Annotated in this window: 54 protein-coding genes and 4 pseudogenes (1 of these 58 running past the window's edge); 19 read left to right on the plus strand and 39 right to left on the minus strand. The window is 37.7% G+C overall.

Annotation, left to right across the window (positions count from 1 at the left end):
• The 7 genes from accC to AS180_RS02580 form a co-directional block, all read left to right on the plus strand.
• Positions 1-805: the 3' portion of an acetyl-CoA carboxylase biotin carboxylase subunit gene (gene accC / locus AS180_RS02550; protein ID WP_025911068.1), read on the plus strand. It extends 563 nt beyond the left edge of the window; only the last 805 of its 1368 coding nucleotides appear in the window; its start codon lies beyond the left edge, outside the window; it ends in the stop codon at positions 803-805.
• Positions 806-961: 156 nt separating this feature from the next.
• A complete protein-coding gene (locus AS180_RS02555; protein ID WP_025911067.1) occupies positions 962-1741 on the plus strand; it encodes an IclR family transcriptional regulator in 780 nt (259 codons plus the stop codon).
• Between the two features lie 24 nt (positions 1742-1765).
• On the plus strand, positions 1766-2581 hold the full coding sequence (locus tag AS180_RS02560) for a uroporphyrinogen-III synthase (protein ID WP_025911065.1): 816 nt from the start codon (positions 1766-1768) through the stop codon (positions 2579-2581).
• A gap of 204 nt (positions 2582-2785) precedes the next feature.
• Positions 2786-4111, plus strand: a complete 1326-nt coding sequence (locus AS180_RS02565; RefSeq protein WP_025911064.1) for a C40 family peptidase — start codon at positions 2786-2788, stop codon at positions 4109-4111.
• Between the two features lie 59 nt (positions 4112-4170).
• The gene (gene mug / locus AS180_RS02570) at positions 4171-4674 is read left to right on the plus strand and encodes a G/U mismatch-specific DNA glycosylase (RefSeq protein WP_025911062.1); all 504 of its coding nucleotides are present in this window, start codon (positions 4171-4173) and stop codon (positions 4672-4674) included.
• Between the two features lie 40 nt (positions 4675-4714).
• Positions 4715-5593: a carbon-nitrogen hydrolase family protein gene (locus AS180_RS02575; RefSeq protein ID WP_025911061.1), complete on the plus strand. Its 879-nt coding sequence runs from the start codon at positions 4715-4717 to the stop codon at positions 5591-5593.
• Positions 5594-5605: 12 nt separating this feature from the next.
• Positions 5606-6292: a GNAT family N-acetyltransferase gene (locus AS180_RS02580; RefSeq protein ID WP_025911060.1), complete on the plus strand. Its 687-nt coding sequence runs from the start codon at positions 5606-5608 to the stop codon at positions 6290-6292.
• A gap of 8 nt (positions 6293-6300) precedes the next feature.
• On the opposite strand, the gene AS180_RS02585 is transcribed toward AS180_RS02580, so the two are convergent.
• A complete protein-coding gene (locus AS180_RS02585; protein ID WP_062686312.1) occupies positions 6301-6879 on the minus strand; it encodes an exonuclease domain-containing protein in 579 nt (192 codons plus the stop codon).
• Positions 6880-7223: 344 nt separating this feature from the next.
• Here AS180_RS02585 and AS180_RS02590 point away from each other — a divergent pair, with 344 nt between their 5' ends.
• From AS180_RS02590 to AS180_RS02600, 3 genes are all read left to right on the plus strand, one after another.
• Complete coding sequence (locus AS180_RS02590; protein WP_062686314.1) at positions 7224-7670, plus strand: DUF6376 family protein; 447 nt, start codon at positions 7224-7226, stop codon at positions 7668-7670.
• A gap of 278 nt (positions 7671-7948) precedes the next feature.
• Complete coding sequence (locus tag AS180_RS02595) at positions 7949-8785, plus strand: cobalamin-binding protein (protein WP_025911054.1); 837 nt, start codon at positions 7949-7951, stop codon at positions 8783-8785.
• Positions 8786-8835: 50 nt separating this feature from the next.
• Positions 8836-9453, plus strand: a complete 618-nt coding sequence (locus tag AS180_RS02600; protein WP_025911052.1) for an NUDIX hydrolase — start codon at positions 8836-8838, stop codon at positions 9451-9453.
• Positions 9454-9480: 27 nt separating this feature from the next.
• On the opposite strand, the gene AS180_RS02605 is transcribed toward AS180_RS02600, so the two are convergent.
• Positions 9481-10125: an SDR family oxidoreductase gene (locus AS180_RS02605; protein WP_025911050.1), complete on the minus strand. Its 645-nt coding sequence runs from the start codon at positions 10123-10125 to the stop codon at positions 9481-9483.
• A gap of 421 nt (positions 10126-10546) precedes the next feature.
• On the opposite strand from AS180_RS02605, the gene AS180_RS02610 reads away from it, so the two are divergent.
• The gene (locus AS180_RS02610; RefSeq protein WP_062686316.1) at positions 10547-12058 is read left to right on the plus strand and encodes a class I adenylate-forming enzyme family protein; all 1512 of its coding nucleotides are present in this window, start codon (positions 10547-10549) and stop codon (positions 12056-12058) included.
• Between the two features lie 41 nt (positions 12059-12099).
• Here the strand turns inward: AS180_RS02610 and AS180_RS02615 are convergent, their stop codons facing one another.
• Positions 12100-12555 (minus strand): MarR family winged helix-turn-helix transcriptional regulator, encoded by a 456-nt coding sequence (locus AS180_RS02615; RefSeq protein WP_025911047.1) that lies wholly within the window; start codon positions 12553-12555, stop codon positions 12100-12102.
• A 388-nt stretch (positions 12556-12943) separates the two neighbouring features.
• Between AS180_RS02615 and AS180_RS02620 the strand changes: the two genes are divergently transcribed.
• Positions 12944-13900, plus strand: coding sequence for a VanW family protein (locus tag AS180_RS02620; protein WP_025911045.1), 957 nt, complete (start codon positions 12944-12946; stop codon positions 13898-13900).
• A 51-nt stretch (positions 13901-13951) separates the two neighbouring features.
• Here the strand turns inward: AS180_RS02620 and mbcS are convergent, their stop codons facing one another.
• The 19 genes and pseudogenes from mbcS to AS180_RS02710 all read right to left on the minus strand — a co-directional run bounded on the left by mbcS (position 13952) and on the right by AS180_RS02710 (position 34164).
• Complete coding sequence (gene mbcS, locus AS180_RS02625) at positions 13952-15535, minus strand: acyl-CoA synthetase MbcS (protein ID WP_082636340.1); 1584 nt, start codon at positions 15533-15535, stop codon at positions 13952-13954.
• 156 nt (positions 15536-15691) lie between these two features.
• A complete protein-coding gene (locus tag AS180_RS02630) occupies positions 15692-16390 on the minus strand; it encodes a hypothetical protein (RefSeq protein ID WP_025911041.1) in 699 nt (232 codons plus the stop codon).
• 998 nt (positions 16391-17388) lie between these two features.
• Positions 17389-17880 carry a P-loop nucleotide/nucleoside kinase family protein gene (locus AS180_RS02635; protein WP_025911039.1) on the minus strand — a complete coding sequence of 164 codons (492 nt, stop codon included), beginning with the start codon at positions 17878-17880 and terminating at the stop codon, positions 17389-17391.
• A 106-nt stretch (positions 17881-17986) separates the two neighbouring features.
• Positions 17987-19048, minus strand: coding sequence for a DmpA family aminopeptidase (locus tag AS180_RS02640; RefSeq protein ID WP_025911037.1), 1062 nt, complete (start codon positions 19046-19048; stop codon positions 17987-17989).
• Positions 19049-19082: 34 nt separating this feature from the next.
• A pseudogene (locus AS180_RS02645) lies at positions 19083-19370 on the minus strand (GNAT family N-acetyltransferase); the annotation flags it as partial.
• Positions 19371-19379: 9 nt separating this feature from the next.
• Entirely contained in the window at positions 19380-21983 is a 2604-nt protein-coding gene (locus tag AS180_RS02650; protein WP_082636342.1) for a polynucleotide kinase-phosphatase, read from the minus strand.
• Complete coding sequence (locus AS180_RS02655; RefSeq protein WP_062686320.1) at positions 21980-23347, minus strand: 3' terminal RNA ribose 2'-O-methyltransferase Hen1; 1368 nt, start codon at positions 23345-23347, stop codon at positions 21980-21982. Before AS180_RS02655 ends, AS180_RS02650 begins: the two co-directional genes overlap by 4 nt.
• A 180-nt stretch (positions 23348-23527) precedes the next feature.
• Positions 23528-24145 (minus strand): RraA family protein, encoded by a 618-nt coding sequence (locus AS180_RS02660; RefSeq protein WP_025911031.1) that lies wholly within the window; start codon positions 24143-24145, stop codon positions 23528-23530.
• 24 nt (positions 24146-24169) lie between these two features.
• Entirely contained in the window at positions 24170-25357 is a 1188-nt protein-coding gene (locus tag AS180_RS02665; protein ID WP_025911028.1) for a cytochrome P450 family protein, read from the minus strand.
• Positions 25358-25606: 249 nt separating this feature from the next.
• Complete coding sequence (locus AS180_RS02670; RefSeq protein WP_025911027.1) at positions 25607-26704, minus strand: alpha/beta hydrolase; 1098 nt, start codon at positions 26702-26704, stop codon at positions 25607-25609.
• A gap of 86 nt (positions 26705-26790) precedes the next feature.
• Positions 26791-27159, minus strand: a complete 369-nt coding sequence (locus AS180_RS02675; RefSeq protein WP_025911025.1) for a hypothetical protein — start codon at positions 27157-27159, stop codon at positions 26791-26793.
• 90 nt (positions 27160-27249) lie between these two features.
• Positions 27250-27705: a VOC family protein gene (locus AS180_RS02680; RefSeq protein ID WP_035321179.1), complete on the minus strand. Its 456-nt coding sequence runs from the start codon at positions 27703-27705 to the stop codon at positions 27250-27252.
• Between the two features lie 107 nt (positions 27706-27812).
• Positions 27813-28091 carry a DUF3784 domain-containing protein gene (locus AS180_RS02685; protein WP_025911024.1) on the minus strand — a complete coding sequence of 93 codons (279 nt, stop codon included), beginning with the start codon at positions 28089-28091 and terminating at the stop codon, positions 27813-27815.
• A gap of 70 nt (positions 28092-28161) precedes the next feature.
• Positions 28162-28329, minus strand: a complete 168-nt coding sequence (locus AS180_RS21390; protein ID WP_081801899.1) for an SDR family NAD(P)-dependent oxidoreductase — start codon at positions 28327-28329, stop codon at positions 28162-28164.
• A gap of 288 nt (positions 28330-28617) precedes the next feature.
• Positions 28618-29364 (minus strand): alpha/beta hydrolase, encoded by a 747-nt coding sequence (locus AS180_RS02690; RefSeq protein WP_035321197.1) that lies wholly within the window; start codon positions 29362-29364, stop codon positions 28618-28620.
• A 91-nt stretch (positions 29365-29455) separates the two neighbouring features.
• A complete protein-coding gene (gene htpG, locus AS180_RS02695) occupies positions 29456-31333 on the minus strand; it encodes a molecular chaperone HtpG (RefSeq protein ID WP_025911019.1) in 1878 nt (625 codons plus the stop codon).
• Between the two features lie 212 nt (positions 31334-31545).
• The gene (gene sigH, locus AS180_RS02700) at positions 31546-32193 is read right to left on the minus strand and encodes an RNA polymerase sporulation sigma factor SigH (RefSeq protein WP_025911017.1); all 648 of its coding nucleotides are present in this window, start codon (positions 32191-32193) and stop codon (positions 31546-31548) included.
• Between the two features lie 338 nt (positions 32194-32531).
• The gene (locus AS180_RS02705; protein ID WP_138116989.1) at positions 32532-32810 is read right to left on the minus strand and encodes a hypothetical protein; all 279 of its coding nucleotides are present in this window, start codon (positions 32808-32810) and stop codon (positions 32532-32534) included.
• A 79-nt stretch (positions 32811-32889) separates the two neighbouring features.
• Complete coding sequence (locus AS180_RS02710; RefSeq protein WP_025911013.1) at positions 32890-34164, minus strand: AAA family ATPase; 1275 nt, start codon at positions 34162-34164, stop codon at positions 32890-32892.
• Positions 34165-34302: 138 nt separating this feature from the next.
• On the opposite strand from AS180_RS02710, the gene AS180_RS02715 reads away from it, so the two are divergent.
• Entirely contained in the window at positions 34303-34626 is a 324-nt protein-coding gene (locus AS180_RS02715; RefSeq protein ID WP_025911011.1) for a winged-helix domain-containing protein, read from the plus strand.
• Here the strand turns inward: AS180_RS02715 and fbpA are convergent.
• Positions 34612-34794, minus strand: a complete 183-nt coding sequence (fbpA, locus tag AS180_RS22115) for a Fur-regulated basic protein FbpA (protein WP_025911010.1) — start codon at positions 34792-34794, stop codon at positions 34612-34614. The two genes, AS180_RS02715 and fbpA, sit on opposite strands and share 15 nt — an antisense overlap.
• A gap of 162 nt (positions 34795-34956) precedes the next feature.
• On the opposite strand from fbpA, the gene AS180_RS02725 reads away from it, so the two are divergent.
• Positions 34957-35145, plus strand: coding sequence for a hypothetical protein (locus tag AS180_RS02725; protein ID WP_025911008.1), 189 nt, complete (start codon positions 34957-34959; stop codon positions 35143-35145).
• Positions 35146-35209: 64 nt separating this feature from the next.
• On the opposite strand, the gene AS180_RS02730 is transcribed toward AS180_RS02725, so the two are convergent.
• Positions 35210-35812: a LysE/ArgO family amino acid transporter gene (locus AS180_RS02730; protein WP_025911006.1), complete on the minus strand. Its 603-nt coding sequence runs from the start codon at positions 35810-35812 to the stop codon at positions 35210-35212.
• Positions 35813-35912: 100 nt separating this feature from the next.
• Here AS180_RS02730 and AS180_RS02735 point away from each other — a divergent pair, with 100 nt between their 5' ends.
• Together AS180_RS02735 and AS180_RS02740 are read left to right on the plus strand one after the other, a co-directional pair.
• A complete protein-coding gene (locus AS180_RS02735) occupies positions 35913-37337 on the plus strand; it encodes an aminotransferase-like domain-containing protein (protein WP_025911004.1) in 1425 nt (474 codons plus the stop codon).
• Between the two features lie 203 nt (positions 37338-37540).
• Positions 37541-37720: a DUF4083 family protein gene (locus tag AS180_RS02740; protein ID WP_025911003.1), complete on the plus strand. Its 180-nt coding sequence runs from the start codon at positions 37541-37543 to the stop codon at positions 37718-37720.
• A gap of 51 nt (positions 37721-37771) precedes the next feature.
• Here AS180_RS02740 and AS180_RS02745 read toward each other — a convergent pair whose 3' ends face one another.
• The 8 genes and pseudogenes from AS180_RS02745 to AS180_RS24015 form a co-directional block, all read right to left on the minus strand.
• Positions 37772-39109: an MATE family efflux transporter gene (locus tag AS180_RS02745; protein ID WP_025911002.1), complete on the minus strand. Its 1338-nt coding sequence runs from the start codon at positions 39107-39109 to the stop codon at positions 37772-37774.
• A gap of 144 nt (positions 39110-39253) precedes the next feature.
• Positions 39254-39403, minus strand: coding sequence for a hypothetical protein (locus AS180_RS23070; protein WP_090752689.1), 150 nt, complete (start codon positions 39401-39403; stop codon positions 39254-39256).
• A gap of 47 nt (positions 39404-39450) precedes the next feature.
• Positions 39451-40296 (minus strand): hypothetical protein, encoded by an 846-nt coding sequence (locus tag AS180_RS02750; protein ID WP_025911001.1) that lies wholly within the window; start codon positions 40294-40296, stop codon positions 39451-39453.
• 80 nt (positions 40297-40376) lie between these two features.
• Positions 40377-40781 (minus strand): GNAT family N-acetyltransferase, encoded by a 405-nt coding sequence (locus AS180_RS02755; protein WP_025911000.1) that lies wholly within the window; start codon positions 40779-40781, stop codon positions 40377-40379.
• 138 nt (positions 40782-40919) lie between these two features.
• Positions 40920-41861, minus strand: a complete 942-nt coding sequence (locus tag AS180_RS02760) for a nuclease-related domain-containing protein (protein ID WP_025910999.1) — start codon at positions 41859-41861, stop codon at positions 40920-40922.
• A gap of 136 nt (positions 41862-41997) precedes the next feature.
• Positions 41998-42699 carry an N-acetylmuramoyl-L-alanine amidase gene (locus AS180_RS02765; RefSeq protein WP_062686321.1) on the minus strand — a complete coding sequence of 234 codons (702 nt, stop codon included), beginning with the start codon at positions 42697-42699 and terminating at the stop codon, positions 41998-42000.
• A 100-nt stretch (positions 42700-42799) separates the two neighbouring features.
• Positions 42800-42946: a hypothetical protein gene (locus AS180_RS24010; protein WP_374699982.1), complete on the minus strand. Its 147-nt coding sequence runs from the start codon at positions 42944-42946 to the stop codon at positions 42800-42802.
• Between the two features lies 1 nt (position 42947).
• Positions 42948-43196, minus strand: a pseudogene (locus tag AS180_RS24015) (EamA/RhaT family transporter); the annotation flags it as partial.
• Between AS180_RS24015 and AS180_RS23425 the strand changes: the two are divergent.
• Positions 43187-43606 (plus strand): annotated as a pseudogene (locus AS180_RS23425) (aminotransferase class I/II-fold pyridoxal phosphate-dependent enzyme); the annotation flags it as partial. The pseudogenes AS180_RS24015 and AS180_RS23425 sit on opposite strands and share 10 nt — an antisense overlap.
• Positions 43607-43690: 84 nt before the next feature.
• On the opposite strand, the gene AS180_RS02775 reads toward AS180_RS23425, so the two are convergent.
• The 3 genes from AS180_RS02775 to helD all read right to left on the minus strand — a co-directional run bounded on the left by AS180_RS02775 (position 43691) and on the right by helD (position 46804).
• Positions 43691-44134 (minus strand): cell wall hydrolase, encoded by a 444-nt coding sequence (locus AS180_RS02775; protein WP_025910994.1) that lies wholly within the window; start codon positions 44132-44134, stop codon positions 43691-43693.
• A gap of 69 nt (positions 44135-44203) precedes the next feature.
• Positions 44204-44401 (minus strand): SDR family oxidoreductase, encoded by a 198-nt coding sequence (locus AS180_RS24020; RefSeq protein WP_062686323.1) that lies wholly within the window; start codon positions 44399-44401, stop codon positions 44204-44206.
• A 66-nt stretch (positions 44402-44467) separates the two neighbouring features.
• A complete protein-coding gene (helD, locus tag AS180_RS02785; RefSeq protein ID WP_062686325.1) occupies positions 44468-46804 on the minus strand; it encodes an RNA polymerase recycling motor HelD in 2337 nt (778 codons plus the stop codon).
• 464 nt (positions 46805-47268) lie between these two features.
• Here helD and AS180_RS02790 point away from each other — a divergent pair.
• Together AS180_RS02790 and AS180_RS02795 are read left to right on the plus strand one after the other, a co-directional pair.
• A pseudogene (locus AS180_RS02790) lies at positions 47269-47532 on the plus strand (shikimate kinase); the annotation flags it as partial.
• 618 nt (positions 47533-48150) lie between these two features.
• The gene (locus tag AS180_RS02795; protein ID WP_062686326.1) at positions 48151-48996 is read left to right on the plus strand and encodes an STAS domain-containing protein; all 846 of its coding nucleotides are present in this window, start codon (positions 48151-48153) and stop codon (positions 48994-48996) included.
• 451 nt (positions 48997-49447) lie between these two features.
• Here the strand turns inward: AS180_RS02795 and AS180_RS02800 are convergent, their stop codons facing one another.
• From AS180_RS02800 to AS180_RS02815, 4 genes are all read right to left on the minus strand, one after another.
• Positions 49448-49921, minus strand: coding sequence for a hypothetical protein (locus tag AS180_RS02800; RefSeq protein ID WP_035321172.1), 474 nt, complete (start codon positions 49919-49921; stop codon positions 49448-49450).
• 109 nt (positions 49922-50030) lie between these two features.
• On the minus strand, positions 50031-50699 hold the full coding sequence (gene fsa / locus AS180_RS02805; RefSeq protein ID WP_062686327.1) for a fructose-6-phosphate aldolase: 669 nt from the start codon (positions 50697-50699) through the stop codon (positions 50031-50033).
• Positions 50700-50963: 264 nt separating this feature from the next.
• On the minus strand, positions 50964-52454 hold the full coding sequence (gene zwf, locus AS180_RS02810) for a glucose-6-phosphate dehydrogenase (protein ID WP_062686330.1): 1491 nt from the start codon (positions 52452-52454) through the stop codon (positions 50964-50966).
• Positions 52455-52909: 455 nt separating this feature from the next.
• The coding region (locus AS180_RS02815; protein WP_139109142.1) for a transposase domain-containing protein at positions 52910-53149 on the minus strand (240 nt) is incomplete at its 5' end.

A 53149-nucleotide genomic window follows, 5' to 3' on the forward strand; every position in this document is an offset into this window, starting at 1 on the left:
GGAAAAAGCGTTTGGAGACAAAGGCGTGTACTTGGAAAAGTTTATTGAAGACCCGCGTCATGTTGAAATTCAAATTTTAGCGGACAAGCATGGACACGTTGTTCACTTAGGAGAACGAGACTGCTCCATCCAAAGGCGTCATCAAAAGCTTATCGAAGAGTCACCGTCACCAGCGCTTAGCGAAAAGCTCCGGGATGAGATGGGAGATGCTGCTGTGAAAGCTGCAAAAGCAGTGAACTACTATGGTGTAGGTACGGTTGAATTTTTACTGGATAAATACGGTGCGTTTTATTTTATGGAAATGAATACGCGTATTCAAGTTGAGCACCCAGTAACAGAGTTAGTAACAGGGGTAGATTTGATTAAAGAGCAAGTTTTAGCAGCAGCAGGTTATCCGCTATCCTTCACGCAAGAAGACACTACTTTTTCTGGATGCGCAATTGAGTGTCGCATAAATGCGGAAGATCCTTGGCGTGATTTTATGCCTTCACCGGGAACAGTAACAGAGTACATTCCACCTGGAGGGTTTGGGGTACGCATAGATAGCGCAGTATATGCAGGCTATACAATTCCACCTTTTTATGATTCGATGATTGCTAAAGTGATTGTTTACGGAAAAAATCGTACGGAAGCTATTCAGCGCATGAAGCGTGCACTCAGCGAATTTTATATTAAAGGAGTGCACACAACCATACCGTTTCACTTATCCCTTCTAGAACATGAGAAATTTTTAGAAGGAGATTTTACAACGAAGTTTTTAGAAATATATGAGATTCAGCCAGAGCAGGTAGCAACAACTTTATAAGTAATAACAGAAGGCGCCTTTATACAGGGTGCTTTCTTTATTTTTATGTCTAATTAAAGGCGAAAAAACATCCTAAAATAAGGTACTTTCCGCTAGTTTGTTGTATAATAAAACAAAGATTGTGAAAATATGTTCAAATTAAAGGAGAGCGTGAGTATGCAGGATAAAAATAAAACGGTTGTGAAATCGATGAGCATTCTAACGCTGTTCATTGATCACCCTCGCCTTACATTCAATGAGTTAATGAATAAGACAAATATCCCTAAAACATCGCTGCACCGAATGCTTGGATCCTTAGAAGAAATGGGTTTTTTAACGAAAGATCCATATGGCCACTATGAGCTTGGGCTTCTTTTTTTGCAGTTTGGTCAGCTTGTAGCCGATCGACTAGATGTTAGAGGGCTTGCGCTGCCGATTATGCAAGCGCTTCGCGATGAAGTAGAAGAAGCCGTTAATCTGATCGTTCGCGATGGAGATGAAGCGATGTATATTGAAAAGATTGAAGCCGTGCACCCCGTACGTCTTTATACATCGATTGGACGAAAATCGCCGCTTTATGCTGGTGCTTGTTCTCGCATTATTTTATCTTTTTTATCATCTGAAGAGCAGCAGCGCTATTTAGAGGTAACCGATTTAAAACCAATAGGCATAGGCACAATTACCGACAAAGAAAAGTTAAATGAAGAGCTTCATAAAGCACGTGTAAACGGCTATACAATTAGCCATTCTGAGCTTGAAGATTATACAACAGCTGTTTCAGCTCCAATCTTTAACCATAAAGGAGAAATTGTAGCGGGAATTAGCGTTGCAGGAATTGATGCACATTTTCATGAAGAAAGAATGCCATTTTTAATTAAAAAAGTAACAACGGCAGCAGCGGAGATTTCAGTGAAATTAGGATATATTCCTCAACACACATCTCCATTTGCGCAGTAATTTACATAAACGGAGGAGTTTACAATGAGACGATTAGAAGGAAAACGAGTCGCCCTTGCTGGTCAGCGAAAAGTAGAGGACATTAAAAAAATCGTAGAAAACTTAGGTGGGACGGCTCTTATTCGACCGGCACAAGGAACAATTTTTTTAGATGACACTCATCTTGAAGAAGACGTAAAAGATCTTGTTCAAGGTACGTACGACTGGTTTATTTTCACTACGGGTATTGGTACAGAAATCTTATACAATACCGCTGATAAAATGGGGCTAGCTTCTGAATTCCTAGCGGCATTAAAGAGCGCTAAAATCGGGGCTCGTGGCTATAAAACCATTAATATGCTAAAAAAGCTAGGCGTTACACCAACGGTTCGCGATGATGATGGCAGTACAGCTGGTCTGGTGCGAGAGTTAAAGAGTCACTCATTTGATAGATGTAAAGTTGCGCTTCAGCTTCATGGAGATCCTGCGCCTGCATTAATGACCTTTTTAAATGATCAAAACGCCAAGGCCAAAGATATTCTTCCTTATAAGCACATTCCTCCTCAAACTGACGTGATGGAGCAACTGTTAGATGAAATACTAACTAGGAAGGTAGACGCAGTCAACTTTACAAGCGCTCCTCAGCCTCGTAACCTTTTTTCCTTTGCGCGCGAAAAAGGAAAAGAACAAGAGGTTTTAGAAGCATTTGAGACAGACGTTGTGGCGTTATCAGTTGGAAAAGTAACGGCTGCTGCGTTAAATGATCAAGGCGTGAAGCGCGTGGTAGTTCCGCTTCAGGAACGAATGGGGAGCGCGATTGTAGCTCTAGAGCAATACTATCAGCAAACTATAGAGAAGTAATCAGGAAAATAGTACGCGTTTGCGTGCTATTTTTTTCTTCTATTTCACTAAGTCTTCCAATTATGAAATGAAATTGTAATATTTCATGTAAATACATCGTGGTATAATTTTCGTAGTAAAAGACTATTTTTAGCTATTTTTCGACAATAATAGTTCGATATATACATAGAGGATTAGACAGATGAAGTAATGGAGGAATTTAAAGTGAATAAAAAAGCTATTTTTGCCAATGCAGCGGTTGTTTTAGGACTATCAAGCGTGTTTTCAACTGAAGCATTTGCCTCAACGATAAATGAAATGGAAAACCAAAAAACGACGATTCAACAAGAGCGTGAAGAACTACAAGGGAAAATTTCAAGCGCAAATGAAGAAAAGAAGCGTTTAGAAAAAGAACAAAGCAGCTTATCAGCTCAGTTGGAGCGTTTAAAATTAGCAGCTAAGGAAAACGAAAAGAAAGTAACGGATACAGAAGACAGCATTAAGCAGACAACTGAAAAAATAGACATCCTTCAAAAAGACATCGATACGCTAAATGAAAAGCTAGAAGAGCGCAATCAAGTTTTGGCTCAGCGTGCAAAAGCACTTCAAGAAGCTGGAGGCAGCGTTGATTATGTTCAAGTGCTTCTTGGTTCACAAAGCTTTTCGGATTTCGTTGACCGCTCGGTAGCTGTGTCAACAATCATTAGCGCAGACCGTGATATTCTAAAAGAAACTAAAGAGATGCAAGATGAAGTAGCACAGAAACAGTCTTCTGTAAAAGGTAAACTAAAAGATCTTGAAGCGATGAAAGAAGAGCTAAAGGGTATTAATGAATATTTAGCGGAGCAAAAAGCGGAGCAGGAAACCCTTGCTGCTCAGTTAAATGAAAAAAAATCAGAAAATGCACAGCAAGTAGCATCTTTAACGGAACAAGAAACAGATTTATCAACGCAAGAACAAACGTTAACAGACAGCATTGCAGCTAAAAAACAAAGAGAGCAAGAACAAAAAGAAGCAGCTGAAAAAGCTGAGCAGCAGGTAGCTACAGCTTCAGGTCAATCTATTGCTGAAAAAGCAGCTCCTGCTCAAGACAATGAAAGTACGAAAGCTACATTAAAAGCTACTGTTGAAGCACCAGCGGCTAAATCAGCTCCTGCTGCATCTCATTCTAATGTCGCAACGGTTGGGAATAAATGGATTGGTAATTCTGCATACGTATTTGGTGGAGGTCGTACCCAAGCGGATATCAACCGCGGATTCTTTGATTGCTCATCGTTTGTACACTGGGCATATTCACAAGTCGGCGTTGAGCTAGGACCTCGCGGCTATGTAAGCACTGAAACATTAAAGCATGCTGGTACACAAATTTCCGCTTCACAAATGCAGCCAGGTGACCTTGTCTTTTTTAACACATATAAAACAGATGGACATGTTGGCATTTATGTAGGAAATGGAAAATTCATTGGTGCTCAAAGTAAAGGCGTCGGCATTGCTGATATGACGCAAGGCTATTGGAAGAAAAAATTTAACGGACGCGTTGTTCGTATTTAACGTATAATTTTCTAAAAAATCATTCATACTAGATGGATGATTTTTTTAGGAGGTACGGCATGGATTTGGTACAAGATTGCATTAAGAAAGACTTAAGAATTCTATTTGTCGGTTTTAATCCAAGTATTCGATCAAGTGAAACAGGCTATCACTTTGCACATCCTCGCAATCGATTTTGGAGTATTTTATACAAGTCCGGATTAACACCACGACTTTATAAGCCTGAAGAGGATGTAGATTTACTAGATCTTGGTTATGGTCTTACGAATATTGTAGATCGTCCTACAAAAGCGGCAGCGGAAATTACGAAAGAAGAATATGAAGAAGGACGAAAGCAGCTCGCTCATAAAATTCGTACTTATCAACCAAAAGTCGTTTGCTTCGTCGGAAAAGGTGTCTACGAACAATACAGCAAACGCAGAAATGTTCCTTGGGGAATTCAAGAGGTTTCGGTTATTGAAGGGACAATTGACTTCGTGGCTCCTTCCTCAAGCGGCTTAGTGCGAATGAAAATAGACGATATTGTGGCCATTTACCGAGAGCTAGCAGATCTTTTTTACTAAAAGAAAAAAATAGACAAATAAGTTTGGAAAGGAGGAACCTATGAAACTTCGAGTATCAGCGGTTCAATATCATCTTCATACAATTCAATCCTTTGAGGAATTTGCTCATCAAGTTGAGCACTATGTCAAAACAGCAGAAGAATTTGGAGCAGAGTTTGTCATGTTCCCAGAATTCTTTACAACACAGTTAATGTCGATTGGTAACCACCAAGGACAAGCATTAACAATTCAGGATTTACCGGACTTTACCGAGCAGTATCGTTCTTTATTTATGAGCTTAGCCATTAAAATGAACATTCATATTATTGCAGGTACACACGTAATAAAAAGAGAAGGGCGTTTGTATAACGTAGCGCACCTTTTTTATCCAGATGGACGTATAGGTGAGCAAGCGAAGCTTCATATGACGCCAACGGAGCTACATGAGTGGGACATGACGCCTGGAGAAAACCTGCAGGTGTTTGAGACAACCAAAGGGAAAATTGCGATGCTTACGTGCTATGACATTGAATTCCCTGAGATTGTACGCATGGCAAAAGCAAAAGGTGCAGACGTAATATTCTGCCCGTCATGTACAGATGATCGTCACGGGTTTCACCGCGTACGCTATACGAGCCATGCAAGAGCAATTGAAAATCAAGTTTATGTAGTAAACTCGGGGACAGTAGGTTCACTCCCTACCGTCGATTTTATGCGCGCTAACTTTGGTCAAGCTGCAATCATTACCCCAAACGATGTTCCGTTTCCACCTAAAGGATTAATGGCTGAAGGTGAAATCAACCAAGATATGATTGTCACAGCTGACCTAGACTTGGAATTACTCTATAAAGTTCGAGAAAGCGGATCGGTAACAACGTGGCGTGATCGTCGTACAGATTTATATACCGATTGGGAAAAAGAAGAGGTCTTGATTCGATAAGGAGTGATGAATGTGTACCGAAGAGAGTTTTTTGTGTTTGACGAAAAAAAGCCTGTTCCCGCCATCATTCGAAATTATCACCAAGCTGATTTTCAAGATTTAATTGCTATTCAGCAAGAATGTTTTCCACCTCCGTTTCCGTCTGATTTATGGTGGAATATCGAGCAGCTTACCAATCACGTTACGCTATTCCCAGAGGGAGCATTGTGTATAGAAGTAAACGGTAAAGTAGTAGGAAGCATGACGGGATTATTAGTTCAGTTTGACCCTAAATCACCAAATCATACGTGGGCGGACGTTACGGATAGCGGTTATATTCGTAATCATGACCCAAACGGGAATTCATTATATGTTGTAGATATTAGTGTAGCCCCTGCTTACCGTAAGTTAGGGTTAGGGAAATGGATGATGACTGCCATGTACGATGTCGTCATTCATCTGAAACTAGACCGGCTAATAGGTGGAGGGAGGATGCCTGCTTACCACCTATATCAGGATAAGCTAACGCCAGAGCAATATATCCAAGAAATTTCAAAAGGTACCATTCAAGATCCTGTTATTACATTTTTGCTGCGCTGTGGTCGAACACCGCTTAAAGTGATAGAGAACTATTTAGAAGATGAAGAGTCTTGTAACTACGGAACGCTAATGGAATGGAAAAACCCATTTTTAGTACAAAAAAGCATCTCAGCTAAATGAGATGCTTTTTATCGTTTCACAACAGATTTTGGTTTGCCCATGGCTTTCTTTAAAACTTCGGTTAAATACATATTACCCTCTGGATTGGTTTTTTGTAACAAGAAAGCAGTTGCTTCAATATCATCCATCGCACGGTGAGCATGTTCTCTAGAAATTCCATGTGCATCTAAGAGCGTTGTTAGCTTTTTATTGACAAATCCGTATTCTTTCCATTTTACTGATCTCATCGAGCAGTGCCATTTCAGGTCTTGTAAAAAGGAATAGCGCTTTAGTAAAAAGCTACGGTCAAAAGAAGCATTGTGCGCAATAATACCATCAGCTTGCTTAAACAACTCGATCACTTTTTCATCATTAAATCTTTGACCTTCCACCATTTCATTTGTAATCCCAGTTATCCGAGTAATATGAGGATAAATTGGGTATGTCGGCACTTCAAATCCATTATAGCGGTCTAGCTCCGTGAGGGTTTGGAGCTGTTCGTCGTATTCATAAAGTAAAATTCCAAGTTCAATCATTTCACAACTAGCGGGACTTAAGCCGGTTGTTTCAATATCCACAAACGCGAGTATTTTAGACTGTCCAGACAAGACGTTCTCTCCCTTATCATTATGATTCTCTTATTCTACCATTGATTATCTAAATGGAAAAACCATTCCTTCGTGAGAATTGACGCGTTTCTTATAAATAAGGTAGAATGATGTTAGAAGTTTATATGGAATTCCCAAAGGGGAGTAGCTGCTACAGCAAGGTCGTCATTCCGAGAGAATCTCTCCGGCTTTGTTGGCAATATGTAATATTGTTAGCGAGACCTTTGCCAAATGTTTTTTGGTAAAGGTCATTTTAACCATCTTTACAAAAAACATTGTGAAGATGGTTTTTTTATTGGTTTCTACCTTAAAAGGTTGAAAATAAATTTCTGGGAGGAAAACAAATGAAAAAATGGTTGATAGGAATCCTAGCCAGCACGTCTCTTGCATTAGGTGGCTGTTCAATGCTGGAAGGAGCAAATGACGCACTCACATACGTAAACGAAGCGACAGACTATGTACAGGAGGCAAAAACATTTGCTGAAGAAGCACCCGAATTAGCACAGCAAGCCATTACAGATTCAAAAGCCGCAGCGGAATTTGAAACGAAACTAGAAGACATGAAAGGAGAAATTGAAAGCTTCAATGAGCTCAATGCCCCTGAATTAGCAGCTGACTTACACAACCAGGTACTAGAGCAAAATGAGAAAGCGCTAGACGGAATCAATACGTATCTAGAAAACATAGAGGGCGGAAAGTTGGATCCTGCAGCGCTTGAAAATACGGAGCTCTTTCAATCCATTCAAGACATCTCAAGAATCGTTAAACAAATTGAAGACTTGGGATTATAAATTCGTAACGAAAAGGGTATTGGATTTTAGTCCGATACCTTTTCTATATTAGCCATATTTTAGAACATAAAAAAAGCTCGTCTACAAGAGACGAGTGAAAAGGGGCATATCTATAAAAAAAGTACTGTCTTTACTATATAAGAGAAAAGTGAAAAACCGATGAAAAATTACCTTTTTATAAAATTTCTCTTAAAGAATAGTGAACAGAATGTCTGCTGTCTTTTTTTCTGTAATTCTAGTATTGTAAAGATAAAGACTTTTAATAAGGAGGAGTTTTAATGCGAATTGTGTCTCTATGCCCTAGCAACACTGAACTCATTGGTTATTTGCAATGCGAGCATTTACTTGTAGGGGTCGATAACTATTCAGATTGGCCGAACAGCGTGCAAAAATTACCGAGATTAGGTCCTGACTTGTCTATTGATATGGACTTGGTTGAGGAGCTGAAGCCGGATTTAATCTTAGCTTCTTTAAGCGTTCCTGGAATGGAGCGAAACATTGAAGAATTAAAAAAAAGGAACCTTCCTTTCGTTACGTTAAATCCTCAGTCCTTAAGTGATATTAGAAATGACCTTCTGACTGTAGGGAATTTAATTGGAGTAGGTACTTATGCAGAAAAAATTGTGCAGCGATTTGATAAAGAAATAACCTACTATAAAGAGTTAGCCCAGCGTATTATACACAAGCCCAACATCTACTGGGAATGGTGGCCAAAGCCTTTGTTTACGCCAGGTGGCTCAAACTGGCTAACTGAAATTAGTGCGCTTGCCGGAGCAAAAAATATGTTTGAAGATTACAGTGAACCAAGCGTTCAAACAACGTGGGAAGAAGTCAAAAAGAGAAAACCTCAAGCGATATGTCTTGCGTGGGTTGGGGTAGCCGAAAAGAACGTCAATAAAAAAGTGATCCAAAAACGTTCTGGTTGGGAAGAATTAAGACTGTCGGAAACGGATATACATATTTTAGAGGAGGCATTATTTTGCCGGCCATCTCCACGATTATTAGTTGGTCTTAAAAAGCTAGCTCAGCTGCTTCATCCCGCTATTTTTAAAGAGGATAAAGATGAAGATGTGCTACTATCAGTTTTAAAGGGTATGGAAGTTGACAAGCCTTAACCAACAAACTATGCTGTTACTACGAAAAGGAGAGAAAAGGAAGTGGTACATTGAAGCTAAATGACATACTCGAAACATTAACTAAGCGAAATCCAAACATTTTAGGCATGGATGAATTTTTACAGTTTGCCGTTTTGGTCCCACTTGTTCAAAAACAAGATGAGCTTCATGTGTTATTCGAAGTAAGGGCCCACCATTTGCGTAGGCAACCTGGTGAGATTTGTTTTCCTGGGGGTAAGATTGAACCAAATGATTCAACACCTCAAGATGCAGCAGTGAGAGAAACGACAGAAGAACTGGGTATTGAAAATAAAGCGGTTGAAAATGTCAAACCATTAGATTATATCGTGTCGCAATTCGGAACTATTATTTATCCGTATATCGGGGTTTTAAAAGATGATTTGCCACTACGTCCAAACCCTTCTGAGGTAGCGGAAATATTTACCGTACCCCTTTCGTTCTTTAAAGAGAATCCACCTGAAGTTCATCATATTCATTTTAAAGTAGAGCCTGATTCAACCTTCCCATTTGATGATATCATTGGAGGAGAAGATTATAATTGGCAAACACGCAAGATGGAAGAGCATTTTTATTATTATGAGAATCGTGTAATCTGGGGTCTAACTGCTAAGATTTTGCATCATTTCACCCAGTTATTAAATAAATAAAACAGGCGGTTACGACCGCCTGTTTTATTATAATGTCTTTAGAGCTTGTTCGATGTTTTTATCGCCTGCTAATAAGTCAAACGATTTTTTGTAAGTTCCTTCTTCTGTAAGGCTAGTAACCACAACCTTGGCTACGTCTTCACGAGGAATTGTTCCGCGCGTTAAGTTTGTGGCAACGTCTACTTTACCCGTACCAGCGTCGTTCGTCAATCCACCTGGTCGAATGATTGTATAGTCTAAACTACTTGCTTCTAGGATTTTGTCAGCATAGTGTTTCGCTACGTAATAAGGCTTTAAATTCTCATTCCAGTTTTCACGATGATGTGCTTGTAGGGCACTTACCATGATAAAACGATTAACTCCTACGTTTTCGGCTGCTTCAATTGATTTGGCTGCTCCGTCTAAATCAATTAGCAACGTTTTATCAGACCCGGTGCTACCTCCTGAACCGGCAGTAAAGACTACCGCATCGCAGCCTTTCATTGCTGCTTCTAATTCTTTTACCGTTCCTTCAAGGCTAGCATAGACCGCTTCAATATTTTCATTTTTTAGTTTCTCAAGCTGTTCTTCCTTACGAACCATTGCGCGTACGGTATATTGTTCATTAGCGTGTAATAGTCTTACAACTTTTTGACCGATTTGTCCATTGGCTCCAATAACTAATACTTTCATATACATTCTCCTTTCAGCTCTATTCTTTCTTTATTATTTCATACGATTCTTATGCACTCAAAAGTTATGCTTTAAACACTTTTAAAGTAAAAAAACAAAATAAATTTCATAAATAAGAAAATAAAATCATTTTAAAACGCTTTTTAACCATAAATTAGAAAAACCATACACCCTTATGACTATTTTTAGTATTTATTTGAATTTTGTTAAAAGCTCTTACATTCTTGAATACCAGGTTTCAGGGTCTAAAATGCTTCTTTTTTTTCTTTAAACTATACGAATAGAGTATATGGGACTATTGAAATTTTACTAATGAATGTTTTTTTGATATTATTCTTTGGGTCACTAATATTTTAGTAATTAAACTATTTTAATTCATTTTTTTCAATAGTTATGTTGAAAACGTAAAGGAGATATAAAGATGAAATCAAATACGATTCAACATCTAGTTGCAGAGAGAGCGATGCTATCGCCAAATAAAGAAGCATTAGTAGAAGGTGAACAACGCTATACGTATGAAATGTTTTCTAATCAAATTAATCGAATTGCAAACTTTTTAGTAAGTCAGAGGGTCACAAAAGGAGATCGAGTTGGGATTTTAGCTCGTACAACCGCTGCTTATCCAACTGTTATGATGGCAATTGTAAAAATTGGAGCTGTTGTAAGCCCGCTTAGTGAAAATATGACACCTTACGAATTAGACCACATTATTGAAAGTGGAAAGTTAAAAGCGCTCCTACATCATCGAGAATTTTCAACGGTTGTGGAAGGGGCTAAAGCAATTGACCAATTGAACTTTACGGTAGTGCTAGAGCGGGAACCTAAGTTTAGTGAACAATTCAATCAATTTTCAGCAGAAGAACCTTCATTTGACTATGAAGTAACTGAAGAAGATACGGCTTTAATGATGTTTACGTCAGGTACAACAGGGAACGCAAAAGGCTGCATGATTTCACATGGTGGCGTTCGAAAATACTTAGAAAGCGGAAGAACAGAGGATTTAATTCATGTTGAAATGCACTATTTATTTGTGCATCCATTCTTCCATATGAGCTCAATGAACTCTATGTTTCACTGCATTAAAAGCGGCGTGACAATGGTTTGTTCAGAAGAGACCGAACCAGCACGGATTTTAGACATTATTGATAAAGAAAATATTACGCTATTATTAGCTTTGCCACCGGCTCTTACGTACTTATTAGAAGAGCTCGAACAAAATCCTCGCGAAAACTTACCGTGGAAGCTAGCTTTATCAGGTGGAACAAAAGTACCTGAATCACTTATTCGTAACTTAGAAAAGCATGGTGTTACGGTAGCACAAGGTTACGGTAGTACAGAAGCTTGGGTGATCAGCGCCTGGGCACCTCAAATGAGCTGGGATAAAGTAAACTCTGTTGGAAAACCAATTGCAGGTGTTGAAGTAAAAGTAGTTAACCCTGAAACAAGAGAGGCAGTTGCAACAGGAAAAATTGGTGAAGTCCTTGTGAAAAGCCCGTACATCTTTAAGGGATACTGGGGGAATGAAGCGGCAACACAAGCTGTGTTACATGACGGCTGGTTATCTATGGGAGATGCAGGGAAGCTTGATGAAGAGGGATTCCTATACATTGATGGTCGCTACAAAGATGTCATTGTATATGGAGGAGACAATATTTATCCAGACCAAGTAGAAGATGTGATTTTAAGCATTGATGATGTGTTGGAAACGGCGTTAGTTGGTATGCCAGATGACTTATATGGAGAAGTTCCTTACGCGTATACGGTGCTAAGAGAAGAATCTAGTGTAACAGAAACAGAGGTTAAAGAATACTGTAAAGAACGATTAACAGCTTATAAGGTTCCTGAAATCGTATTTGTACCTTCTCTTCCTAAAAACAGCGTCGGTAAAATTATGAAGAAAAAAGTAAAAGAGCTAGCTTTAGCTCATGCTTAAAAAATAAACAAAAAAAGCGGTATAATCACCGCTTTTTTTGTTTATTCGCTTAATGTTTTTGAAAGTTTCTGCATAATATGAATGTATTGTGAACGCTCTTCATCTGTCAGATGAGATAAAATACTGAGCCAAAAATCCGTACGCGTTTGCTGTAACGTTTCCACAACGTCTTTTCCTTTTTCAGTTAGCTCAATCCATACGCTGCGACGATTCTTCTTTTTATAAATGCGCGTTACGAGCTGTTCATCTTCGAGTTGATTTAACACAATGGTAATGGCACCTGGGGAAAGGCCCAGTACTTTTGTGATATCGCTAACAATACAGTTTTCTTTATCATAAACAGTTTTTAAGATTGTCTCTTTTGTAGGTGTAAGGTGGTAGGGAAGTAAATCATACTTTTCACCGATCACAGCGTTTCGATACTTCACTAGCGCCTCTTTAATTTGATCAATGCTTTCTAACTGTTCTTTCACATTTTCTTTGTTATACTGCGTCAATCTGTGGAGCCTCCTCTAGATTCATACATTTGTACTAATTATTATAACATGTGTAAAGCTTTTGTATAAATGAAAGACCTTCTCTATTTGTGACAGTTTGATGAAGTCTAGATAGAAAAAAGTTAAATTTAATTTCCAAAATTCGTTAAATTATTATTTATTTCGTGCTATTATGATAGTATCAATAGCGCTTTCAGACAGATGTTTCGTTTCAAAAAGGGGTGTGTAAATGATTCTGGCTTTTCTCAGTCTTTCCTTTTCTTCTTAAAAATATTTAATTTTTGATAGACGAATATTTCTATATTTTTATATAATATAGTGAAACATACATATTTTTAAAAGAAAGACATATTGAGGTAAAGCCGAAATATGGGGGGATCACAATTACATGAAAAAGGTTATAGCAGCACTTTTAGCAAGTGCCACGTTGGTCAGCGGTTATATTGCATTTGATATGTATATGGACCATTCTGCACAACAAGCGGCAGCTACAGCGGCAGAAAAAGAACAAAAAGCTGTAGAGAAAAAAGAAAAAAAAGAGCCGGTTATTAAAGTAGAAGACTTAACGTACCAATTAAAAGATTCTCGTACTGGTGCATTAATGCGAGAATTTAAACCCGTTAATTTTGCTGATAAGGAAGTATATAATAAAGAGATAAAAGCACTTGCCTCCGAGTTAGCAAAAGGAATCGATACACCAATGCAAAGCATGAAGCTAGATGGAAATGGAGCATTAATTGGAGGCTCGAACCGGATTGTTTTAAAAGAAGACGAACTTGTAGCGAGTCTGCAAAATTTAAACACAAATCAATTAGAAATTACGGTTCCAATTTATGAAACACCACCAAACGTTTCTGTGCAAGCAGCAACAGGAGTAAGTGAAGTACCAATTGCTTCTTTCACTACGAAATTTCGCCCTAACGACACGGGGAGAAATCGAAATATCCAGCTCTCTGCTGAAGCTATTAACAACACTATTTTAGGACCTGGTGATTATTTCTCTTATAACAGTGTTGTAGGGCCTCGTACGGTAGAACGCGGTTATCAGCAAGCTCCTGAAATCATCAACAAAGAACTAGTCATGGGGATTGGTGGAGGAATCTGTCAAACATCTTCCACGTTATTTAACGCAGTAGATAAAGCTGGAGTACAAATCGTTGCGCGTTCTCATCATTCAAAAGACGTAGGATATGTTCCTAAAGGAAGAGATGCTACTGTTTCATGGAATGGACCTGATTTTAAATTTATGAACAATAAATCATATCCAATTATTATTAAGACGTATACAAACGTTGCAGGGGGAACGCTAACAGTTGAAGTTCGGACTGCACAGCGCTACCTGTAAACAAAATTAAACAAAACGCCGAAGCGGCTATTCGCTTCGGCGTTTTGTTGCTTATTGAGTAACTTGCTGTTCACGAGCACGGAGCTCAACGCGACGAATTTTACCTGAATTTGTTTTTGGTAAGTCAGATACAAATTCAATTAGTCGAGGATACTTATACGGTGCTGTTAATTGCTTAACATGATTTTGTAAGTCTTTAACTAACGATTCATCAGCAGTTAACGCAGGGTCAGTTAATACAACAAAGGCTTTAACTACGTTACCACGATCCGGATCTGGACTTGCAACTACGGCGCATTCCTTGACAGCAGAGTGCTTAATCAAAGCATCTTCAACTTCAAAAGGTCCAATTGTATAGCCAGAGCTAATAATAATATCATCGCTGCGGCCTTGGAACCAATAGTAATTATCAGCATCTTTAGAAGCTCGGTCACCCGTTAGATAATAATTGCCACAAAACGCTTTTTTCGTACGCTCTTCGTCTTTGTAGTAATGTTTAAAAAGCGAAGGGAGGTCTTTACGAACCGCAATATCTCCAATTTCACCAGGGGCACATGGGTTGCCGTCTTCATCAACAATCTCAATAAATTCTTCAAGCATCGGTTTACCCATTGAACCAACCTTAACGTCTACATTTTTTAATGTTCCAATCAAAAGCGTGTTTTCTGTTTGGCCATATCCATCACGGACTTGAATACCAAAGTGTTGTTTAAACACGCTCATTACTTCTTCATTTAGCGGTTCACCAGCTGATACTGCGCTATGAATATGAGATAAGTCAAAGGAATCTAAGTTTGCTGATTTTGCCATGAAGCGGTATTCTGTCGGCGTGCAGCATAACACATTCACTTGCTCATCTTGTAAAATCGCTAAGTACTTCTCTGGTTCGAATCGGCCGTTATATACAATTCCTGTTGCTCCTTGACCTAAAACTGATAAAAATGGACTCCAAACCCATTTCTGCCAGCCTGGACCTGCTGTTGCCCAAACTATATCACCTTTTTTAATATCTAGCCATTCACGCGCTGCTAAACGTAGATGAGCGTATGCCCATCCGTGTGTATGAACGACGCCTTTTGGATTGCCAGTTGTACCTGACGTGTAAGGAAAAAAGGCCGTATCGTCTCTATGAGTATCAGCGGCTTCAAACTGATCACTCGCTGCATCCATAAGAGGCTCTAAGGATGTCCAAGAGTTCACAGCATCTCCCAAAACAATTTTATGCTTTAGAGAAGAAGGTAAGTCTGTTACTTGGTCTACTTCTTGACAAAATGGAGAATATGAAATAATCGCTTTTGCTTGGGCATGGTGTAAACGATATTGGATATCTTTTGCTCGAAGCATTTCTGAAGAAGGAATAATGACAATACCTGCTTTTAAACATGCTAAGTACATGACATATGAATCAATTAAGCGGGGCATGATGACTAAGACGTGATCGCCTTTTGTTAAACCTAGTTCTGTTAATGAATTTGCGGCTTTATTTGCTCGTTTTAATAGATTATTATATGTAATTTCTTCTCGATGACCATCAGCATCTTGCCATTTGATCGCAAGGTGATCAGATGCGTGTTTTTCAAATTCCTCCGTTAAATTATAGCGTTCTTTTGGAATTAGTTCTTCTAAACGAATCATTGCCACGACTCCTTTTCTATAAAAAAATGTCTATAATGACAGTGCATCATTATAATCTCTATTATAATACTAACTATTAGTAGTTACTACTAATTTGTTTATAGTAACCAAAAAAACATAAAAATTCCCACCCTCAGCTGTGAGAAATGGGAATTTTTATTTGGAGAATAGACTCCACTTCGTATGTATGGGAATTAATTCTTCTTCAGATTCATCCCCTTCATAAAGACCGCGTTCTTTTAAATATTCAACAAAATATAAATCCGCTTCTTTCCGTTCGTCATAAGGCTTAATCGAAAGTACAAATCCTAACTTATGCTGCTCATCATTTTCAATTCCTGAGATATAGGCTCTTATATGGTGCTGTAAAAAGAGCTCCTTCGCAGGGATAATTAGTTCTTTTACAAATTTAGCTAGAAGCTGAAGCTCAAATTCAAAAGTAAACTTTGAAATCTTTTCTAAATCTGCAAAGACAACGCCTATAAAGCTCGTGTTATGTATTTCATAATCCTTTGTTTTTTCATCCCAATCAATATGACCAACTTCTTTTAAGTAATTAATAAAGTAGCCAATACCTTCACGACGCCCAAACGGTTGCTTAGATAACACAAGACCAATCTTTTTATATTTAGGTAAATAAACACAAGATAGAGCGGCTTCAACATTATGCTGTTGAAATAGCTGCGTCACACCTTGTAATAGTGCATCCAATACGTGGTGAGTGATCTTCATCTGTTTACGTGAAAAGTGATATTCATTTGCAAGCAGCTCATTTGTATCTGCGAATGTTGCTCCGATAAAACCAGTATTAGAAAGGGTAGGGGGAAGCGGCTTTTTTCTTTTTCTATTGCTCATCTAACAAACACTCCTTGCAATTGATAAATCGAACATACGTTCTTATTAAATCATACGAGAAAAAGAACGAAAAGTAAAGGGGGGATAAAAATAAAAAGTAGCTATGTCTTACGAAGAAAGCGGGGGAGAGTAAACATAAAAAAACACAAACCAGTTGATTTGTGTTTTGAACATTTATTTTCTATATGGATTTAGCGTACATCTGTTAAAGAAACTAAATCTTCGTCGTCTATATCAATATCTACGTGACAATCCATTGTATGAATTGTTTTATCTTCATGGTTACCATAATAAATTGTAATATTCACAAGTATCGCTCCTTTAAAATCGGATGATTAAGCACCCAACATATGCCGATCTCTATTTGTTATACATTATACCTCAATGTATACAAAACTACAACTGTAAATGTGATAACAGCAAGGTTAGAGATTGAAAACAAAGAAAAAACAGAGGGTTAATTTGTATAAAAATAAATAGAAATGGATATAGTTACAATAAATACGGGTGTTATACAAAATAAAATGAATATTAATCCAATATAGGGATAAAAAATCTTTAAACTCAAAATTTACGTTTACAGGAAACATTATGTAAACTATTTAAGAAACTAATCATATAAAGTCTATGAAGTAACGTTTAGAACAAAATTCAATCACAGTAGATTTATTTTTCTAAACGGAGATTCTGCTATATGTTTATGTAGTTGGCATCTGCAACACCAAATGAAACTGAAGCAATCGAACGTTTGATCAGGAGTTATTTAAGTTAATCATGTATCAAGCTCTATAATATAATTTCAATACAATACATTAGTAAGTTCCTTTTTTGTCTCACTATCTAAAGTTTACTTATTAAATGAGACAAAAAATCTATTATTTATATAACTTCCTATAATGTATATTATGTAAACTAGAAAAATAAAAAAATATAAACATCTTCCCCCTTCATTACATGAATAACCGCCACCTGTGGTTTCAGGTGGCGGTTTGGTTGAGCTATTCGTTAAACTCTAAAATGTTTAGACCCTCAGATACATCTGGCTCTTCAAAGAACTTAGTAACGTGAATAAACGTCTCTATAGTATCGAAAGTTGCTCTTTCAGGTTGTTCGTTACGTCTTTGTGCGATTTGACGTAAACATTGCTCGTTATTTAAGTTGAGGAAAATTAGCTGATGATTTGCGTTGACTTCTGACGCGATACTTAAAAGCCATTTTCGCTGTTTTTGAGTGTTTCCTGGAAAATCCATCACTACATCTGTACCAACACTTAGTATATTTTGGACATGCTTTTTCACTAACGGTTTGAGCTGTGCTGAGAATTTTAGATAGTCATCAAATGATGCGATTTCATTCGGATATAAAGCTGAAAGCCATTCATCCTCGGATAACAGCACCGCATGTTTTTCCGCAGCCAATTGCTTCGATTTAGTTGATTTTCCTGCTCCCATCTTTCCGCAGAAAAAGTATAGATCTCCCAGTTTTTTCATAGTTTATCCCCCAAACCTACTTTAGTAGTTCTTCCTTTGTTTTCATATCAAACTGAGCCAATACAAAGTTTCCTTTCTATAAACAACTGTACACACGTATTGGTTTTCAGTCTAACTGAATTCCGTAAATCTCCAATAGGTTTTTTAATGCCGGTCGTTCATTGCCGCTTCTGCCAACAACATGAGTTGCTGTAATAAGTGAGTTTAAGACCGCTTCCTCAGTGGCTTCACCAGCGGCTCGAAATGCTAAATCGATATCTTCTTCATGAATAGCTGAAATTGAAAGGCAGGAAGACGTTTTATCATGAGGAATTTTATTTGCTGTTGAAAATCCAATGACGACTTCCCCGCTTCCTGTTGTAATAATAGATCCTGTACGTGATAAGCCCGTTACCGTTCGTTTTAAAATGCGATTGAGCTGTCTTTCCGTCACGGGTAAATCAGTAGCAAGAATAACGATTACAGAGCCTTTGTCTGGTATTTCTTCTAAAGAATGCATCGAGTTATAAAGCTGTGAGCCAACTGGCTGTCCGTTTATCGTTAAATCAGGTAATGAACCAAAATTAGTTAAGGTAAGGACACCGATTGTATATAGGCCATGAGTTAATTGGATTTGTCTAGATGACGTTCCGATTCCTCCTTTTAACGAATAGCAAACCATGCCTCTGCCTGCACCGACAGAGCCTTCTTCGACTGTTTCTGAAGTGGTCTCTAAAGCTTTGAGTACGTGCTTTTTCGTCACTGTCTTTGAACGAATATCGTTTAAAATCATATCATTGCATTCACAGACAACAGGATTTATCGTTCCGGTTGTTCGTCCGATTTCTTCGTTCTGTTCTAACATATAATCAATGACCGCATCAGCTGCTGTCCCGATGCTTAGCGTGTTCGTTAAAACGATTGGAGATTCTAACGTTCCTAACTCATTTATTTGAATAGTTCCGATTGTTTTTCCGAATCCATTTATGACGTGACTTGATGCAATGAGCTTTTCGCGGAAAATGTTCCCTTGGTGAGGTAAGATTGCTGTTACTCCTGTTTGCTGTTCACCTTCGCTAATAGTCACATGCCCGACCGTAACGCCTTTAACGTCCGTAATTGCGTTATATGCGCCGGTTTCTAATTTTCCAATCGTTACCCCGTAATCACGTAGCCTTTTTTGTTTCAAGCTCTCTCCCACCTCTGCTTCCTATTTGTTTTCATCAATCAGCTGGATTAATTATGGCTAACACCTGATGGTCCTTCCATTCTCCCCTGATTTTAAGGTTTTTCGTTGCAAGGCCTTCTTGAAGAAATCCTGCTTTTTCCAATACCCGTATCGATCCAACGTTATGAGGCTGAACTTCGGCTTGAATGCGATATAAATTTAATTTAGTAAACGCATAGGTAACAAATAGCTTTGTTGCTTGAGTCATATAACCTTTACCGTTGTAGTCTTTATCTAAAAAGTAGCCGATAATGGCGCTTTGTGATGCTCCTCGCACGATTTTTCTTTTTTCTTACAGTCTAGGGTCCACAGGCTCCATTTCAAGAGCAAGCGTTCCAAGGGCACATTCATGAATTCGCTCGATCGAATCTTTGTTTACAAAGCGCGTAATACCTTCGATACCTAAAGCAAACTCCAGTAGCGCATGCTTTTGCTTTTTACTGGTATTCCGCTGTTTTAAACGATTGAGATTTTCAGGCATTAAATAATCCATTCCGTAGATAATATGGAGGTATTTACGTCCTCTCACCTTGATAGCAGGCTGTAAAAGCTTGCCTTTCTCATTTCTTGCGATAAACGTTTCCGGCTTCACCACAAAACCTTCGTGTCCTTCTTCCGTAATGGATTCCCACCATTCAATCGCTTTGTTCATTGATTTCTCGTCATGTACGACCATAAAGTCTGTTGAAATAAATAAATCCGATAATGAGCTAAACTCAGCGTTTCTTTCCATGTGCCACAGATGCGTTTTGTCAAAGAACGTTTCGCCGCTGTGAGCTAAGACGTGAAACGGGGCAATTTGAATGCCTTCTACTCCGTCAATGTTCCAGCAGTATTTTTGGAAAACTTCGTTGAAAACCTCAGCATTTTTAAGCTTTAGATTGACTTCAGATAGCCACGTTTCAATGCTTTGATTATGCTTTAAAGCTTTTTTCAGCTTTTCACTTAATTTTCTGCGGTCTAATAGTGCAACTTCCGCTACGTGCGCGTATTGAGAGCTAATTAACTCTTTTGCTTTTAAGTTCCACGGCAAAATTTCAGCGTCAAGCAGAACAAAGTCTGTGTTGTATTTAGAGAAATAATTAGAACGCATTAGGTCTTCATTTAAAGTCGATAAAATCTGTTCCTCTACGTCTTTTGCAAAAAAGGAGCGTCCTGTACGCGTATAAATGGTTCCTAGCGTTTCTCTGCCAACGTAATGAACAGCAGTTTCCTTATCTTTGAATAATAGCAGTACGCCGCGACTTCCCATGTGCTTTTTCTCGACGACCATTGTTTGAACATCATTTGACTGATAGTAATCAAACGCTTCTTTTGGGTGCTCAAGATATCCTTCCAGTACTGGAGGCTTTGGTGTGGGGCTCATGGTTGGTGGAATATAAATAAGCTCTTCAATTGGAATCGTGAAGTGAGAAACAGAATCAATTGCTGACTTGGCCGTTCCTTCAAGAACTTTAATATCTCCATACGTGTCAGTTAGTACCGAATAGCCGTTAAGAAAGCGTGCAATATTCGGTGGATCCAACCTTTTTTTCTGCCACTGTGTGAGTGGGTTGTCCTCCGTTCCAGAGTAGTTTTCTTTTGCTTTTACAGAAACAAACTGTTTTTCTGGATACTGAAAAGCCGTCAGCGATCCGCCAAATACGGCCCCTTGATCAATGTTAACAGTATTGTTCACAACAAGCGGCTGAACTTTACAGTCATGTCCCCAAATGATGAGCTCTTTTGTGTGGTGATTTGTATACCAGTCTTTACGTATAGGCTTTCCGTTCTCATAAAATCCTTCAGAATCCCCGTATCGACAAAAGTCTGAGATGTGATAGGATTGCTTTCCGATATATTCATCCTTTATACCCGCATGCGTTACTACAGCTACGCGAACATCATTTTTTGTCAGAATATAATGAGACGGCGCTTCTAGCAAAAAGTCTTTTAGCTCACGTTTTAAGGCTTCCGCTTTTTCAGTTCCGTGTTCTTCCTCATAGCGAGTAAACTCATCCGCAACCTTTTCATCTCCGTGCGTCAACGTGACATTTCTCCCGCCTAACCATCTTGCAATTTTCCAACCGTGGTTGCTGTCAATCATATACGCAAGATTAGCTTCTACATGCCGCTTGAAAAACAGCATGCTATCAAGAGAACGAGGCCCTCGACTCATCACGTCTCCAACGGATAGAAATTTACGTCCGTTTGGATGCGTGTAAAAGCCTTCTTCATTTGGCTCATAGCCAAGACGCTCAAGAAGCTGAATTAGCTCTTCATAGCACGCGTGAATATCACCGATTACGTCTATTCCTGTTCCAACGTCAAGTTCAAGCTTATTTTTGGTGCGAACGACTTCTAATTCACTGATATCTTCTTTTGTTAATACGTACTGTTGACGAAAGCCTTCTCGTTTAATAGAACGCTTGCTTTTAGCAAATACCTGCGCTTGCTGTTTGACTCGCTTTTTACCACGTGGGAATTCTCTGTTTTCATCACGTTCAAGCAACGTTTCAGTAGGTACATCAAGCAAAAGTGCAATGCACGGTATGTGGTTCTTTTTCGCTAAGTCGATATATCTCTTACGGTCGTCTTCATATAGATGCGTTGCGTCGACAATCGTTAATTTCCCCATTTTGGACCTAGTTTCAATGATGTATTCCATTGTTTCAAACGCTTTTTGGGAAATTGTTTGATATTCTTGCAACAACACGTCTGCCTCATCTTTTGGACGGCTTGTCCATTCAATAAAATCTGTATATCCTACTAATAAGCGAAACTGATCAGAGCTCACCGTTTCAGAAGGTTTGACATAGCCTTTTTTTATCCAGGACTCTAGCAACGTTGTTTTGCCGCTATTTGAGGGCCCCATTAAAAGTACAATTCCTGCAGGAGGTAAAAATAATTTCTTCAATTGTCTCCCTCTTTTCGTTCAAACGTACACATTTGTGTCGGTGATCCGTCCTCGTCATTTTCTTCTCCAATGCCTTCAATGGTTATGGAATAAGGAAAATCCTGCGTCCAAGCTTCACACCAGCTTGCAAACTCTCGTCTATTCCATTCAAAGCGATGATCCGCGTGTCTCATTGTTTCATTCATTTGATAAACGGCATTGTATTCTTGATTTGGCGTTGTCACAATCAGTGATTTTGGTTGATAGAACGTAAAGATTGTGTTCATAATGCCAGGCAGTCGTTCTTCATTGATATGCTCAATGACTTCACACAAAATGATGACGTCTGCACCTTGAAGCTGTGCATCATAGTAAAACAACGATCCCCAAACAGAACGAGGCTGAATGAAGTTTGGTTTGGCAGCAGCTTTTTCAAATCGCTCCAATGCTTTTAGCTGTGCAGATTGTGAAGGCTCTACTGCTAAAATTTCACCTATTCCTGGAATGAATCCTAAACGAGTAGCTAGCTTTCCTTCACCTGAACCGAAGTCCACAACGGTTCCTTTAGCAGGAAGAGACTGTACTTTTTTAAGAATTGCCTGATAGCGTAGCTCGTTTAGCGGTGTTTTAGCTTGATCTGTATCATCGTTCTTCTGCTTTTTTTCAGTATTTGTTGCTACGTTCGCTTGTTTAACAAGGTCTTTAAAACGAAGCGACTGCTCGTAGATATAACTTTTCAAGGGGTGAGCATCTAGCCAGCCTTCGCCGTAGCGCTCTATTTTTTCAATTTCTCGCTCATCCAAAAAGTAGTGCTTAAAGTTATCCAAGACTGGAATTAAAATGAACAAATGCTGAAGGGCTTGTTGGACTGTAACTATTCCTTTTAATGTTACGTAACGAGCCGTGCTTCGTGTTTTTAAATCAAACGTATAATCAATGTCTCTTCGCTCTATTTCAACAGCATAGCCCATCGGTTCAAAAAGCTCTTGGATTCGTTGATCTGGTAAATGTGAGGCAATAGGACCGAAGCTAACTTCAAGATCAAAAGCATGATGTACCCACTCGCTATATTCTTCTTTCGGCTTTCCGTTTAAAGCTGTCCCAAGTGCTTTGCGTATGTAGGAACAAAACAAGCTGCTGACCGCAAATTCACGATCGTTGATATAGTGGGTAATATCAAAATGATTGGATCCACTTTTTACAAGTTCAATAGGATCCACATCAACGTAAATAATAAACTCCGCTTCATAGGCTTCAAAAGTTGTAAAAGCTAACCTGACATTCTGTCCTTTTTCCATTCGTTCATAAGGATTGGAAGGGTTTTTTGCAATTAACCGCGATACGTTTTCTGCACCTTCTCCTTTTACTTTCATACTGAGCTGCATACGTTCACCTTCTTTTTAGATAGTACTTTACTCTTCACTCTATAAAGCACCAGAATATAAACAGAAACCAGAACCTAGTTTCTTTAACTAATTATACCTTTTACGCTATTTATTAGGAACTATTAATGAGATAGAAAAAGCTACCAATCTTCATGATTAGTAGCTTTAGAGAATAAAGGTTTAAGATTTTGAAAGAAAATCATTTAAATAGTTTATAACTTCATCTCGATTTCCAGATACTTTTTGATCACGCAACTCATCAAACTTCACTTTTTCAGTCGCTTTTGTTAGGATGGTTTGCTCATGCTCTTTTGGAATGACCACAACGCCGTCAGCGTCACCAACAATGATATCGCCTGGATGAACAGTGGTTCCGCCACATGAAATAGGGACGTTTAGCTCACCTTGCCCTGATTTCCCGCTTGCTGCTACGGCTGTTCCTTTGCAGAAAACAGGAAAGTTTAGCTTCTTTACGCCGACGACATCACGAATGACCCCGTCCACGACGATTCCATTAATACCCAATGTTTGCGCTAATCCAACGATGAAGTCTCCAGCGATTGCTCGATACGTATCTCCTTTTGCATCTACTACTAATACATCACCTGGCTTCGCTTCTTTAATGGCTTTTAAAAATACTAAGTTGTCACCTACAGGCATTTTAACGGTAAAGGCTCTTCCGACAACTTTGTATTCTTCTTTTAATGGCTTGATGGATGAATTAAGATTGTTTAACCCTGTCATTGCGTCTGATATACACGTAGTTGGAATTGTTTTAAATGAATTAATAATACTCATTTTGACCGCTCCTTTTAGTTAACGTTAGGCTAAACGAATTGGAAGCTCCTTTAGACCTCGAATAATAAAGCTTTGTCGCCATTCTAAATCAGACAAATTAGCAACAAGGCCTACGTTTGGGAATTCTTCAAGCAGCACGCGAATCGCAATTTCACCTTCTAATCGGGCTAGTGGCGCACCTAAGCAATAATGAATGCCTTTCCCAAACGCTAAATGAGGGTTTTTCTCTCGTGTAATGTCAAGTTTCTCTGGATGTGAAAATACTTCTGGGTCTCGTCCTGTTGAGGCCAATGACACGATAACGTGATCCCCTTTTTGAACTTGCTGTCCCATAAAGGTAAAGGATTCGCGCGCCCAGCGGTCCGTGCTGAATTCGACTGGACCATTGTATCGTAAAAATTCGTCAATGGCTTTTGAAATTAAGGAAGGGTCGTTTTTTAATAAGGCAAGCTGGTCTGGATGGGTAAGAAGTGCAAGCAATCCGTTTGAAATGAGATTGACAGTCGTTTCATGACCAGCAACGATAAGCAGCATGACAACACCATACAGCTCAGTCGCAGTAAGCTTATCTCCGTCTTCTTCTGCCTGAATTAAATGAGATAGTAGATCATTTTGTGGTGATTGTCGTCTATTGTGAATGAGTTTTTCTAAGTACATCATAAACTCCATCAATACTTCGTCATACTGAGAAGCTTCGTTAATATCGACCAATACGTTTGACCAGCGCTGGAAATCAAGCTGATCTTCTTGTGGAACACCGAGGAGTTCACAAATAACAATAATCGGAATCGGAAATGCATATGTTTCAATAAAATCAACCGTTTCATGTTCTTTCATTCTTTTAGCTTGCTCACGCGCAATTTCTTCAATGCGTCCGCTTAAGCTCATAATTTTTTTAGGAGTAAAGCCACTTTGGACAAGGCTGCGGAGACGACGATGATTGGGTGGGTCTGCAAAAAGCATCGTTTGAGAAATCGGCGGTACGTTTTCATCCGTCATTTCGCCAGGAAATACGGTGCGCATATCTTTGATGAAGCGCTCGTCTTTTAGCACAGCTTCGGCAGCTTCATATGTAAAAGCCATCCAAGAATCAGGAGCTTCTGTATAAAGCTTTACCTTTGCAAACGGTTCATGCAGACGAATTTGTTCATAGTATTCGTAAGGGTTTTGGTGGAACTTCTGTGAAAATAAATCAAGTGACTTAATATTCATATGGTATCCTCTCCTGTTATCTACTTTTTGAACGAAAAAGCCAGGTCTCATATAAAAACAGGAATCGCTTTCATCAATCTGGATGGCCTATCTGTTGATTCCTTCTTTCATTGTATGCGCATTGATTTGGAACATCAAGGAAAGTGATGTTTCATATATAAAGTTTACATAATAAAATTAAAGTGAACTATATACTCACCAAATAAAAAAAGACGAGCCATGAATGTACTCGCCTTTCAACATACAAAGCTAGCAATTGATTCTAAATGCACTTTTAAGTTCCTTTGCAATTTCATTCATACAATCTTCTGCTTGCGGATAATCTCCAATCTTATCTATAAAAGCGTGGTCCATTCCTTTATACTGAATCATTTTTGTTTTAACCCCAGATCGTGCAAGCTTTCTAGCATACGCTTCGGCTTGTAAGCGGAGATAGTCATATTCAGCATTAATAATAAGAGTTTCTGGAAGACCATTTAAATCATCGGCTAATAAAGGAGATACGCGTATATCAGTAACATCCGCTCCCTGTAGATACAGCTTATTGAGCATTGAGCTAGAGCCAGCTAATGCTAGAATAACTCCTTTAATTAGCTCATGATGATGAAAAACTTCATATTCATTTATGTCCCATCTATGATCTTCTGTATCAATTCGCCCAGGATTCACAACAGGATAAATAAGCGCTTGATACTTTATTCGATTTGTTCCTTGCTGGGAATCAAGTAAACTGCAAACTGCAGCTAAGTTGCCACCGGCGCTATCACCACAAACTGCTAGTTGCTCTTTATTTATTCCGAGTTTTTCAGCATTTTCATACACCCATTTCACCGCAGTTAGACAATCCTCTAAGCCAGCGGGAAATGGATGTTCAGGAGCTAAACGGTAATCGACAGAAACAACCGCTGCGTGCGCTTTTTCAGCTAGTGCTTTACAAGGGTTTTCAACCGTTTTTAAGCTTCCTCCAATAAACCCTCCTCCGTGAAAAAACACGACTGCTGGTAAGAGCTCATTTGATATAGGACGATAGATGCGTACAGGAATATCATGCTCTTTGCTCGGAATGCTGAGTAACTCTGTTGTAATTTCTGTAGTTGTAACGTCTCTATTAAGCCAGCCCATGCTAGCGCGAATGGCTGCAATTGAAACATTCGCAGGTTCTGTTTGTTCTTCCTCTGAATGATTTGTATAACTGCTGATTACTTTTAAAACACGTGGATCTAAATCTCCAGCTATATGTAAATCTGGTATATGTTTAATTACGCTACGTATGCCCTCGACTTCTTTTGTTTCCGCTGATGTTTCCAAGATACCGAGAAGCTTGTCATACTCTTTTGGTTGAAGCATCACTAACCACCACATCCGTTTTTATGTCTTACTAGTATTCTAGCAAGATACAATTTTTTGTAATCGCTTTCTTTTTGTTTTTTTAGTTATAGCCAGTCTTTGCCGTACTTACGAATGAATGCAATATCTTCTTGATAATGATTAAAGTGACCGTAATCAATCATTTGTTGAAAAACAGCATCACCTTCTTTCTTATACACAATAACTGAATCAATAGAAACTTCATGAGTAGTAACATCCAGGCTGCACATAATAGGCATTGTTTGGTTAGCGTTTATGTATAGTGTGCCTAATACGATAGATCCCTTTAAATCTGATGTAAAGTTATCCGTGGCAGCAGGCGTAACCCATGTCTCATCTTGGTGTTCGTTCTCTTCTTCATCTAGGGCCCACTGCCAGATTTTATAGTCCTTTAAATCGTCAATTGTTAATTCATCAATCGGTTTACTATTCATTTTTTATCACCCCACTTTATAGTTTAAAGTAATTATAAAGATTAAGCTCTTCTCATTTTATAGAAAGGAGCTGTTTTATGTAAAAAAGCTTTAAGAATAAATGGTTTCCCACTCGCTTAAATACATTCGTCCGACGATATTAGTGGGGTTTGGAATTTTGCAGATAAACTCTAGGCTATTTCCATCGGGGTCATAAAAATGAATCTTTGCATGGGCTATGCCATCATGGGCCATTACAAACGGTTCATGAGGCATAAAGCCAAATGCTTCTCTGGGAGCTATCTGCCTTTCTTTTAACCATGATACTGATGACCTCAAACTTTCCAACGTTACGTGAAAAGCAACGTGGCGGATAGAAGGATGGTAGTCTAATTCTACTTGTTGCGTTTCCCATAAACCAAGCCAACTTTCTCCTTTCTTTAACCAAAAAAAAGCTAGATGATGATCATGAATATGAGAAAGTTCTAATCCTAACTTCTTATAAAATGCAATCGAACGTTTTAAGTCTTTTACAGGTAAATGCGCTTCATATAAACCTTTAATCAATTCATACACCTCTTTCTATAAGTATCATCATAGCGAAAACCTTAATCAATGACATCAGATGATAGATGGAGGTGTTCTACAACTTTAGATGTAGAATGCTTTTGAAGCTACTCAACCATTTTTGTATTAACATAGCCGAGTAATACCAAGTATCCAATAATTAAAATGGGAAAAAGTATTTGAACATCTGGGTGAGAAATAAAAGCGCCTCCCAACATCATCATGCCCATAATGAAGTTATAAGCCCCTACGAGCCTTGCAAGTTTATCTTTATCTCGTACACGCTGCTGGTTATAGCCTGATAGCAGCCAAGTTTGTTTTTTGACACCAATGAAATAAGCTAAAACAAATAAAATAGCAGCGATAATAATAAAATGTTGATTCATTGCAATCTCCCCCCTATAAGTTATCTTCTTTTAGCGATAGCAGGAACAATATAAAAAGCAAAGTAAAACGTCATGTAGAAAGTTTATTAGTCGAATATGAAGCTTTTAGTTCATTTAATGAATCTTCGCTGATATCACAAGCAACAACATGAGCTCTTTCACTTAAACATGATGTGACAATTTCTTTTCCTATCCCAGCTCCTGCCCCCGTTACAATTACATGTACTTTTGACAACATTAAACCGACACTCCTTTTTAATAAAATACCATTCTCAAATTCTACCAGATTATGTTCATTCTTCAACAACCGTAATAGGAAAAATATAGTTTTTAAATCTGAAACTTTCGAAAAGTAATTTCCTAGTACAAGTAGAGGTGAATTAAGTATGGATACTTTTTGGGGGATTTTGATCGTTCTAGCATTACTTGCGCTGTCTCTTGGAATAGCAGCTTGGGGAGTTCTTAGGATTATGAAATTAACAAAAAATAAGTAAAGAGCTCCACACCTAAGTGTAGAGCTCTTTACTTATTGATAGTCTTTAAAGAATTTCAACGATTCATCGATGATGATTTGCTGATCGTTATCTAATGTCGCCACGTGGTAGCTATTTTCAAGCGTTATAGCTTTCTTCTCAGCTGAGCTGATGTTTTCAGTTATATATGTGCTATTTAGCGGTGGAACAACGTGATCTTCTGTGGATACAAAAATCAGGGTCGGGCAAGTAATTTTGGGTAAATCATTTTTAACAATTCCAAGCAGCTTATATAGTTCTTTAAGTGACGCGACAGGCGTTTTGTCATAGCCGATTTCATCTGCGTTTTCTTTTTTTACATCAGATCCAGCTGAATCAAGAAAACGAGTATGAGGATCTGCTTCGAATGCCTGTGGATTTAAAGCAGGAATGTCAATAGCTGCGTTTATTGATACAATTCCTTTAATTTCGGGATGATTTTCTGCCATATAAAGCGTCAGTGTGCCTCCCATTGATAAACCGACCACAAAGATGGTATGGCAGCGCTCTTTTAACCATGCATAGCCTTCTTCTACCGATTGAATCCACTCTTGATAAGTTGACGTTTCCATATCTTCGTAGTGCGTGCCGTGTCCTTTTAAACGGGGACCACAAACCGTATAGCCAGCTTTATGGTAAGCTTCCCCCAAAGGCTTCACACTGTGTGTAGTACCTGTAAAACCGTGCGATACTAAAATACCAATTTCGTTTCCTTCAAAGTAAAACGGCTCTGCGCCTTCTATTATTGGATATTTTGTCATAAAAATCCCTCCCGCTTTTAGTTTACCAAAAACCATTTGTAAACCGTTACATTTTTGCATTGAAAAAGGAAGCATTTCTGCTTCCTTTACGTTATACCATCACTTTACACACGTTGTTTGTAAATTCAATCGGATCTTCAAGCGGTAAACCTTCAATAAGAAGAGCTTGGTTGTAGAGAAGATTTGTGTAAAGCTCTGCTTTTTCTTTATCCTGCTCAAACGCTATTTTTAACGCTTGGAACACGTTATGACTTGGGTTGATTTCTAAAATCTTGTCAGCTTGTACTTGCTGATTATTTGGCATTGCTTTTAAGATTTTTTCCATCTCAATTGTTACGTCACCTTCAGTTGATAAGCAAACAGGATGAGTTTTTAGACGTTTAGATAATCGAACGTCTTTCACTTTTGTTGCTAACATTTCTTTCATATACGTAAGAAGGTCTTTGCTGTCAGCTTCTTCTTCTTTTGCGCTTTCTTTTTCATCTGCTTCAATTCCTAAGTCACCGCTTGAAACAGATTTAAATTCTTTATCTTCATAAGACATCAGCATCTTAATCGCAAATTCATCCACTTCATCGGTAAAGTAAAGAATCTCATAGCCTTTATCAAGAACCATCTCTGTTTGTGGCATTTTTGAGATGCGGTCATACGATTCACCAGATGCGTAGTAAATATACTTTTGGTCTTCAGGCATACGTTCAATATATTCTTTAAGCGTTACAAGCGTTTGCTCTTTTGATGAATAGAACAATAGTAAATCTTTTAGCGTATCTTTATTTGCACCAAAGTCGCTGTACACGCCGTATTTTAGCTGGCGACCAAATGTACCAAAGAACGTTTCATACTTTTCACGATCATCTTTTAAAAGGGATTTCAACTGACTCGTAATCTTATTTTTAATGTTTTTCGCAATCAGTTTTAGCTGACGATCATGCTGCAGCATTTCACGTGAAATGTTGAGCGATAAGTCTTCTGAATCAACAAGACCCTTCACAAAGCTGTAGTAGTCTGGAAGAAGGTCCGCGCATTTGTTCATGATTAATACGCCGCTTGAATAAAGTTCTAGGCCTTTTTCATATTCAGGAGAATAGTAATCAAACGGCATTGTTTCTGGAATATATAAGATAGCGTTGTAGCGCACCATTCCATCCACGCTAATGTGAATGTGCTTCAGCGGTTTGTCAAAACCATAGCGCTTTTCTTGATAAAATGCGTCGTAATCCTCATCCGTTAGCTCACTTTTATTTTTACGCCAAATTGGCACCATGCTGTTAATGACTTGTTCTTCCGTTACCTGTTCAAACTCAGAATCGCTGCCTTCTTTTGGTTTGCTCTCAGTAACGTCCATTTTAATTGGGTAGCGAATAAAGTCTGAATACTTTTTAACAATAGCTTTTAAGCGATACTCTTCTAAATACTCATCATACTGATCTTCTTCCGTATTTTCTTTAATCTTTAAGACGATTTCTGTACCAACTTCGGCTTTTTTACAAGGCTCAATCGTATAGCCGTCTGCTCCTTTTGAATTCCAGCGGTAAGCAGTATCGCTTCCAAGTGCTTTTGACGTCACGGTTACTTCATCAGCAACCATAAATGCTGAGTAAAAACCAACGCCAAATTGACCGATAATATCGTGTCCATCTTTTGCTTCATTTTCAGCTTTAAACGCCAAAGAGCCGCTTTTCGCAATTGTGCCAAGGTTGTTTTCCAACTCTTCCTGCGTCATGCCAATACCTGTATCTGTAATGGTAAGCGTACGTTTTTCTTTATCTGCCGTTACTTTAATAAAGTAGCGATCTTTTTCAAATGATAGTGATTCATCTGTTAACGCTTTGTAATAGATTTTATCAATCGCATCACTTGCGTTTGAAATGAGCTCGCGTAAGAAAATTTCTTTTTGAGAATAAATCGAATGAATCATCATGTCGAGCAGTCGTTTTGATTCAGCTTTAAATTCTTTCTTTGTCATAAAAAATCTCCTTCCCGTTGTATGAATATGTAGTGATTAGCACTCTTTTGTCCGGAGTGCTAATCACTATTTAATTATCATATTTTTGATAAATATGTCAATAGATTTTATTGAAAAGAACACCGTAGTTTAAATAAGGATTCTATTATGTAATCTGATATTTCCAATAACATCAAAAACAGCATTTAGGCGTCTAAATGCTGTTTTTGATGTTAAATTGCTTGCTTAATTTGTAAGTTGCGCTCGAGCTTTTTCTTCACGCGCTGCAGGGCATTATCAATTGACTTTACATGCGTCTGTAGCTCGTTAGAAATCTCTAAATAAGATTTCCCCTCTAAGTGAAGGTTTAGTACATTTCGTTCTAATTCGCTTAATAATTCAGAAATTTTCAGCTGCATATCAAGTGATTTTTCACGGTTAATCAGCATCATTTCAGGGTTTGTACGATTTTCTTCTGATAGTAAATCTAAAAGTGTATAGTTTGATTCATCATCCGAAAGCGGCTTGTCCAACGACACGGATGAGTTAAGCGGTCCGTGTTTTTGACGAGTCGCTGTTTTAATAGCTGTTAAGATCTGCCTTGTGATGCAGAGCTCTGCAAAACTTCGGAATGAACTCGTTTTATCTTCTTTAAAATCACGAATGGCTTTATATAAGCCAATCATGCCTTCTTGAATAAGGTCTTCTCGCTCAGCACCAATGAGAAAATAAGGACGTGCTTTTGCTCGTACAAAATTACGATAGCGATTAATCAAGTGATTGAGCGACTCATCATCGCCTGTGTGTGCTAATTCGACTAGTGTCATGTCTTCTAGTATTTCGTAGTTTCTCATCATCTTTAACTCAATGTGAATACTCATTTATATCCCCCCGTTGACCTCTATTGAATGTTGATGTAGATTGCTATTTTCTGCTTTTCTTTCAAGGGTCCATAATGGCAAAGTGACATAAAACGTAGTGTCCGTTTATTAGAATGAATACTGTTTAGTTTGAAAAACCAATGCACATATCAATTAACGGTGACGTCAAACTTATTCCCTTGAATGCCTCTCCCTGGATATTAGTATACAGACTCTTTTTTGAAAACGTTGTCGAAATGTGAAAGTGTTTACAAAAAATTCTAATATATTTATCTGAAAATTTAAACTTTTGTTAGCGAGCTCTGTCGAATCGCCTTATGTAGCTAAAAAACGACTGCTTATAAAGGATTGTTTTGAACCCATCGACAAAAGAGGTTACAGGCATCCCCAGCGTTTTTAACATTCCCTAAAAAAATGCCGAATGTTTCATGAATGTTTCCTTTTTTCTTCATTTCGTCTGACAGTAAATCAGTCCCTTGAAAAAACACATCCATTGTTCCATTTTTTCGTTCCAAAGCAATGCCTTCTAAATACGCTGTGTTCTCGTCTTGCCAGCTGTCTACGTGCAAGTGATTACCCGTGTAGTTTTCATGATTAAAGTAAAAAAGGTTCATCATACATTCTCCTAATCTTCGAAAAAACCAATTTTACACTAGATCGTAAAATTGGTTTTTTATGTTACAAAAAAGTATTAGTTTAAAATCCAATATTCGCTTCATCGTTATTTGACCAAGCATTACGCTGGCCTTTTTTATTATCTGCTTTTAATTCGTTACAAATATCGATGATGTTGACATTATCTTCATAATGTTTTTGAAGAGCAATGCTGTTATACAGCTCATTAAGCTGCGCATATGAAAATTCATTTGTAGCAGAAACAAGCTCTTTAATTTCTTCTGCCGTCAAAAGATCCCTGCTGTTTTTCTTCACAAGATACTGTTCGCGAAGTCTCGGTGTTGGAAGCTTAATTTCATAGGCGCGGTCAAATCGCCCGGAGCGGTTAATAAGCGCGGGATCAATACGTTCTGGATAATTGGTTGTGCCGATTAAGTAAATCCCCTCTTTAGATGTCGCGCCATCAAGAGTATTTAAAAAGACAGAGCGAATTCCTTGAGGCATAGAGTCAATATCTTCAATAACGAGCACCATCGGACTCATTTTTGCAACGGAAGAAAATACTTCTTGAATCGAATAACTGGACGTATACTCAGTAATTTGCCAATAGGCAACGGGAGCTTCAATACTCGTTGCAATCGATTTGACAAGCGTTGTTTTACCGTTTCCAGGCTTTCCATACAATAAGATTCCACGTTTATACGGAATTTGATACGTATGAAAAAACTCTCCGCCGTTTGTGAAAAATTCGTCAATAGAACGATAGATTTGATTTTTGAGCTTATCTTCTAAAAAAACTTCGTCCCGCTTAACAAGCGTTGTAATCTTCTCTTTATGATTTTCAACACCATCTTCTGTATCAATAAAAATGGTCACGTAATCTTTAATATAGTCCCGCTTACGTTTTAACACATAGTCTAAAAAGGATGATAGGCTTTCTTCACTCGATGCCAAAATGTAGTCATACTGAGTCAATTCGTTCCTTTGAAAAGCAGGCATACGCACAAGCGCTAGGTTATGCTTTTCATAATAATAAAGGTGATTGTAGAGCGATGGTTTTAAAATAAGCTCCATTTCTTTGTCTGTATGATTGGAAGAAATAATCCCCATTTCTAAGCAGTCAAAAACGGAAGCGAGTTCCGTAACACTTTCAGGGTGAAGCTCTAGATCTTCTTCAAGTACTTCCCAAATCTCATTAGACGTATCGCTATCAACATATAGTTGGAAATCGTGACCTGTCTTTGTTTTTAAATACTCTTTAATCTTCTGAACAGGAAAAGCGTAGCTGTAGTACTCAGGCGCTTCATCGATTGTCTTAGCTGAAAATTGAACTAAAGCTTGTTTCGTTTTTGTCATGTAGTGTCTCCTTCAGGTTTAATATGTCTAATTATACAACATTTTACATACTTTGACTTCTTTTATGTACATAACGTTAGAACATTTGAAAGAAATAACAGAACAACTATGCGACAGTAAAAACGAAGAAAAAGAGCATTGAAATGGACCATTCTTGAACTAAGTGATTATCAAAAAGACCAGAACCAATCAGATTCTAGTCTTGAAGAGCTTGGGATGGATGAGTTGATTTTATTGAAGGGCATTTATGCGTTAACTAGGCAAGGAGTTACGCCTAGTCGCAAGCGTTTGGTTGAGTTTGCTGAAGCATCCCACACGCCTCTTTCTGAGCAGCAGGTGCGCTATCGTTTAGAGATGTTAGAAGAAAAAGGATTAGTGATGAAGCAAAAAGGACGTGGTGGCACAAAATTAACTCGAAAAGGTTATGTAGCGGCTGAAAAACTTAAGTTATCGCTCTCCTAGCACGGAGTTAATGCGCTGCTTCTGGATTTCTGTGTACATCGTTTTTAATTCGAGCATAGAAAGCTCATATAAATGTCGTCCATCTTTTGCCTTATAGCATCCGTAATTAATGAGCTGGTGTAGTACTCGTTCACGCTGGGTTTCTAGGTGTTGTTCATAGGATTGCATGACCGCTTCCCCTTTCGTTGCTTGTTTTTTCTTTATTGTCATTATCTTATATTTGTAAGCACTCTCTATCTTTACCCGATGTTTGCGATTAAAAACATGAAATAAAAAAGATTGAATAGGTAGAATTCGTGAAAAAAAGATGAAATGCTCTGGAGTAATGTAATGAAAGAACATCTACGCTTAGCTTGGTTCGCTTCGTGGTTTGCTTTTATTGGGCAAGTCCTTGTCTTTTTATGTGTTGCGCTGTTTACAGGAGAATGGCGCTACCTCTTGTGGAGCTTTCTCATTAGCATGACGGCCGGCCGGGTTAACGGGAATAGTAGTAACAAAAAATGCTGCGGAGAAACATGAGGGTAAAAAAGAACGCTAAACAAGCATCCGACATACTCCTTCAGATGCTTGTTTTTGTTTTAGGTTAAAAGAGTCCTATTATTAAATAAACAGCAGTTCCCCATATAAACAAAGCAGATAATTTATTTAGCAGCTTCATAAAACCACCTGTATGGTCAATTTTCCCTATCACCCTTCCAGCAAACGTAAGGCTGATAAACCACAGCCACGATACGGCAATACAAGCTCCCGTAAACAAGGCTTGTTCTGCACCGCTATATTTTAGTGCGCTTGTTCCAATTACACCAATCGTATCTAAAATTGCGTGCGGGTTGAGTAAAGAAACCGATAAAGCGAATAAAGTTTGCTCACGAGTTGTTAATACGTGATAATTCCCATCTGCTTTTGGTACAGACGTCCAAATAGTGTAACCCATATATAGTAGAAATAAGCTACCTCCACTCATTAAAGCAACTCGAATCCACTCAAACTGAAATACAATAGCAGATAATCCAAAGATAGCTAATAAAATTAGCAACGTATCACATACTGCAGCTGTAATCGTTGCCGGTAACGCTCGGACAAATTGCGTTTGCGTAGCTCCTTGAGAGAAAATAAATACGTTTTGCACGCCTAAAGGTAAAATAAGACCTAATGCTAAAAGAACTCCATGAAAAATAGCTTCCATCCATCAACAACCTCCTTTCAATCACTATCCTACTATGATAGATTAAAAAGAAAACAACCAATTGGATGGTTTTTTACCCATCCAATTTAGAGGAGATTGCATGGACTGGAAGCCAAATACAGATTCACACTTAACTCTTCACGACCAAATTATCGATTGGATAAAGGAGAGAATTGAAAAAGGTGACTGGTGCGTAGGAACGAAAATTCCAACACAGCGCCAACTTGCAGCGCAGTTTAATGTAAACCGAAGCACGGTGCAGCTGGCTCTTGATGAACTTCGTGCAGAGGGTTTACTTCAATCTAAAAGAGGCTCTGGAGTATTTGTAAGCAATAGTTCTTGGAACGTTCTTGTAAACAAAACAAATCCGAATTGGCAGCAGTATATTGAAGGAAGCGTTCATGAACCAAACTACCATACCATTCAGCTTATTAACCAATATGAACAAGTTGATCATATTATTCGACTTGGAACAGGTGAATTATCGCCAGATTTACTTCCAACAAAGCAGCTTGAAGAGTCGTTAAAAGAAATTTCGCTCGAATCAAAAGCAATTGGCTATTCATCACCAAGGGGCAGTAAAGCTCTAAGAACAACCTTATGTACATACTTAAAGAAAAAAGGAATTTATACAACGCCTGAAAATATTTTAATTGTTTCTGGGGCCCTTCAAGCACTTCAGCTAATTGCGGTTGGGCTATTAGAAAAAGGATCACTTGTCTTTCAAGAACAATCATCGTATTTGAATTCAGTACATCCTTTTCAGTCTGCAGGCATGCGCGTTATGTCCGTTTTAAGAGGTAAGAACCTACCCGAACATCTACGTAGGCTTAAGAAAAATAAACAGTCATTGTTTTATTGTGTACCTACTTTGCATAATCCGACAGGCTATAGTTGGACTTTAGAGGAGAGAATAGCCTTTTATCAAACGTGCAAAGAACTCCAGATTCCTATCATTGAAGATGACGTCTATCACGAGCTGCTATTTACTTCAGGGATTGAACCTATCAAAGCGCTGGATACGTCCGGACAAGTTTTATACATTGGTAGCGTCTCAAAAACGCTTAGCCCTGGTTTACGAATTGGATGGGTTGTTGCTCCTCCCCCTGTAATTGAACGGCTAGCAGATATAAAAATGCAAACAGATTATGGATCTAGCGCCTTTTCTCAAGAGATTGTGGCGCACTGGCTATCAACAGGGTTATATGAGAATCACTTAGGACAGCTGCGAGAACAGCTAAAAATCCGAGCGGAATTTGTAGAAAAGATTCTCTATCAAAAATTTCAAAGCTTAGCAAACTGGGAAAAACCTGAAGGCGGATTTTTTATATGGCTTAAATTTAAGAAGCCAATCGTTAATAAAGCACTATTTCTTAATTTGCTAAAGCGAAATGTTCTAATTAATCCCGGCTATATTTATGAAACAAGGGATTTATATCATATTCGTCTGTCGTATGCGTACGCGTCATTAGAGGAACTAGAAAAGGGGTTAGATATTTTATTTGAAGTGTGTAGCGAATATTAAAAATGAAGCAAGAGATATTTTATCGAGATTGGGATAAAGGCAGAATGAAGCAGAGTACAAAGCTGTTACTTTTGTTCATTCTGCCTTTAACTTAGAATCTTAATTCTATTTATACTATCAATTTACTATTCCACCTACTTTTATATGTAATTTTATGTTAAAATAATGGTCATATTTTCATTTTTAACGGAGGGTTATTTTGTATGAGTACGTACAATATTGGTGATATTATATTTCAACTCGTGACTTTTGGACTTATTATCTTGTTTATTGCACTTCTAGTATTTTTGTTTCGTTCATTTTTAAAGAGCAGAAAACAGCTTAACCAAATAGAACAACAAGTGAAAGAGCTTACTGAGAAATTAAATAAAGACAAGCACTAATCATAAAACCCCTCTTATTTCCAAAGACAATAAGAGGGGTTTTATAGTGCTTTATTTAGAAGCAAAAATTTGTTTTTGATCCCACTTTCCATATTTGTAATAAACAAATGCGATAATGCTGCTTATTACAAAACTTGTACCCATGCCAAGTCCGATGCCCGTTTCACCTAGCCACTTAGCGAATAAATAAGTGAGTGGATAACGCAGTACCCAAAAAGAAACAATATTTAACACAAGAATCGCAAACATCGCTCCTGATGCTCTTACAACTCCATTTAGAATGAAGTTAATACCAAGAAACGGATAAAAGAAAGCGACAACCTTTAAGTAATGTGTACCAAACGCCACGGCTCCTTCGTCTTCAATAAATAGACGAGTCGCCCACTCTGCTAAGAAAAAGATAACCACAGCTACAAGCATCATTATTGCAAAGTTATATATAACTCCATATAGGCCAATTTGATTCACTCGACTCCACTTTCCTGCACCAATGTTTTGCCCTGCCATACTACTCACAGAGGTTCCAAGCGCCATCGCTGGAAGCATAAGAATACTATCTAAGCGTTGAGCTGCGCCAAATCCTGCAACTGCATCGTTTCCAAAGGATGTAACGACGCTCATAATTGCCATAACACCAGCTGAAATAACCGTCATTTGTAAACCTGACGGAATACCAAGCTTGAAAATAAGCACTGTTTCTTCCCTCTTTGGCAGAGCAGGACGTGAAAACGGTACAAACTTCTTTTTAAGAATATAAATGATGCCGTAAATGAATGCAAAGCCCTGAGATAAAACAGTTGCATACGCAGCTCCTGCAATACCTAAATCAAACGTCCAGATAAAGATTGGATCAAGCACAGCATTTAAAATAACCGAGATAAACACAAACCGCAGCGGGGTTTTACTATCTCCTACTGCTCGTAGTACAGTACCGATAAAGTTGTACCCGAACAAAAATAAAATTCCGACAAAGTTAATTTGTAAGTATGTTGTAGCGTCGACAAGCATTGTTTCAGGAGTGCCCAGTAACTTCAAGATTGTCTCTGAGCTTAAAAAGCCAATGACGCCAAGTAAGATTGCTAAAGCCGATAATATCACAACAAACGCATTTAAATAACGAGATAGCCCTTCTTTATCATCGTTTCCTTTTTGCTGAGATAAAATCGTTAAGCTGGCATTATTAATTCCAATAATAAATGATAAGATCGTAAAAATAACGGTACCTGAAACCGCAATAGCTCCTAAAGCATCTGATCCTAACAAATTACCAACCCATAGACTATCTATGAACTGATAAGACACCTGAAGCAAGTTCGTTAGTAGAACTGGCGTTGAAAAGAAAATGAGCTGCTTTAAGATTGAGCCTTCAGTAAAATTGTATTGCTTCATATAACTAAAACTCCTTTAGTGACGTCAACCCACCTCTTATGTTCTCTCATGTGAAGTACCCTTTCTTTTTAACTATAAAACTTATTGAACTACGAACAACAAGAAAAGTCAAAGCGTATCAACACCTTGACTTTTCTTGTTAGTTCATCCTTTATTCGTATACACGTTGCGAAGCTGATAGCCACATTGCGAGCAATGATAAATGACGTTTTGATTGGACTGTGCGGTTAACACAGATCCTAATTCGCTTGCAGACTGACATTTTGGACAGATTACAACCGGTTGCTTCATCATCTACACCTCCATTCTTATAATGGAGTGAGGAGAGAGATTTCATACGGTTAATATATATAGTCTTTTGCTAAATCAGACTGAATAACATCCTTATAAGCTAAGCCGTGATCGCTTAATAGCGCTTTTATTTTTTGAACAAAAGCAGGAGAACTCTTGGGTGATACGTATATCTCTGTAAGTAAATGAGCAAGGTCACAGCGTACAAGATTTCCGTGCAGATGCGAAAATGCAAAAGATCTTTCTTTTAAAGCGTCCATACGCGCTTGCCATTCGCTAGCATAGATTTCTTCTTTAATAAATAGCTGTTGGCTCTTCCATGCATCAATGCGACTTGCGATAATAAGCAACCGCAGTTCGTTTTCATAGCTGTACGATTTTCGCTTATAAAAAAGCGTATCAAAGATATTTTCACTCACTTGCTTTTTAGCAAAATCAATGTACTGAACTTTACGCGCAAAAACTTTATAGCGTAAATCCTTAATACTTCCTAATAATCGGTCGTATGTCGTGCGAATGGCGATGCCATCTTGAGATTTCAAAAACAAATCCCACATCCCTGCTGACTCATGCTCATTTATATGCCAAGAGGACAATGCAGAAAATTCATAGACCTTTTCAAGATAGCTTTTTAAATCTTCAGTGGTTGCAAACATAGATTTATCAACATCGCGCATATTCCACATCATGTAATTCGTAGAAAGAGGATCTAGAAACGCAGTGGGCTTTGTGAAAAATAGTGATTTTGTAGATAGCAAGGACTCAAAATGATCTGCGTTCATATAGCGCCAAACAGTTGGATTGTCGTTAATCTTGTACTGCTCATCATAATAGTCATAGCTTGATTCAAAGCCCATCGCATGGTGCGCGGCTTTGTCTTTATAACCTAGATCCATTCATTTCACCTGCTTTACTATAATCATCGATATTTACATTATAGCACCATATCAGGATATTTTTTCAAAATCAAACAAAATTATAGGTGTCTTGACATAATAACATAGTCAACGCCGCCCTTTTGAAACGTATCATTAGAAGGCGTTAAACCAAATCTTTTATAGTAGGTGGTCTTGTTCTTTCTGGCGTTGCACCAAATTATTTTTGTATTCATCTCTTTCGCTTCATTTATGACGTAATTTAGTAAAGTCGTACCGTAGCCTTTTCCTTGACGACTTGTATCAGTTGCAAATTTACGAAACTGAGCTGTATCACCTTGGACAAAGAGTGAAATTACTGAACAAAGCTCATTATGATCAAATAGCCCGTAATGAATTCCTTCATGATCGTTGTCTATTTTCACATACTCAATATTCTTATCCGGCCACATTACGCTTTGCCTAAGTTGCCACGTGTCTTCTTTTGAAATTTGACGAACATTCAATTGGTTCCCATCCTTTCTTGATGAAAAAAAGTGCTTATAAAAGCACTTTTTACACAACATATTTTAGGTATTTACTTTCCATTTTAGTCAATACGTATACTACTCTTTTACCTTAGTAAGCTATGTTCGTTTTAACAACTAGGAATGAATGAAATGATAACTTGCTTTTTCAAGCGTTTCTTTAAACATCTTTAAGTCTTCTGTTGTATAGATAGGCTGTTGTTTTAACTGTTCAGTGAAAAAGACAGATAGGTCATCTTTAGTAGAAAAGCAAAGTGAATGGTTTTGTGAGTAGTTTTTTACACTCGTATTATAATCACCGTTAAAATAAACGATTGGTGTTACTACAGGTATATCGCGACGTAATTTTTGCAAGTAAGACTTTAAGCTAGCCGCGTGTTGCTGGACTTCTTTTCCAGGATGAGGCTTACTCATTACTTTAATCTCACCTTCACTTGTTTTCGTAAATACAAAGGTTTGCTCTTCGGTTCGTGCTACCCGAGTGGATAGTGAATCGACTAAAAATGACAGCTCATGAATTTGGTCTTTTCGAATACCATAAAGAATATCTCCGCTCCAGTTCTTCACTTCAATCAAATAAATACCAGTTTTCATTAAAACAACGTGGTCAATTTGTCGAATAAATAGCTGTTCGTTCATGTAATAAGGCATAAAAACGTTTCCCATAATAATCATGTCATCAGCTGTAATTTTATTTTTATGAATTAAGTTTGTTTGTAATGTCGTTAACGTTTTATGAATAACAATTTCACCTTTATTTTTCGAAAAAGCTTCCAAGCTTTTTATATACTTTGTCGATTTAATTAGCTGAGCCGTATGTTTTTCTCGTAAATCTCTGATAATATTTTTGTAGTGCTCTTCTTTCTCTGTTAAATCAGCTTGTTTCTTCTGTTTGTATTCTTCTTCACAAGCAGCGATGGAAACAGCCGCTTCCTTTTGTGCTAGCTCCAGCTGGGTAACATACTTCTCTTCGACTTGTACATTTCGGCGATAAAGGTAAATACAAGTCGTTATTAACCCTAGAATTAAGATTGTGCCAATAATATAAACAATGTACATACCTCTCCTCCTTATGTCTATTATAGAATTTTTTTCCGTCTATAAAAAGAGATTCAAAAAAATGAACCTAAACACCTACTCTAAAGCGCTATTATAAGCGAAAAAGAGCTTAAAGATAAGCCCTTTTTCTACTTTTTTATGAAGGAATCCTAATTTGTTGACCAATTTGAAGTGCAGATGGGTCAATACCTGGGTTCGCTGCTTGGATTTGTTGAACTGTTACGCTATACATCCTTGCGATTTTATACAGCGTATCTCCTGCTTGGATGGTATAAACCGTTGATTGGCGAACAGGTAAATTTAAATACACCGCAATCCCTCTTGCGTATGCATTTGCCATCGCTTGTAAGAAAGCTTCATTTTTTAAAAGATTTGCATCCTTCGTTGTGTCAATAAACGCAATTTCAGTTAAAACAGCTGGCATATTCGTTAAGCGTAAAACCGCAAAGTTTGCTGCTTTTTTGCCTCGATTTGTATGGTTGTAAGCTGCTAGTACAGGAATGACCTGTTCGTGCACGCGATTGCGATAGTTTACGGTTGCTGAGCTGACGGATCCATTGTAAATATAATCCTCATAGCCTGTACCACCACCAGCGTTTACGTGAATAGACATGAATACATCAGCTCCCCAAGCATTTGCTTTAGAAGCGCGTTCTGACAAACTTAAAAACGTATCCGTTGTGCGCGTTGTTTGAAGTGTAAAACCAGTATAGTTTGTATTCAAAAAACTAATCATGTATTGCTGAAGCTTTAAAACAAGATTTTTTTCTAATAAGCCATTACCGACTGCACCTGAGTCCTTGCCGCCATGGCCGGCATCAAGATAAATCTTTTTCATATGACTTGTCTCTCCCTTCTCTATTAGCTTATGAAAGATGGGAGGTTTGGTAACGGATACAAGCCTATAAACTATTCTTTTCTATACATATTTACGGCATCTATCTTGATTGTTTGATTGATGCAGAACTTTTCTTCGTGACTCCAGTATTTTTACCTACAATGACTGCTATTACTACAACCACAGCCGTTACAATTGTAAAGAATGTAATAGATTCGTTCAAAAAGAGCGCTGCAAAAACAATCATCCAATAGGGCCAAGTCTGCATAGTGTAATTGTCCAAAACCGAGGTGCATGGCATAGATAATGACTGATAAAGAGCCGATTAAGCTTGAAATCCAAAACGTAAGCGAAGGAGCTTCATTTGCTCTAATGATCGCAAAGCCTGCTGTGGCTAAGGGTAAAAGTGTTAATTCTACAGCTCCGTGAGATACAGGTAGAGTTTTCATTGCCCAGCTCGTAAGTAAAGGAAACGCCAAAACAGTACCAAGCGATAGATCTATATAAAGAAGAACTATTTACTTATTCTGAACAGCAAGGTCTTTATTCACTACGAGTTCAGCTTGTGAACTATTTGCAAACTCTACAGGTTTTTACCAATCCAGACAAATTATTTATTGTATCTGGCTCTCAGCAAGCTCTTAATCTATTAGTCTCAATGCCTTTCCCAAATGGAAAAAGCAATCTTCTCATTGAGCAGCCCACGTATTTTGGCTTTATTGAATCCGCTACCCTGCATCAAGCTACTACTTTTGGTATTGAGCTAGCCATGGAAGGAATTGACCTTGAGCGTCTAGAGTATATATTTCGAAACAATGATATTAAATTTTTCTATATTGTACCGAGATTTCAAAATCCCCTTGGACATAGCTATACTAATGTAGTAGAAAATATCGTGTTACGCCTCAAAACTTTTTGCGGTTTTAAAACAAAAAAGAGCTCATCTTTAAAATATAAAGGCGATGAACTCTTTTTTTGTTTTAAATTAACTTTACGATCCAGTATACACACTGTCACACGTATTCGGCTGCGGCTCGTAGTAGCAGTGGTTTTTATATTGACCTGCAAATGGCTGGCCGTACCAAGTTGGAGGACACGGACCGTATGGGTTAAAATACCAAAGCGCATATTTTGCAGGATACTCACGCCAAAAATCAAGCGTTTTCTTGGCTAATCTTTTCTCTGTACTTCTTGCTCGTTGATAAAAAGCATTCCCTTTTTGAACAGCTTCAAAGGAATAGTTACCTCCTTGCACTTGATAAATAACCTGCGGAATTGTTCGTAGACCTTTAAAGTCAAGGCAATTCGCTTTTACTCGGTTTACAATGACATTTCCAACGTATAACATTCCTTGCTGTCCTTCACCTTCTGCTTCCGCTCGCATCATTCTAGCCATTAATGCAACGTCTGAATCCTTATACTGAACTCTTGGCATAGTCTCACCTCAATCTATAGTATGAAAAAATGCCAAAATTGATGTTAGCGGACAAGAAAATTGATTTATTTACAAAAAACCACCGTCAGAGTGAATAATTTGTCCGGTAATCCATGCGGCTTCATCACTAGCTAAGAAGGCAATCAACTTGGCTGCATCAGGTTTAGATAAGTCAAGCTTCATCGCTTCGCACCTTACTCCAAGCTGCTTAATTTCTGTTAATAAGGCTTCAGACCAACTCGTATCTCCGCCTTTAAAATAGTCCATTTGTTGGTCATAAGGAGACCAGTGAGTAAAGAAGATAGGTAAAGGAAGTAAATATCTTTTATTATCTTACACGTCAAGTGCTCCTTCACGAAGTGCTTTGCCTAAAAACGGACTGACTTCCCCTACGCTGTATAGGTGAAAGTCGTGCATAGCTCTTGTGCAAGCCGTATAAAACGTCCGGCGTAAACTTTCTTCGCCGTATACGTTCTTTGATGCGTTGTAGATGATAACCGCATCAAATTCAATTCCTTTTGATAAGTATGCGGGAACAACTACTACTCCTTGCTCATACTTAAGAGCGTTGCTTTTTAATAGCTTAAGCTCCTTAATATTAGCTAACGCTTCGTAGGCAGATGCGCTTTCTTCTGCAGACTTACAGATAATTGCAATACTGTTGTAGCCATCGCTCTTGAACTCATCAACCTTGGAGGCAATTGCTTGATGGAGCTCATCATAATCTGACAGCTGTGTAAGAGCAGGTCGTTTACCTTCGCGCTCAAATGGAACGATTGTTTCTCCATTCGGCACAAGCCTTCTCGCCAGCTCAATGATTGGTTTTGTCGATCGATAGCTTCTTGTAATGTTAATCAGTTCCGTTTGCTCTTCACCATAAAGGTTCGTTAATAGTTTAAAGTCGGCATTTTCACTTGCATGAGCAAAAATGGCCTGGTTGAAATCACCAAGTACTGTCATTCGTGCAGCTGGAAATAAACGTTTTAAAAACTCAAACTGAAACGGCGAATAGTCCTGCGCTTCATCAATGACGATATGCTTAATAGCGCTGTTTATTTGAAACCCTTCAATGATTTCTTTTAGAAGTAAAAACGGCGTAGCGTCTTCATAAAAAAGCTTATCTTTCTCTAACGTATCGACCGTGATGTCACAAATGTCAGGCCAATTAGCAGGCGCCTTGTCTTTTAAGTGTTTCGTTATTTCAAGAGAATTCGTGAACAGCTGTTTGTATATTCCGATAAAATCAATAAACTGCAGCGCTTTAATTTTGCTTCGCAGCGGCTTTAGCTTTTGACGCACAATCAGCCTTGCAAGCGCTTGTGGTTCCATATCGTAATCAGCGGTGTCTTCTCTTTTAAATCCGCGTTTTTTAGCTAAATACGCATGTGCTTTATGATAATCTTCATTGCTTAAAAGCTCGATTTCGTCTTGAACCCAAGGCTTTTTGCTTTCGGTTTTTTGAAAGTCAGTTAGCTGCTTCAATAACCAATCTCTTAACTTTTCAAGTCGATTATGAAAGCGGAGAGATGTATCAAAATTGTAAAATCGTTCTACCATTTCTTCTGCTGTTACAACTGCTTTCCCTCTAAACACAACGTCGTTAAATAGCATCCCTTCTGATTCAAGCGATTTTCTGTAGGCTTGAACAGCTTCGAAAAAGCGTGTAGATGCTTTGAAGCGTATGCCTGCAAGCCTCGATTGATAGAAAGATGTCTTTTTAGCTGTTAAAACATATTCTAACTGTTCATACGGCGTTTCTACTTGAAATGCTTTACTTAAGCGGTGGTCTAAATACTCTTGAAACGTCACTTGCTGCATATTTTCTTCTCCAAGCTCTGGTAGTACGTTTGAAACATAGCTACTGAACATAGAGTTAGGTGAAAACAGAATAATTTGATCCGCATTGATGTGGTCTCGGTATTTATACAATAAATACGCAATTCGCTGCAGAGCTGCCGAGGTTTTTCCGCTTCCAGCTGCCCCGTGAACAATCAATAATCGTCCTTTATCGTGGCGAATGATTTTATTTTGTTCTTTTTGAATTGTCGCAACGATACTATGCATTTGCTTATCTGTACCTTTACCTAAAACCTGCTGTAAGATTTCATCTCCAATCGTCAAACTTGTATCAAACATGGACTGAATCACCCCGTTACGAATAAGGTACTGCCATTTCTTTTCAAGCACACCTTGAATCATGCCACCAGGCGTCATATAATGAGCCGGCCCAGGCTGATAATCATAATAGACGCTGGAAACAGGCGCTCGCCAATCGTAAACCAAAAAATCATCTCCGGTTTGGTCATTAAGAGCAGCAATTCCAATATAAATGCTTTCAGGAGCTGAATCTCCTTCTTCTGTAAAATCAATACGACCGAAATAAGGAAGTTCTTTCATCCGATGCAACGTGGATAATCGCTTAGAGGAATGTTTATGTGTACTTTGAGTTACTGATAGCGCCTGAGCTTCCTGACGTAACCCAATAATCGTTTCAAGGTAATCATCAAACGTATCCGTATTTACCTTAACCTCATCCCAAAAGTGCTTGCGAATATGAATGACTTCTTCTTTACGCTTTGTCGTCTCTTCTTCTAGCTTATTTATTTCTTCATTAATTCTTTCCGTAACGTCGTCTACGCGCTTTTGTTCCTGCTGAAGTTCCGAACCCATCGCAAACACCCCTTAAAAAATAGTTGACTAGCGCATCATTTCTATATTATAATTATAGTAGGGAAAATTATAATCGATAACAAATATAGATACGCATCTATACTAATTTATCATGAAATTGTTTTGTTTTCAAGATGTTCAGCAGAAATATAAATCCAAGGATGAGGGTATTGTATTACCTTCATCCTTTTTTAATGCTTTTTTGAGATAAGCAGAAGCCGTGGTTATGAAGAAGCTATGCTATCATTCTTGATTGGAGTTGGTGCAATTCCGCACCTCTACGGTAAATTGTTAGTTGTTGGAATCTCTTCTTCCGCTGTTTGTTTATTTGTGATAAAATTCACCAAATGTATATAATGATAATCTAGTAAGCTTACGGCAGAAAGGAGAAACTAGATGAAGTTCGTTCTCATATTCGGCCCACAGGCGTTGAGCTTCTTGCTCCTTTGTTTCAATTCAACGAAGAAATGTGGAGATTAGTAGATTTGTTCCGTAAAGAAATCTTTGAAGCTGTTGCAAAAAGTGACGCAGAAGGTATAATTTTCACTTATGTATGGGCGTTTGATATGCAAAGCGATTGGGATTTTGTTAAAGAAGTATGCGACATTTTTGAATCAAAATGCGGTACGATATATTTTGTGGAGCTAGAAGCGGATCTCAACGAAAGAATTGACCGAAACAAAACGTCAAATAGACTGCAGCATAAGCCAACAAAAAGAAACGTAGAATGTGTGTATATGTTAATTGTTCCTTAGTTAGCATTCCCTCTAACTTTTTAAAAATGAGCGGAATTAATCTTTTACTTTCAATTACTAACGTATGTCTTTCTTGTTCTACACTTGAAACAATATACGACACTAGATTGTCCAAGTAATTTCTTTTATCGTTAATATTATAATAAATATGAACGCTTTCGTTGTTCTCTATTAATTTAGAAAATTGATTTTTCAATTGTGGAGGCTCCCTTATATAAGATCAACCCACATTTTAAGATTCTTAAAATAGTAAATTGTCTATTCGTTAGAGTCATTCTACGCTTTGAATGCTTGTCTGTAAAGCTATACTATCCCCCCTTCAAGCTAAGTTAACTGCTGTTAGCAAAATACTCCTTGTGATCATATATACACTAAAAAAGGTATTTTTCTCTATATTAATATGTTAAGATAAACAAACACAAAGCAGTCTATTTTAAATTTAATAAAGTGAAAACTGCATGCACAATAATTTAAGAGCAGAAAAAGCCCTTTAAATCCAGGGCTTTTTTCTTTATAAGATAATAACGACTTTACTGTTTACAACATGAAAGATTGATGATGGCCATCACTTGTATAAGGAGATAATAAACGATGCATAGAAATCACAAATTATATCATTTTTTAGTTGAACGCACATGGTCTTTGACTGAAAACTGGTATGAATCATTAGACAAAGAAAATTCATTAGGTGTATATGCTTCAAATGATCCACTCGTAATTGATAAAGTAAAACAGCAAAACCATGAATTTCATATTCGATTTTGTAAAGTCTTTGATAATAACGAGTCAAGTGAACAGTTTTCCATTCACTTCGATGAATGGATTAATTCAATTTCAAAAGATGAAGAACATTTAAACACGCCAATCGACGTCATTTTACATGAGTTTTTCGTTACGCAAAATCAGTATTTGGATTTAATTGAAGAATTTGTTCGGACAAGTAGTGAAACGTATTCACAAGAAACAATCAATAGGTGGAATCGTGTTGTGATTAAAAACTTTAATTACGTCATGACTGTATTCACTAGAGAATACCATGCGCATTCTCAGCTACGATTGAAGGCTCAGCAAGAACTGATTATAGAACTGAGCTCACCTATCATCTCATTAAGTTCAAGCTTAGCCTTACTTCCTATTGTAGGTGAGATTGACACAGACCGCGCTAGGTTTATTCTTGAGAACACTTTAAATCAATGTGTAGATAAGGGGATTCGTCACCTTTTGCTTGATTTATCCGGAGTAGTCATTATTGATACAATGGTGGCTCATCAAATCTTTCAATTAATTGAATCATTAAGCTTAATAGGTGTAAAAGCTACACTATCAGGTATTCGACCTGAAATTGCACAAACTGCTATTCAAATCGGGATTGATTTCAGTAAAACCTCAATTGTCTCTAGCCTTGAACAAGCAATTGCGACATCTAAAACCTATTAATCTATAAGTTTTTGTTAATACTGTACTTGTCCAGAAAAGATTCCTTTCGAGGTAAATCTTTTCTGGACGAAGTTATTTCAAATTAGGACTAAAGGTTTTCAATTTGTTTCAGCTCTATCCCGTTTGAACCACCTTCTCTTTTATAATGTTGAGCTAAAGCAGCGTCCATCATTTGTCTTTTAGAACTAGACATTTATTTGCTCCTCTTATTGGGTGATAATTAAGATAAAGAAATTTGATTAGCGTAACCTATGTATTATTCATCTCATATCCAGGTAATCACCGCAATTATCTGTTTTTAGCTATGTGTAATACAGGCTTCATAAAGCTTAAAGGTATTTAATTAAATGGTGTCCATGAAACTATGCTAACTCCAAGGAAGCCCCAGAACGATTAAATTAGTTCTGGAGCTTCTTTACTATACCGGATAGTGAAAATAATAAACCGTTCTTTAGATAGGCGCTTGCTCTATGTCTATTGTTTTCAGTTCTAATAACTCCTTTAAGAATGTAATTGTTTTTTTAGTATCTTCATTTCCTTCTTTTGTACCATGCTCTTTATGTTCATTAAGAGATTGAAGAATTGCTTCTCTATAAGCATTTGTTTTAATTAACCAGTCACTTAAGAGATGTTTGGTTGCTTTAAATTCCTCTTCATTTTTAACACCAAATAAACTTTGCATCTCTGGTTCCTCTAACTTGATTGACTGAAAGTTTTCACTCATAACAAGGCAGAAATAATTTTGTTGAAGGTCATAATATTTATGTTCTTCTAATAAAAAATAATCAATTTCAAATTTAACCCCATAATATGGCTTAGATGTAGTTGGAATATGAATCCCTTTAATCGTGATATTCTCTACTGAATCTATATATAATTCCAAACCACGGGCAGTCTTAATTACTTTACTACTTAATAAATCCATACTAATTAACCCCTTAGTCGTATTAATATCCTTATAATGAGAAGGAACGTTAACAATTCTTAAACAGCTAACGTTCCTTCCATTAAATAAATCGTTTTAGGTAGAGAAATTAGCTCTTAACAGCGTTTTTCCAATCAGCTGCAAACTTTTCAATTCCCTGCTCAGTTAAAGGATGTTTCACTAGTTGTTCAATGACAGCATAAGGAATTGTTGCAATATGAGCTCCAGCAAGCGCTACACGCGTCACATGATCTGGATGTCTGACAGAAGCCGCAATAATTTGCGAATCAATGTTTTGTACGCGGAACAGCTCTGCAATTTTTGATACAAGGTGGACACCGTCTTCTGAAATATCATCTAAACGTCCTAAGAATGGAGATACATAAGTAGCACCTGCACGCGCTGCTAGAAGTGACTGGTTCACGGTAAAAATGAGTGTTACATTTGTTTTCACGCCTTTTTTTGAAAGGTAACGTGTTGCTTCCAGGCCAGGGATTGTCATTGGAAGTTTGATTGTAATATTTTTATCTCCGCCGTTAATTTTAATTAATTCTTCTGCCTGTGCAATCATTTCTTCTGCGGTTTCAGCATCCGGTGTTACTTCTGCTGAAACTGATTCTACTTCAGGTACTATTTTTAGAATTTCTTCAATGCGATCTTCGAACTTTACCCCTTCTTTTGCCACTAAAGATGGGTTTGTTGTCACACCGGATAAAACGCCTACTTTATATGCTTTTTTAATATCTTCAATGTTTGCTGTATCAATAAAAAATTTCATAGTTGTATTCCTCCATCAAATCTTTTTTTAGCTACAAGACAATAGAGCATAAGCTTGTTTACTTTCTTTCCCCTAATATCTCTTAATTTAACCATGTAATACATTTTTAGTAAGTTGAACAACGTTTTCTGTGGTAAATTCAAATGATTGACCTCTGATCTAACGCTCGAAACATGTCACTAGATATTATTTTCTCCTATGGTCCTTATCATTCCCATCCCAGGGAGATTCTTATTTCAAATAATAGACGCTTTTTTAAAGGTCTCACCCTTCTAAAGTTGGAAAGAGATCCTTATCTAACCACCATTTAAATCCGTTTGCACTCAGTAAACGATTCGCTTCCTCAGGCCCATAAGAACCTGATTTATAAGAATAAAGAGGTAAAAGGTTTTCAGCAAAAGCTTCTAGGATTGGCTGTACCCATTTCCAAGACATCTCCACCTCATCCCAGTGAGCAAAGAAAGTAGGATCTCCACAGAAAGCATCAAAGATTAACCGTTCATAGGCTTCAGGTACGTCCTTTTGATCCAATGAAAAGTTTACTCTTACAGGTTCAATTTCTCCGTTATTTAATGGATTTTTACTGTTAAGTTGTATGGAGACCTGTTCATGTGGATTAATTTCAATAATTAGCAAATTAGGAGCCAGGTTTCTTTTTTCAGTAACATGCAAATATTTTAACGAGTTTTTAAATTCAATCACAATGCGAGTAGACTTATTTTTCATTCTTTTTCCTGTGCGAATATAAAAAGGGACTTCAGTCCAAAATGGATTATCAATCCACAATCTAGCAGCTACAAATGTATCAGTTTGTGAAGACGTGTCAATACCAGGTTCTTCTTTATATCCAACTACAGACTGTTCTTGAACTTCTCCAGCACTATACTGACCACGAATAACGTGCATACCTACTTCCTCTTTCTTTATGAGGCGAAGTGATTCCATTACTTTTTTCTTTTCATTACGAATCTCTTCTGAATTAATTCTTTTTGGTAGGTGCATAGCCGTCATCATTACGAGTTGCAACATATGATTTTGAACCATATCTCGAATTGCACCTGCTTGGTCATAATAACCAGCTCTTTCTTCTACCCCTACCGTTTCACTTGCCGTAATTTGGACATTAGCAATGTGTTCGTTATTCCATAGTGATTGAAGTATAGGATTTGCAAATTCTAAAGCTTCTAAGTTTTGAACCATAGATTTTCCAAGATAGTGATCAATACGGTAAATTTCATCTTCTTTAAATGCTTGACTTAATTTTAGGTTTAAATCTTGCGCAGATTTTAAATCATGTCCAAATGGCTTTTCGATTATCAGGCGCTTCCAACCTTTTGTAGAACCTAGCCCGCTCTCTTTAATGTTTAATGCGATAGAATCAAAAAAATCTGGTGCTACTGATAGGTAAAATATTCGATTTTCTGGAATTCCTAATTCTTTTTCACGTTGTTGAACATGATTTAATACATCTTTATAATCTTCTGGTGCTGTTGCATCCAAGCTAATATAACTGAAATAACCTATAAAATCTTCCATGCTTGAACGATTGTCTACCTTTCGTCGAGAAAAAGTTTCCACTGACTCTCTTACTAGGTTTTGAAAATCCGTATCAGACATCTCTTCTCTACCCGATCCAACAATAGAAATTGGCTGAGGCATTTTCTTATTTAAAAATAAATTATATAACGCGGGTATTATTTTTCTTTTAGCTAAATCTCCTGTAGCTCCAAATAAAACAAAAGTCATTGAGTCCATTGCCAATACTCCTTTTATTATGTAAAGTTCCTCTTGTATAACAAAGTAATTCATATACACTAAATAATTATCTAGACATTAATCATCTGTATTATAAGGACATATTATTCATTGACATCAGCTTATATAGATAATGGTCATCAATTTGAGACGTTTACATATTATATTTTTTACGGTGTGGGATATTATGAACAGAAAATCACTAAATATACGTTGTTTGAAAGTGCGCGAAGAATGCTTTTTTTACATAACACACATAATAGAGTATGTTAGATATAAAAAAAGGAAATAACCATCTATAAATTGAAACAGAATCAGCTTTATAACATGACTAATTATCATGTCTAAAAAGCTATTGAGAAAAAAACAAAGTAAGCCCGAAATATAAAAAATAGCGCACCTTCACGGTACGCACGACGAACGGCCAGCTAACTGAATTTTTTTCAGTTAGCTGGCTATTTTGCACATGTGGCTTGAATATTCTCTGACCATGGCATGTAATTATGTAAAATCTCAGGGTGTTGATGAAACGATATATTAGGTAATTCCGTCATCAGCTTTACCAAGTACTGATAAAAATCAATTCCGTTTGCTTTGGCCGTTTCAGCCAAACTCAAACAAATGGCATTCGCATTAGCGCCTGCTTCACTCACGGAGAAGAGCCAGTTTTTGCGACCAATAACATTTGGACGAAT

The sequence above is a fragment of the Priestia veravalensis genome (genome assembly GCF_001457055.1).
GTDB lineage: Bacteria > Bacillota > Bacilli > Bacillales > Bacillaceae_H > Priestia > Priestia flexa.

Excerpts from the sequence above, each read along its gene's own strand:
- AS180_RS24010 (WP_374699982.1), bottom strand. The coding sequence starts at position 42,946 with ATGATTGTTTTTGCAGCGCTCTTTTTGAACGAATCTATTACATTCTTT.
- AS180_RS02595 (WP_025911054.1), top strand. The coding sequence starts at position 7,949 with ATGCGAATTGTGTCTCTATGCCCTAGCAACACTGAACTCATTGGTTAT.
- AS180_RS02620 (WP_025911045.1), top strand. The coding sequence starts at position 12,944 with ATGAAAAAGGTTATAGCAGCACTTTTAGCAAGTGCCACGTTGGTCAGC.
- AS180_RS02765 (WP_062686321.1), bottom strand. The coding sequence starts at position 42,699 with ATGAAAAAGATTTATCTTGATGCCGGCCATGGCGGCAAGGACTCAGGT.
- mug (WP_025911062.1), top strand. The coding sequence starts at position 4,171 with ATGGATTTGGTACAAGATTGCATTAAGAAAGACTTAAGAATTCTATTT.
- AS180_RS21390 (WP_081801899.1), bottom strand. The coding sequence starts at position 28,329 with ATGTTGTCAAAAGTACATGTAATTGTAACGGGGGCAGGAGCTGGGATA.
- AS180_RS02725 (WP_025911008.1), top strand. The coding sequence starts at position 34,957 with ATGAAAGAACATCTACGCTTAGCTTGGTTCGCTTCGTGGTTTGCTTTT.
- AS180_RS02710 (WP_025911013.1), bottom strand. The coding sequence starts at position 34,164 with ATGACAAAAACGAAACAAGCTTTAGTTCAATTTTCAGCTAAGACAATC.
- AS180_RS02740 (WP_025911003.1), top strand. The coding sequence starts at position 37,541 with ATGAGTACGTACAATATTGGTGATATTATATTTCAACTCGTGACTTTT.
- AS180_RS02655 (WP_062686320.1), bottom strand. The coding sequence starts at position 23,347 with ATGCAGCTCAGTATGAAAGTAAAAGGAGAAGGTGCAGAAAACGTATCG.
- AS180_RS02610 (WP_062686316.1), top strand. The coding sequence starts at position 10,547 with ATGAAATCAAATACGATTCAACATCTAGTTGCAGAGAGAGCGATGCTA.
- AS180_RS02685 (WP_025911024.1), bottom strand. The coding sequence starts at position 28,091 with ATGAATCAACATTTTATTATTATCGCTGCTATTTTATTTGTTTTAGCT.
- helD (WP_062686325.1), bottom strand. The coding sequence starts at position 46,804 with ATGGGTTCGGAACTTCAGCAGGAACAAAAGCGCGTAGACGACGTTACG.
- AS180_RS02745 (WP_025911002.1), bottom strand. The coding sequence starts at position 39,109 with ATGAAGCAATACAATTTTACTGAAGGCTCAATCTTAAAGCAGCTCATT.
- fsa (WP_062686327.1), bottom strand. The coding sequence starts at position 50,699 with ATGAAATTTTTTATTGATACAGCAAACATTGAAGATATTAAAAAAGCA.
- zwf (WP_062686330.1), bottom strand. The coding sequence starts at position 52,454 with ATGGACTCAATGACTTTTGTTTTATTTGGAGCTACAGGAGATTTAGCT.
- AS180_RS02555 (WP_025911067.1), top strand. The coding sequence starts at position 962 with ATGCAGGATAAAAATAAAACGGTTGTGAAATCGATGAGCATTCTAACG.
- AS180_RS02800 (WP_035321172.1), bottom strand. The coding sequence starts at position 49,921 with ATGGATTTATTAAGTAGTAAAGTAATTAAGACTGCCCGTGGTTTGGAA.
- AS180_RS02560 (WP_025911065.1), top strand. The coding sequence starts at position 1,766 with ATGAGACGATTAGAAGGAAAACGAGTCGCCCTTGCTGGTCAGCGAAAA.
- AS180_RS02750 (WP_025911001.1), bottom strand. The coding sequence starts at position 40,296 with ATGGATCTAGGTTATAAAGACAAAGCCGCGCACCATGCGATGGGCTTT.
- sigH (WP_025911017.1), bottom strand. The coding sequence starts at position 32,193 with ATGAGTATTCACATTGAGTTAAAGATGATGAGAAACTACGAAATACTA.
- AS180_RS02690 (WP_035321197.1), bottom strand. The coding sequence starts at position 29,364 with ATGACAAAATATCCAATAATAGAAGGCGCAGAGCCGTTTTACTTTGAA.
- AS180_RS02635 (WP_025911039.1), bottom strand. The coding sequence starts at position 17,880 with ATGAAAAAACTGGGAGATCTATACTTTTTCTGCGGAAAGATGGGAGCA.
- AS180_RS02675 (WP_025911025.1), bottom strand. The coding sequence starts at position 27,159 with ATGAATAGTAAACCGATTGATGAATTAACAATTGACGATTTAAAGGAC.
- AS180_RS24020 (WP_062686323.1), bottom strand. The coding sequence starts at position 44,401 with ATGGACTATTTTAAAGGCGGAGATACGAGTTGGTCTGAAGCCTTATTA.
- AS180_RS02660 (WP_025911031.1), bottom strand. The coding sequence starts at position 24,145 with ATGAGTATTATTAATTCATTTAAAACAATTCCAACTACGTGTATATCA.
- AS180_RS02705 (WP_138116989.1), bottom strand. The coding sequence starts at position 32,810 with ATGATGAACCTTTTTTACTTTAATCATGAAAACTACACGGGTAATCAC.
- AS180_RS02775 (WP_025910994.1), bottom strand. The coding sequence starts at position 44,134 with ATGCCAAGAGTTCAGTATAAGGATTCAGACGTTGCATTAATGGCTAGA.
- AS180_RS02760 (WP_025910999.1), bottom strand. The coding sequence starts at position 41,861 with ATGTACATTGTTTATATTATTGGCACAATCTTAATTCTAGGGTTAATA.
- AS180_RS02575 (WP_025911061.1), top strand. The coding sequence starts at position 4,715 with ATGAAACTTCGAGTATCAGCGGTTCAATATCATCTTCATACAATTCAA.
- AS180_RS02590 (WP_062686314.1), top strand. The coding sequence starts at position 7,224 with ATGAAAAAATGGTTGATAGGAATCCTAGCCAGCACGTCTCTTGCATTA.
- mbcS (WP_082636340.1), bottom strand. The coding sequence starts at position 15,535 with ATGATTCGTTTAGAAGAACTAATTCCAAAAGAACGCTATAATTTAACG.
- AS180_RS02795 (WP_062686326.1), top strand. The coding sequence starts at position 48,151 with ATGCATAGAAATCACAAATTATATCATTTTTTAGTTGAACGCACATGG.
- AS180_RS02605 (WP_025911050.1), bottom strand. The coding sequence starts at position 10,125 with ATGAAAGTATTAGTTATTGGAGCCAATGGACAAATCGGTCAAAAAGTT.
- htpG (WP_025911019.1), bottom strand. The coding sequence starts at position 31,333 with ATGACAAAGAAAGAATTTAAAGCTGAATCAAAACGACTGCTCGACATG.
- AS180_RS02665 (WP_025911028.1), bottom strand. The coding sequence starts at position 25,357 with ATGAATATTAAGTCACTTGATTTATTTTCACAGAAGTTCCACCAAAAC.
- AS180_RS02735 (WP_025911004.1), top strand. The coding sequence starts at position 35,913 with ATGGACTGGAAGCCAAATACAGATTCACACTTAACTCTTCACGACCAA.
- AS180_RS02630 (WP_025911041.1), bottom strand. The coding sequence starts at position 16,390 with ATGAGCAATAGAAAAAGAAAAAAGCCGCTTCCCCCTACCCTTTCTAAT.
- AS180_RS02730 (WP_025911006.1), bottom strand. The coding sequence starts at position 35,812 with ATGGAAGCTATTTTTCATGGAGTTCTTTTAGCATTAGGTCTTATTTTA.
- AS180_RS23070 (WP_090752689.1), bottom strand. The coding sequence starts at position 39,403 with ATGATGAAGCAACCGGTTGTAATCTGTCCAAAATGTCAGTCTGCAAGC.
- AS180_RS02670 (WP_025911027.1), bottom strand. The coding sequence starts at position 26,704 with ATGCTTCAACCAAAAGAGTATGACAAGCTTCTCGGTATCTTGGAAACA.
- fbpA (WP_025911010.1), bottom strand. The coding sequence starts at position 34,794 with ATGCAATCCTATGAACAACACCTAGAAACCCAGCGTGAACGAGTACTA.